Genomic DNA, 56,039 nt, shown 5'->3' on the forward strand with positions numbered 1-56,039 from the left:
CCTCCTCATTCCTCTCAAAAAGATGCCTCGATAAGTCGCCGCTGTCACGTGGTTTCTCGCTTAGCTAAAGACGGATAGTGAACAAGAACAAGTCGTACACCGTCACTTCACACTCTCTCAAATCGAAGACCTCAGAGACGCCGCACACAGCCGAGAATCACGATATGACACGTCCCTTCGGGACGAAGTGTTCGTCACAATCTCCGCAGACCTTGGAACGAGACCGAGAGAAACCATCCGACTCACACGGCACATGTTTGACCTCGATTCAGGGGAAGTCACGATTCCGGCAGGGGTTCAAAAAGAGTATCCTGTGGAAAACAAGTCTCCCCGGGCAGCGACTCTACGACTGGACCCTTACGGGCATTTCAATACAACACGGTTGCTACGGATGTATTTCAGCGAATTAGAGGAAGCTGGAGAAGACTACCTGTTCCCAAGTCGCCAAGGAGGGCATATCAACACTAACAGCGCCAGAAACATCACTGAAAGGCTGGCCATTGAGGGCGATGTTTGTCCCAAAAGAACCGATGGAAAGCCGTCAGAGTTCGAAGAAGCTCATCCACATGCTTTCAGGCACTCCGTGGCGAACTACATGCTGGCAGACCCAGACACCCGATTAATCGACGTACGAAACCGACTCCGACACCGCTCGATTACGACGACCGAGAGAGTCTATGAACACTACCAGCGTCGGTGACTCCCAACACCCCTTTTCTCAGCTAATTCGAGTCAAACCCATCCAAGTCAAGAGATTCCCCTTCGAGCTTGATGCTCCACGCTGCTATGTACCCAACGTAACCATTGTATGTATTTCCGGGTGCGTTGGGTTCCTGTTTCTCAAAGCTCTCTCGAAGTCTACCCTCATGCTCTGTTTTCAGATGCTGTTTTCCTCGCTCTTTCATGTCGCCTTCATCTCTAATATCGCTGTTTTCTGATTGCTTTATTTGAACTTCACAGTGAGGACAATCGAATACTCTGTCTCCCATGCTCGCATAATGCGTATTCAGGAGACTTATACACACGAAATTATTGCGAAGGAGAGGTAGTGGAAACCACTACGTCAGTTATCGATGAGCCTGCGGATTATGATTATCAAACCGTGCGTCAGCGGGTCGCTTAGGTGGCGTCGGAGGTGTCCACTCATAATCCTCGACATCCTCGTCTTTCATTTGTAACGCTGCTGCTAATAACTTCTCAGTATTGTTCTCCCCATAGTCATTTGCATACAACACATGGTACTTCTTCCCATCATCAGCAGTCACCACTTCTTTTCCTTCACAACTCCATGGCAATTCCTCAGGGTGTAGCCGCCAAAGTCCGCTATCCGTATTGGGACTGGTTGAAACGTAAATATACTGGTCTGGGTCATTGTAATCCTCAAATCGATAATAGAGTTTTGTCCGAGGGCCTAAATCCCAGAGCTTGAATATACCATTATCCCACCATAATTTCTCATACAATCCATCATTCGATTTTAACTCGCTCAGGTCAAGTGTATCAATTATCTCTACCATGCAAATTTTGGTCCGGGATTTGTATTTAAATGCTTTTCGACGGAAATAGTATGAACACAATACAGTAGACGGAAGAATCAAACACTTGTCCGTATCGTCACAGCACAAAATACGCCATGAATAGTTAAAATAACAACACTAATCAGGAATCACGTTACCTGTACACCCCGTCATCGTCCTGTCGCAGAGTAATCGCATCGCCCTGAATCGAAACTGAATCCGCAGCGAGCGCACTAAACTGACGATTAGCGATATCCATCACATCCTCCGTTGCATCCTCGCTCGTCCCCGTGACCGAGACCTCTATACCAGACGGAGTTTGTTTGATAGTGACCTCGGGTTCGTCATCTCCGCCGAGCAATCCAAACATGACACTCCAATATGGTACGCAGAGAAACTTATACGGGCGAAAATATTGAACAGGAACTTCGACTGGAATATATTCGAAAGCTTATGGCGCAGTAACACGTCGTATCCAATGGAATCGCCATACGGGTCGGAGGAGGCACCACGGAGTGTAAGAACTCACTGCGATTCGAGGGTAAAAATCAGCCTGAAACCCATGCCCTCATGCGAATTCAGAGCATGGCTGCGGTGATGGGCTCGGGCGGGTTCGAACCACCGACCTCGGCCTTGTAAAGGCCGCGTCATAACCAGCTAGACCACGAGCCCGTACGCGAACGGAAACGCCCCGTCCGAATAACCTTTACTTTCTCGAACCGCACGACGTGACATGACCGCGGAGCGCATCTGGAAGGGACTTCTCGCCGTCGCTGCGCTCGTGATCGTCGGATTCGTGCTCGTTCAGGCCGGGGTCGTTTCTGCCCCCTGGGCTCAGGATCAGGCGGTCGTCCACGTCCTCGACAACGACGGCGAGCCGAAAGCCACCGTCGACGTCGAGGTCGCCGACACTGTCGAACAGCGGTACACCGGGCTGAGCGACCACGACTCCCTCGAGGACGGCGACGGAATGTTGTTCGTCCACGCCACGGAGGGCGATCGGACGTACGTAATGCGCGAGATGGACTTCGACATCGACATCGTCTTTATCGGCGCCGACCGCGAGATCACGTCGATCGAACACGCCCGCGCGCCAGAACCCGACGAGGACGGCGAGGAGTTGCGCCACTCCGGTCGAGCGAAGTGGGTACTCGAGGTGCCCCGCGGCTACACGAACGAGACGGGAATCGACGTCGGCGACGAGATCGTGATCGACGCCGACTGACCTGCAGTGTCGACTCTCAGCGGCAACGATATATTTCGATTCGTAGCAAACCCTTATTGGCGACGCTCCCGGAGCCGGACGTAATGAGCGGCGTCGACTGGGACGAAGACGACCCCTTCGAGGAACAACGCGAGCAGGTCGAGAGCCCGATGCGGCGGTTGATCGTCGAGTACGGTCGTCCCTACTGGTTCGCGGTGAGCGTCGGACTCGTCGGGAGCGTCCTCGCCCGCGCGCTCGATCTGCTCCCGGCGCTGTTGCTCGCGGTGGCGATCGACGCGATCTTTTACGACGCCGCGTTCGCCGAACAGGTCCCGCTGTCGGCGTTGCCGGAGGCGTGGCTGCCGGCGACACAGGACGGTCAGTTCTGGTTCGTCGTCACCGCGATCGCGGCCTCGTTTGCGTTCGGCGCGGTCTTTCACTGGATACGCAACTGGGGGTTCAACGCGTTCTCCCAGAGCGTCCAACACGACGTCCGAACGGCCACCTACGACAAGATGCAGCGACTCGACATGGAGTTTTTCGCGAACAAGCAGACCGGCGAGATGATGTCGGTCCTGAGCAACGACGTCAACCAGCTCGAGCGGTTTCTCAACGAAGGGATGAACTCCGCGACGCGGCTCATCGTCATGGTCGTCGGGATCACGTTCCTGCTGTTCTGGCTCGAGCCCCAACTGGCGCTGGTCTCGCTGGCACCCGTGCCGTTGATCGCGATCTTCACCTACCTCTTCGTCAAGAAAATCCAGCCAAAGTACGCCGCCGTCCGCTCGTCGGTCGGGAAGGTGAACTCGCGACTCGAGAACAACTTAGGTGGGATCAACGTCATCAAGTCCTCGAACACCGAGGGGTTCGAATCCGGCCGCGTCGAGGACGTCTCCCGGAAGTACTACGACACGAACTGGGAGGCCATCTGGCTGCGGATCAAGTTCTTCCCCGGGTTGCAACTGATCTCGGGGATCGGGTTCGTCCTCACGTTCCTCGTCGGCGGCTACTGGGTGTTCACGGGGAGCGGTCCCGGGCCGATCACGGGTGAACTCGCCATCGGGACGTTCGTCGTCTTCATCATGTACACCCAGCAACTCGTCTGGCCCATGGCCCAGTTCGGTCAGGTCATCAACATGTACCAGCGCGCCGAGGCCTCGAGCGAACGGATCTTTGGATTGATGGACGAGACCGGCCGAATCGAGCGCGACGAGGACGCCGACGATCTCGAGGTCCGCGAGGGGCGAGTCGAGTACGATCACGTGAGTTTCAGCTACGACGACGAGTCGGCCGCCGCCGACGAATCCGCCTCTGCGACCGAATCGGCTTCTGGGGAAAATTCGAGCGCTACCGAGACGTGGGGTAGATCCGACCCGCACCCGGCCGATCGGATCATCGACGACGTCTCCTTCGCGGTCGACGGCGGCGACACCGTTGCGCTCGTCGGGCCGACCGGCGCCGGCAAGTCGACGGTTCTCAAACTTCTGCTCCGGCTCTACGACGTCGACGACGGCGAGATCAGAATCGACGGCCAGGACGTCCGCGACGTCTCGCTCTCGAGTCTTCGCCGTGCGATGGGCTACGTGGGCCAGGAGTCGTATCTCTTCTACGGCACTGTCGAGGAGAACATCACCTACGGTACGTTCGACGCGAGCCGCGAGGAGATCGTCGCGGCCGCGAAAGCCGCGGAGGCCCACGAGTTCATCCAGAACCTACCCGAGGGCTACGACACGATGGTCGGTGAACGCGGCGTCAAACTCTCCGGTGGGCAGCGCCAGCGCGTCGCCATCGCCCGCGCCGTGCTCAAAGATCCCGACATTCTCGTGCTGGACGAGGCGACCAGCGACGTCGACACCGAGACCGAGATGCTCATCCAGCGCTCGATCGACGACCTGACCGAGGACCGGACGACGTTCGCCATCGCCCACCGCCTCTCGACGATCAAAGACGCCGACCAGATCCTGGTGCTCGAGGACGGCTCCATCGTCGAACGCGGCACCCACGAGCAACTGCTCGAGAACGGAGGGCTCTACTCGCACCTCTGGGGCGTCCAGGCGGGGGAGATCGACGAACTCCCACAGGAGTTCGTCGAACGGGCACAGAAACGACAGGCTCGAACTGAAGTCGACGCCGATGTCGACGATTGACGGAACAAACTCACAGTGAACCGTATCAGAAGGACTCCTGTTCGCGCTGTCCGTCTTGATCCGGCGCTCCCTCGTCCTGTCGTTTCTCGCCCGTCGCGGGCGGCGTTCGATCGCTGTAGTTCTTGCGTCCGATCGCCGAGTCGCCGACCATATTCATGACCGCTCCCTCGAGTTCGTCGAGGGATCGATACTCGTCCTCGTTCAGCGGCTCGAGCAGTTCCTCCAGCGTCGCGGTCTCATCCCCCATCTCTACCTCCTCGTCGCCGTGCTCGTCGAACAGTTCGTCCTGGCTGATGGGGAACTCCTGGCTCTCGAGTGAGTCCCGAAGATCGCCGAGTTCGACGCCCAGTTCGCGGTCGTCGTCGGTCATGGCCGGGGGTTGGCCGCGAGCGCGGAAACAGGTTGACCCTGCGTGCGCCGTCTCCGGGTCAGCGGTCGGATCTCACCGCCCTCGGTCGACCGAGTGCGCGGAGAGGGCGACGGCGAGAACCCCGAGGAGCGCGGGCGACGCTGCCGTCGCGCCCGCCACGACGAAACACGTGACGACGACTGCGACACCCGTCACCGCGAACGCGGCCGGCGAGCTCGCTTTCGACCCCGGATCGAATCGACGGTTCGCGACGGACCACGCGGCGAGCGCGCCGGCCGAGAGCGCGACGTACTGAAGCGCTCGCGTCGAGAAGCCGCTGGCGACGGCGGCGAGCGCCGCTAGCCCGAACGCGATCGCGAACGAGACCGTCGTGCGATCGCCGCGAGCCTGCTCGAGGAGCCATCCGACTCCCGCGAGATAGCCGACCCCGACTGCGATCCCGGCGACGACGTCGAGCGGATAGTGGACGGCGACGACGAGCCGGGAGAGACTCACTGCGAGGACGACGAGCGACGCGACCGCGAGACGGAGCCGTCGGGTGCCGACGCGAGCCGAGAGCGCGACCAGACCGTAGACGACGGTCGCCCCGGCCGCGTGACCGCTGGGGAAGGCGTAGCCGCCGATCGTCACCGACGAGACGAACCAGGGCTCGAGAGGGGCGGGGACGACGGTGGGAACCGCGACCACGACCGAGGGACGAGGGAGCGCGAAGGCGTACTTGAGGACGATCACCGCCGACAGCCCGCCGACGGCGAGGCCGAGAACCCACGGTCCGATCGGGCTGGAGCCGTCCGACGGGACAAACGGCGTCCGCCGGTCGACGGTATCGGTGCTCGTCCGTGACCTCCGTCCGCGAGCGAGTGTCCACGACGCGACGAACGCGACGGCTACCAGGACCGCGACGTCGCCGAGGCGCGTGACGAGGGCGGCGACTGCGACCGTCCACTCCGGGAGCCCGTCGACGAGCCACTCGAGGACGACGCTGCCGCGATCCATACCGGTACTCCGTGACGAGGCCAGTGAAGCGTTTCGGGGACGGCCCGACCGGTACGCTCCGGCCTCCGCTCACCGACGGCTTCTTGACGACTCGGCCGGAGTACTCGCGCATGGATCTGCGCGCCGCAACGTGGACGGACGTCCGCGACCTCGAGACGAACCTCGCTGTCGTCCCCGTCGGAAGTACGGAGCAACACGGCCCCCACGCGCCACTCGGAACCGACGTCCTGACCGCCGAAGCGGTCGCCGACGCTGCGCTCGAGCGGACCGACCGCGAGGTCGTCCGCGCGCCGGCGATCCCGGTCGGGGTCGCCGAGGAACACCGGCAGTTCCCCGGTACGATGTGGGTATCGCCCGAAACCTTCCGGCGTTACGTCCGCGAATCGGTCGAGAGCCTCGCACACCACGGCTTCGACCGCGTCGTGATCGTCAACGGCCACGGCGGGAACGTCGACGCCCTCCGTGAGGTCGGCGGCCGACTCACGAGAAGCGGCGAGGCGTACGCGGTACCGTTCACCTGGTTCGAGGCGGTCGGCGACCACGGCGCCGACATGGGCCACGGCGGCCCACTGGAGACGTCGCTTCTGTGGCACTGCGCACCCGACCTCGTCGACGAAGACGGACTCGAGGCGGCGAGCGAAGGCGCTGCCGACGGCTGGGGGGAGTGGACGAGTGGGGCGAACCTGGCGTACGATTCCGCCGAGTTCTCGGAAAACGGAGTCGTCGGCGACCCGACCGACGGTGACGAGCGACGAGGCACAGAGCTACTCGAGTTGGCGAGCGACGCGCTGGGTCGACTCCTGGAGGCGGTCGCCGAGCGGGACGTTACGCGTCCCGAGCCGCGTTGACCGATCGTTCGTGTCGAATACCGGAGAGGTCACTCCTCGTCTTCGGCGTCTTCGTCCCCGTCGTCGGCCTCGTCGGCACCGGCGTCCGCGAGGGTGCTCTTGAGCGCCGGGATCGTCGAGGTGAGGTCACTCACCTGCTCGCTCGCGTCGGCGATATCCGTGATCGCGTCCTCGAGGTCGGTGATCTCCTCCTCTAAGTCCGCGGCGTCGTCGAAGGCGTCGGCGCGCTGGCCCATCGTGAACCACTTCTTGGCGTCCCGGAGGTGGTCCTCGGCGTCACCGACGTCCAGCGCAGAGTTGAGCCCGTTCAACACGCCCAACACGTTGTCCGCGTCAGTTTCCCAGACGTCGTCGGCCGCCGGAAGGGCGGCCCATCCCTCCTCGAGCGAGGACTCGACGTCCTCGCGCATCTCGTTGGCTGCCTCGCCGAACAGGTCGTCGTCGCCGAAGGTCGCTTGACTCATGGGTTGCCCTTCTCGGGGATCGAGGTTAAAAGGTCGCCCGAAAGTGAAAGTAAAATCGGCCTCGAGCGATTCGTTCCCGGCCGAACGAGGGATGGAATCCGAAAGGGACGTCGTGAGTGTCACGAACCGATGCGCAGTGCCGAGGACATCTGTGAACCGATGTCGAACGCGGTGACGTATCGACGCAGAACGACACTCGACGTCGACCGGCATTCGGACGAACGACGGTTCGAGAAACTCGAGGACGCGTAACAGGGGAACAGCGAGACCAGTTCGAAGAAGACGCACGTACCGACTCCGGTGATTCCAGCGGCGGCGACGAGCGGGACGAGTAGGCGGCTGGCTCGAGTGACCGCGTCCAGCGTCGACGACACCGTATCGATCGAAAGGGCGGATTGCTGTCCCATTCCCCGACGGCCACGTGCTCTCGCTTGAAGGTCAGTCAGACGCCCGAATGACGTCGCCAGACGGCCCGGCCTGCCCGTAGCCGCGTCGGCTCGAAATCGGTCGTTTCACCGTCGGCGGGGATCACTCGCGACCGCCGACCGACTCGAGTCGCATCAGCGGGTAGCCGTCTTCCATCTCCATGCGCGTCACGACCTCGCATCCCTCGTAGTCGACGACGATCTCGACCTCGAGAAACCGTCCGGTGAGTTCGGTGTACTCGGCGCTCGCCTCCGCGAGCGCCTCCTCGAGTTCCTCTTCTCGGACGTCGACCGTGACGGCGGTGCAGTGTGGCTGGTTCTCGATCGAGTCCTCGATCGCCCGCGCGAGGCTGCCTGCGCTCGCCGGCGAAATCGGCGTCCCGGCGAACTGGTGGTAGAGCGACCCGAACTTGATGCCCGCCTCGAAGCAGGCCGTTTCCGCGTCGGTCGGCGTGACGTCGTCGGTCATACGTGACTCCTCGAGTGCACTCGGCAAGGGGGTTCCGATCGGTCGCGGGCGATGCCACGGACCCCGTTCACCTGGAATCGCACGATACTTATCGGCGCTATCCCTCACACCGAACGAATGGTACAGTCCGTCCTGCTCACGGGGGCTGCGGGGCGTGTCGGGGAAGCGATTCTCGCCGACCTCGCGGACGTACACGAGTGGCGCTTGTTAGATCGCGACCCACCGACGGGGGAACAACCGGGCGAGTTCGTCGTCGCGGACATCACCGACGAGGAGGCGGTCCGTGAGGCGATGGACGGGATCGACGTCGTGATCCACCTCGCGGGCGACCCCCGTCCGGAGGCGCCCTGGGACAGCGTCCTCACGAACAACATCGACGGCACGCAGACCGTCTTCGAGGCGGCCGTCGACGCCGGCGTCGAGACCGTCGTCTTCGCGTCGTCGAACCACGCCGTCGGGGCCTACGAGACCGACGAGCGCACGCCGGAGATGTACCGCGCGGACGACGACTACCTGCTCGACGGCACCGAACTGCCGCGGCCGGGCAACCTCTACGGCGTCTCGAAGGCCGCCGGCGAGTCGCTGGGACGGTACTACCACGACGAGTACGGTCTCTCGGTCGCCTGCGTCCGTATCGGCAATCTCACGGAGGGACACCCACCGATCGACTACGAGCGCGGGCAAGCGATGTGGCTCTCCTATCACGACTGTGCGCACCTGTTCGATCGCTGTATCCGCGCCGACTACGGCTACGAGATCGTCTACGGCATCTCGGACAACGACCGCAAGTACTACTCGATCGACCGTGCTCGAGAGGTCCTCGGCTACGAACCACAGGACAACTCCGCCGAACACGACTGATCGGCACCCAATACGACTGACTGGCGCCGAACGCCGCGATCAGAACAGGCCGTCGACGTCCTCCTCTCGAGTGCGCCGCCGGTCGACGTGATCCGTCAAGCGCTGGAAGACGATCCCACGATGGTCGTCCTCGCGGACGAAGTCGAACAACAGCGTGATGAACCGGCTGTCGTCCTCGCCGGCCGCGAGATCCCGCTCGGCGTATGCGTGGGCCCGTTCGATCGACTCCTCCTCGAAGCCAAGCGCGTCGGCGAGGGTGCTGGCCGCGATCGCGGTCGCTTCGAACCCGAGAGTCGCCCGAGTCGGCGTTGTCTCGTCGTGTTCGATTCGGATCGGCGGACGACGTTCGACGACCTCCGGATCGGTGGCGAGCGTCGCGAGATACGTCCGGATCGGAACGAGACGAACGTCACGGTATGTCGATGAGAGCCCTTCGAGATACGCGAGTGCGCTGTCGGCCAACCCGGTCGTACCGTCCCAGTTTCGGTCCTGAGCGTGGTAGACCGCCGCGGTGGCCTGGATCAACCCGTGGAGCAACTGCTCGTCGTCGGTTCCCGCCTCGAGTTCGAGCCAGTGATCCTCCCAGGCGTCATGAGCGGCGTGGTAGTAGCCGTCGTTGTAGATCGCAGCGCCGGCCCGCAACTGATCTCGCATACCCGACGTACGGACTCGAGGCTGGTGAGGGTCACGGTCGCCAAAAAATCTGAAAGTGAGGCCGGATACGTACCGCCTCCGGCGGGGCGGGCAGACACTGTGGAAACGGGGAACGGGGCGCGAGAAAGCGCCCTTCGACCGGTTACTGGCCGCCACCGGTCAGGGCGGTACTCGTTTCGAGTGTGGAGACACGTATAATTATGCAGTCGGTTCGATTCCTTCGGGACCGCATTCCGGACGGGAGGTGGTGCTTACTCCTCGAATTCGTCCTCCCATCGGAACCGCCCGTTCCGCTGGACGATGTCGCCGTCGACCTCGAGGCGGGCGTTCTCGCTGACGTCGGCGATCAGATCGACATGGACCGCGGAGTCGGTGCCCGACTCGCCGTCGGCCAGGCAGGCGTCGTAGGCCCGCCCGAGCGCGAGGTGGATCGTCTCGCCCATCTTCTCGTCGAAGAGGATGTTGTCCGTATAGCGGTCGATCCCGCGGTTCATTCCGACGCCGAGTTCGCCGAGCCGACGCGCTCCCTCGTCGGTTCCAAGCACCTCGGCGATCACGTCCGCCCCCTCGTCGGCGTCGTGGTCGACGACCTCGCCGTTCTCGAAGACGAGGCGGACGTTTCGGACCGACTCCCCGCGAACCGTCATCGGGACGTCGAAGGTGACCTCGCCCTCCGTGGCGTACGGTGCGGTAAACACCTCGCCGCTGGGGAGGTTGTGTGAATCGTACGCGACCGAAGCCGCACTGTTGACTGCCGTCCGGCCGTCGATCCGCATCGTGAGGTCGGTGTCGCCCGCGACGAGTCGAACCGTCGACGCGTCGTCGAGCAGTTCTTTCATCCGGGCCATCTCGTCGGCCAGTGACTCCCAGTCGCGAAGTATCGCGTCGTAGGCGAACTCGCGATACTCCTCGTAGGCCATCCCCGCCTGCTGGGCGAGCGACCGCGTCGGGTGAACGGTCGACACCCATCGCGTCCCGAGCCGACGCTCGCGAATCCCCGTCCGGGAACTACTGTAGGCCTGTCGCGTCTCGGCCGGCACGTCCGCCGTTGCACTCGTGTTTCGGCCGCCGCCGAGCGAGAGGAAGACGTCCGTCTCCTCGAGCAAGGCGAGTTCGTGAGCCGGATCGTCGTCGAACGCGACACTCGAGCGATCATCGTGTTCGTCTTCCGAGACGGCTGAGTCTCCATCGTACGCCCGCAAATACGCCCGCGTGAGCTCGCCCGAAGAATAGGTCGCGAGCAGGTTCGCCCCGCGTTCTCCCAGACACCGTGCGACTGCGACGGCGAGGTCGTGAGCGTCGGGGCCGACCGAGAGCACGACGTTGTCGCCCGCTTCGACTCGAGCGCTCCAGTCGACCAGTATCTCCGCGTGTTCGCGAACGCGTTCGTCCATGGCGGAGGAAGGAAACGAAGCCACAAAATCCCGTCTCTTGGCGAACGGGGGAACGCCTCTCTCGACTCGAGACTACGCCGTCGCCGCTCGTCCCTCGGCGTCGGTTCGGCTACGAACGAGCGTGACGACGGCGTACACCACCGGTGTATCGAGGACGGCGATCGCGAGCTTGAGCAGGTACTGGCCGACGATCAGCGCGAGGATCGCCTCGAGGGGTAAGACGACGCCGACGCCGAGAACAGCGGGCGCGATAGCGAACGCGATCGAGACGAAGATCACGGTGTCGATCGCCTGGCTCGTCCCCGTCGAGACGACGTTGCGCAGCCAGAGGTAATCCGACCCTGTCCGATCGCGGATGCGATGGAAGAGCCAGACGTCCCAGTTCTGACTGACGAGATAGGCGAGCAAACTGCCGAGGACGACGTTCGTCGACGCGCCGAGGGCCGTCGCGAAGGCGTCGGGATCGACGCTCGCTTCGGCCGCGGGCGCGGCGATCGTCGACCAGACGAGCGCGAGCACGACGAAGTTGAGCACGAACGCGACGTTGACGACGATCTGTGCCGCACGTTTGCCGTACAGTTCGGTGTAACAGTCACTCGCGAGGAACGTAAGCGCGTACGCGAGCGCCGCGCCAGGGAGGACCAGTTCTGCACCGGTAACCGGTAACGCGAACGGAAGATCGAACGCGAGTACTTTCGAGGCAGTCAACTGCGCGGTGACGAGCGATGCGACGAACAGGCCGATCAACGTGACCTGAGCCACCGTCGGCGCTCCGTGACGATCGGTCATACCGACTGATTTTGCTGGACCTACGTAAGCGATACTATTTCAAACGTCCTCGAGGATCACTCGAAGAATATCTCCTCGCTCGATCGCTCGCTTCACTCATCTCCCACTCGGTACTCGACCCCATTCTGAACGTTTGGTCGGTTCTGTCCGTGAGTGTTCGATACCGCTTATCCACACTGTTACGAACTCTCTACGGAGAAATTTCCGTATTATTGGTGGGTAGTGGAGTTCGTACTCGACTGAAAAAAGGGTTCGAACTGCTCTAGCGCAATTTTCACCCGGAATTATGGCCAGAACGAAAGCGATTGTATAACCAAACTGTTATATGTGTCGCGTGGATTCGTACAATTGCAATGGCGAAAGGAAACGTTGATTTCTTCAACGACACAGGCGGTTACGGTTTCATTTCGACGGACGACGCGGACGACGACGTGTTCTTCCACATGGAAGACGTTGGCGGCCCGGACCTCGAAGAAGGCACAGATATCGAATTCGACATCGAACAGGCCCCCAAGGGCCCCCGCGCCACCAACGTCACCCGCCTGTAATACGGCACCTCACGTTCGGTAACGGGTTTTACTCTACGACCATTCATTCTTCGACGGCCAATGCGAGAGCAGTGCCGACCCGGAGTAGCGACCTGCTGTTCTGTACAGTGACATCGTACGACGAGTAGCTTCGCCGAAACTGGATCGCCGGGAGAAATACGTGCTCGATAACAAATAGTCACTCTCGTGGTGTGATCATATGGGAGAAACATGGATGAACTGACCGGTTTCCAACGGGATCTCCTCTACGTCATCGCGGGAGCGGATCGGCCATCCGGTCAGGACATCAAAGGGGAGGTCGAACGGTACTACAGCACCGACGTCAACCACGGTCGGCTCTACCCGAATCTCGATACGCTCGTCAACAAGGAGTACGTCGAGAAGGGACAACTGGATCGACGAACGAACTACTACGCGATCAGTGACCGCGGCCAACGATCGATCGAAAACCGCCGCGACTGGGAGCGACAGTATCTCGAGACGAATCGGTAGATCACGCTACCGGGAGACGATCGAAGTCAGTAGCCGTTCCGAGGATATACACGTCGTCGTCGGCCTCAAGGGGTACCTGCTCGGCCGGAAACGGGATCGTCTCGTCGTTCCGGACGAGACCCACCACGGTCCCGGACAGCCAGCCGACGAACTCTCCCTCGAGAGGGCCGTCTCTGGAGACTGTCAGCCTGGCGACCGTGTGATCGAGCGCTCGAATGGTCGACAGGAGCTCGTAGATGTCGGACGACGACGCGGGGCGTGTGACGATCCGATACCGCTCGTGACTGCGTATCTCCTCGGCACGTTCGGCGTCGGTTACGATCGTCGCGACGTCTCCCGACGTTGCCCGGAGTGTTCCGGTCGCCACCAGTCGACTCGTACACTCGTCGTCGGTCCAGATCTCGACTCGCTCTCCGGTCGACCCACTCGACTGAGCTACACCACGAACTGCGAGAGCGACCGCGTTTGGCGCTATCGTCGACCCGATTCCGACCCGTTTCCGACCGAGGCGAACCCGGGAAATCGCTCCGTCCGACGTGAGATCGACGGCGACGTGTCCGATGCCGAAATCTCGCTCGAGGCGGTTCTCGAGTCGGGATACACGGCTGTCGGCGGGGATATCACAGGGAACCAGCACTGATTCCCCTGCGAGTTCGCGTTTGACCGAGTTCTCGACGGGAGGAGAGCCGGGCAGATCTGTGAACTCCTCCGGCAGTCGATACTCGACCGAGAGTCGTCCGCGCCGGATGACCGACGCAGCTGCGGTTCGGTCGTCGATTCGATCGATGTTCGCGCTCTCACGCGCGACGGCATCGCCGATCCGTCGCCCACCCGCGGCGGCGACCGATCCGACCGCGAACGCGGCGAGGAAGTAGGTTGCAGTCGCGTGGTGGAACACCGGCGTCTCGTCGATGATCGTCGACTGGCGGACGCTGACGACGTTTATCCAGAGGCCGACGACGGCTAGACCGACGAGTACGGCAGCGCCAGCCGGTATCGACCGTGTACTGTATCGGCGGTACGCGAACGCGACGACGAGCGTGACGACGCCGGTGAGCAGTCCGAACCCGAACACGTTGACGACCGCGGTTTCGGTCCACTCCGTGAGTATTGCCTGTGCTATCGCCGTCATCGTTTCACCGCGGGTTCTTTCGACACTCGAACCCCCGCTGGTCCGTCCGATTCTCGTCGTGAACGTCCGGCGAGTCGGTGGATGGTGGTCGAATCGGCGACGACGAACACGTCGGCTCGATCCTCGAGGCGGTCCAGATCCGGATCGACGATCCATCGGTGGCGTGTGTCGGGCCCACCGTTTGCGACGTCGGACTCCGCAACGAGCGGCGTGATGTCGTCTTCGTCGACTGTCTCCGAATCGATCGAGGCCACGACGTTCCCGACCTGGCATCGGTACACGTGATGTCCCGCTCGGCCGAGGCGGACGAACGCCTCGACTGTGGGCGTCGTTTCGTCGGGAGGGACGGTTACGTGAATTCGGTTCGCTCCCAACACCGGTTCGGCGTCCGTCGCGGGAATCGCGACCGTCAGTCGTCTTCGGCCGCCTTCCGAGCCGCCTGTGGGGTGATCGGCCGCTGTCGACGACACCTCACCAGCGTCTCGCTCGCTCGGACCGGCGTCGATCGAGGCATGCGTTTCGAGAACGATCCCCTCTACGTCGGTGGCGTCGGTGGAGAGGACGACCGTTTCGTCCGCGTACAACCCCGTCGGGATCAGGGCCTCGATAGTGATCGCACGCCACCCCTCCGGTATCCGCGACCCGGCGACGGATGTCGGCGGTGCGGCGGCGATCGTCGCCCGCGCTCGGCCGTCGACCGAAACCGAAACGGCCGACAGATCGTAGCTCGTTCGAAGACGCGTCTCGAGTCGACGTTCGAGTTCCGAACGCGGAAGGTCCGCGGGAAGCCGCCAGACCTCGTCCTCGAGCGATCGCCGCAGATTCGGGGGTAACGGTGGATACCCCTCGAGATCACGGACGCCACCCGTCGACTGGATCGAGACCTGCCCGCTCGCATCGATCGCCTCGGTCGCGTCGCCCGATAGCGATCGACCGCGGACGAGTCGGCCAGCCGTCCCGATCGGCAACTCGGAACCGATTCGACTCCCGTGACCGTTCGCGTACAGTGCGAGCGTCACAACCACGATCGATGCGGCGGCGAGCCGTGGTGTGTGTCCTCGAATTGCGGTGGCCGGAGGGGCGATCAAGCCGACTGCGTACGCGTTTCCAGCCGCAAGCGGAAGCGCAACTGCGATGCTCTGTCGACCCGAGAACTCTCGACTCAGGTATTCGCCGATTGTCCCGAGTGCACCGACGGTGATCGCGGGGCCGATGCCGACGACGAACCCGAACGAGACGCCGACGATAATCTCCGTCGTAACCTCGAACATAGATCCGAGTGGCTAGCCGTCGATCAGAACGATCTCGGGATTCGATCGCTCGTCGACGTAGTTGCTGTTACTCGGTGGAACGATTTCGACTTCGAGCGTCCCCGTGTCCTGGTCCCGACGTAGATCGGCATCGTCGGGAACGGTGATCGTGTTGGTATCGGAGACGTGAACCGGATCGTCGAGTTGTGCAGAGCCGGCGGTAAGGATGACGGTAAACTCCTCGAGTTCGTTCCCCTCCTCGTCGACGACGGAGAAGCTGAGGGATTCCGCCAGATCGCCCGTCTGGACGACGTGGTCGTCTTCCCACTCGATCGTTACTTCAGTGTCGCCGAACTCGCCGACGCCGCCGAGCATGTTCATCATCACTGAGAGAGCAGCGATACCGACGACGAGCGCGATGACGAGTCTGATCGGTAGTCCCTCGATTGCCCGGTCGTCGGACTCGAGCGATTGTAATCGATCCGTCGTGCGTTCGGACGGTGGTTCCGTCCGGGTAAGCGGTGAACGCATACCCGCTCTGGCCTCGGTTTCGTACTTAAACGTCCGACCCAGGGTTCAAATGTGAAGCCGCATGGAGCGCCACTCGGCTTGTGGTCGTCGACGTCGACCCGCGGCTGGTCGTATGATGGATAGGAGAAACTGAAATGGCAGGCGAACGCTGGCTGTCGCCGCGAGTAACAGCCTCACCTGCAGGCGTCGTCGATCGCGGTCTCGATCTTGCTCGCCCGTGCGATCTTCTCGACTGTGGTGGTCGTCCCGTCGGGACAGACGACGACCAATGGCGATTGTGCGTGGACCGAGATTTCCTGTCCGAACTCGTCGACCAGCGCTCCGGTGAACGGCTCCGGTGCGGCCCCGAACGCCCACTCGTAGCCGTTCTCTTCGGCGTGGGCCCTGACGTCGTCGGGGTCGTCGTTGCCGTCGATCACGAGGTCGACGAACCGGACCTCGTCGCCGACCGCCGCATGGCTCTCTGCGATCTCCTCTTGCTGGCTGTTGCAGGTCGGACAGAACGGCGCGAACGTATGGAGTACGACCGGGCGGTCGGCGTTTGCGACCGTGAACGACTCGCCGGTCGTCACGTCCTCGAGCGTCGTCTCCCGCCAGTTTTCCGTCTCTTCCGAATCGCCGCCGGACGCTCCCTCGTCTCCCGTGTCGTCGGTGCCAGTCTGGTCCTCGAGACAGCCCGCGAGGACGAGCGACGTCCCGGCGGCCGCGAGGAGGGTCCGGCGGGTCGGCGGCTGGCTCATGGCTGAAACGTCTGGCGCGAGCACGAAATAGCTATGCGACTGTGCGCGTTCGTACACGGGTAGTTACTCCTCGCGGTCGTCCGGATCCCCGTGGCCGCCCCCGCCCGGCGTTCGGACCGTAACGGTCGTCCCCGCCTCGACGTCGACGGTCGTCTTCGCCGGGGCCTGCGCGTCGTCGATTAGATTCTCGCCGGGTTCGCCGTCCTCGCCGCCGCCAACGCCTCGCGGACGGTGTCGACGCCGCTCCGTGAGCAGGGAGACGGTCGCGTCCGTCTCGACGGTAACCGATCGCTCGAGGCCGTCGCCGCCGTCGAACCGGCCGCGACCGCCGCTGTCCGGACGGAGCGCGTAGCGTTCGACGCGGAGCGGGTACTCCGCCTCGAGCGCCTCGACCGGCGTGTTGAGCGTGTTCGTCATGCCGACCTGGACGCCGTCCATCCCGTCGCGGTCGGGGCGTGCGCCGAAGCCGCCGCCGATCGTCTCGTAGTAGGTAAACGAGCCGTCTCGGCCGCCGATCGTCAGGTTGTTCATCGTCCCCTGGCCCTGGGCGGGCACGCGATCCGGCGCGGCTCGTGCGAGCGCGGCGAAGACGACGTCGGTCACCCGCTGGCTGGTCTCGACGTTCCCACCGACGACGGCCGCCGGTGGCCGGGGGTCGAGCAGCGACCCCTCCGGCACGCGGACGCTCACCGGCTCGTAACAGCCCTGGTTCGGCGGGATCTCGGGATCGGTGAGACACCGGACGACGAAGTAGACTGCGCTCGTTGCCACCGCGAGTGGTGCGTTCAGGTTCCCCTCGAGTTGGGCGGCCGTCCCCTCGAAGTCGACGTCGATCGATGCCCCGTCGATCGTCACCGCTACTTCGATCGCGATATCCTCGTCGGTGACGCCGTCGCCCTCGAGGACGTCGGTCGCCTCGTAGGTGCCGTCCGGCAACGCCTCGATCTCGCGTTCGATCCGCTCGCGCGAGTAGTCGATAACGGCGTCGAATCCCGCCCGGGCGGTCTCGCGGCCGTGCTCGTCGAACAGCGCGACGAGCCTGTTCTCGGCGCGCTCGTTCGCCGCGAGCTGTGCCCGGAGGTCCGCCCGCCGCTCCCGCGGATTCCGGACGTTCGCGAGCAACAGCGACCGCACGTCCTCGCGAACGTCGCCGTCCGCGACGAGGCGGGTCGGCGGGAGCCGCAGCCCCTCCTGGTAGATCTCCCGGGAGTTCGCGGGCATGCTCCCCGGCGTCGCCCCGCCGACGTCCGCGTGGTGGGCGCGGGAGACGGCGTATCCGACGATTTCTGGTTCGTCGGAATCGGTTTCACCGTTCTCGCCACCGCCCGACTCGTCGAGACCGTCCGGCGGAGCCAGCGGCGAGACCATCGTCACGTCCGGCAGGTGCGTGCCGCCGGTGAACGGATCGTTGAGCACGAAGACGTCGCCCGGACGTGGATCGCGCTCGCGGACGGCGTCGACGGCGGCGGGCATCGCCCCCAGGTGAACCGGGATGTGCTCGGCCTGGGCGATCATCCGTCCTCCGGCGTCGAACAGCGCCGTCGAGCAGTCCCGGCGCTCCTTGATGTTCGGCGAGTACGCGCTCCGGATCAGCGTCCGACCCATCTCCTCGGCGACTCCCTCGAGCTGGTTGCGAAGCACCTCGAGCGTCACGGGGTCGATTTCGGGTGCCGTCTCCCCGCTCGAGTCGGCCACATCCGAGCCCCCATCGACGGAGTCGGGCGCGTTCGAGTTCGTCATCGTTTCTCACCCCCGGATCGAGCCATAACGAGCGTTCCGTCGGTGTCGACCTCCCCCCGCCACTGCGGTGGGACGACCGTCGTACTTCCCGCCTGTTCTAAGATCGCCGGCCCCGACAGCGTCGTCCCCGCTTCGAGGCGGTCGCGATCGTAAACGGTCGTCCCCCAGCCGCCGGTCTCCGAGAAGTGAACCTGGCGGGTGCCGACGAGCGCGCCGCCGTCGCCGTCGTGGTCGACGTCGGGGTCGGCTCCGGGAACGCTCGCCGTCGTGCGCAGCGTCACCACTTCGATGGGTTCGTCCGCCGTGTAGCCGTGGGCCCGGTCGTGGGCCTCGTGGAACCGCCGCTCGACCGCCGCGGGGTCGAAGCCGTTGCCGACGGGGACGGTCAGTTCGAAACTCTGTCCGGCGTACCGACAGTCGGCCGCCCGCTCGACGGTCGCCCGATCGGGATCGGAGACGTCTGCGAGTACGTCCGCCACGAGGTCGTCGTAGGTGTCCTCGAGTTCCGTCGGCTCCGCGTCGGAGAGCGTGACGCCGACCGTTCGCGCGGCGTCGTAGCTCTCGTCGGCGGCGAGTAAGCCAAACGCCGAGAGGACGCCGCTCGGCCGCGGGACGACGACCCGATCGATCTCGAGGGCGTCGGCCAGCGCCGCGGCGTGCATCGGCCCCGCGCCGCCGAAGGCGACGAGTGCGAACTCGCGAGGGTCGTGGCCGCGCTCGACGGTCACCGAGCGGATCGTCCGGGTCATCGTCGCGTTCGCCACGCGGTAGACACCGTGGGCCGCCTCGAGCGCGCTCTCGAGGCCGGCCTCGTCGGCCAGCCGTTCGAGAGCCTCGTGGGCGGCCTCGACCCCGAGGGTCATCTCGCCGCCGAGTGCGGTCTCGGGGCCGATGTAGCCCAGCACGACGTTCGCATCGGTGACGGTGGGATCGGTCCCGCCGCGGCCGTAGCAGGCCGGTCCCGGATCGGCACCCGCCGATCGCGGTCCGACGCGTAACGCGCCGCCGTCGTCGACCCAGGCGATCGAGCCGCCGCCCGCGCCGACGGTGTTGACGTCGACCATCGGCGTTCTGATCGGGAGGCCGTCGATCGCCGCCTCGGTCGTCCGTTCGGCTCGGCCGTCTCGGACGAGGCTCACGTCGCTCGAGGTGCCGCCCATGTCGAACGTGACCAGCCCCTCGACGTCGGGTTCGTCGACCGTTGCGGCCGCGCCGACGACGCCCGCCGCCGGACCCGACAGCGTCGTCGTGACTGCGCGCTCGCGGACCGTCTCCGGGTCGGCGATGCCGCCGTTTGCCTGCATGATCCACGGCGCCGGGAGCCCTGCCTCGTCTGCCTCCTCGACCAGTCGACCGACGTAGCGGTCGATCGCCGGCCGGACGTAGGCGTCGACCGCCGTCGTCGACGTCCGCTCGTACTCCCGGAACTCGGCGAGCACCTCGTGGGAGGTCGAAACCGGCACCTCGAGGTGCTCGCGGAGGATCTCGGCGACCGCCTGCTCGTTCGACGGGTCCGCGTAGGCGTGGAGCAGACAGACCGCGACGGCCTCGACGTCCTGTGTGCGAAGCGTCTCCGCGAGCACCCACACCTCGGCGTCGTTAACCGCCCGTTCGACGCCGTTGACCGTTGTCCGCTCGTCGATTTCGAACCGTCGTTCGCGCGGGACGAGCGGCTCCGGTTTCTCCGCCTCGAGGTCATACAGGCTCGGCCGGTCCTGGCGACCGATCTCGAGGACGTCCCGGAAGCCCGCCGTCGTGACGAGGGCGGTCTCCGCGCCGCCGCGCTCGAGGAGGGCGTTGACCGAGACGGTCATCGCGTGGGCGAACTCCTCGATCTCGGCCGGATCGATCCCCGCCTCGTCACAAGCCTTCTCGACTCCCTCGAGAACGCCGACGTGTTGGTCGTCAGTCGTCGGGACCTTCGCGGTGACGAGACGGTCGTCGACCGAGAGCGCGACGTCGGTGAACGTGCCGCCGACGTCGACGCCGATGCGCGTAGCGCCGTTCGCACTCGACACCGGAAGCGCTCGATCCTCCCGGCTCGGTTCGCCGTCGTTCGGTTCGTGGGAACTCGAGTCGGTCATGGTGATCGAATCCGCAGTGTCGGCCCCCGTCCGCCGGATCGCCGGGGGAAGGGGTGCCTCGGTGGTCGTCGATTCCGTTGTCGTCGCGCGGCGTTCATACGGCCCCACTCGCACCCCACTCGAGTATAACTCACGGAATCCCGGACGGTCTACGATATTGCCGATCGGGCCATCTCGAGGACGGATCCAGCGTGATCGAGTGTGTCTCGGCCGAGCAGACGGCGTCGGCGTGAAGGCGGCAGAACCTCCCTCGCCTGCCCCAGGTGGCGGCGGAGTCAGCGCGTCAGCGTATCGACCGTGACGTGGCCGTCCTCGATATGAGCGACGAGCATCGTCTCGTGTGTGGCAGGGCTGGCCGCGGTCGCACTACCCGGGTTGAGAACCCGGATCCCGTCCCGAGCCGTGTCGACGACCTCGTGGGTGTGGCCCGCGACGACGACGGCGTTTTCGCCCGTATCGACCTCGTCGTACGCGATTTCGACCACCCGCCGGTGCCAGCCGCCCGGCGATCCCGTTCCGTGAGTGACGACGACGGTGACGTCCTCGAGGACGAGCGTGTCGGTTCGCGGTAACTCGAGCGTCGAGGGATCCATGTTTCCACGCACACAGGTTAGGTTTCCATCCGCGAGCGTAGCGATCCGGTCGTACGCCTCCCGCGAGTCGAAATCGCCGGTGTGGATCGTCCGACCGGCCGTTCGAACCTCCTCGGCCACCCAGTCGGGGAGCCCGGTCGCTCGAGACGGCACGTGCGTGTCTCCGAGGATCGCTACTTGCGTCATACGCGGGGATACGACGTCGACTCCCGAAAGCGATTCCCCGGCGGCCGCCGTCGATCGACGTATGAGCGAGCGCGATCCGACGCGTGCCAGGAGGGACGAAGACGGCGAACGCACCGACAGGGCCGGTGAGGACGACGATGAAGCTAAAAGTCACGTCGTCACCGCGTTCCTCCGGGACCGTGGCGAGGTGTTGTTGTTGTGCCGAAGCGACGTCGTCGGCACCTACGCGGGCCAGTGGAGTGGCGTCTCCGGTTTCGCCGAAGGGAGCCCCGACGGGCAGGTCCGCGTCGAGATTCGCGAGGAGACCGGTCTCTCCGACGACGGGGTCTCTCTCGTTCGGTCCGGGCGACCGATTCGATTCACCGACGACGACCTCGAGCCGAGCCGAGAGTGGGTCGTCCACCCGTATCTGTTCGATCTGACGGCAGACTCCCGAGAGATCGAACTCGGCGAGGAACACGACGAGTTCGCGTGGACCGATCCGACCGAGATCGTCGCGGGCGACGCCGAAGCCGGTGTGCGTGCCACCGCAGCGGACTCCGAAGCCACTGTACGTGCCACCGCCGGAGACTCTGGCCACGACCTCGAGACGGTGCCGAAGCTCTGGACGGCCTACGAGCGCGTCGCACCGACGGTTCGATCGATCGCCGCCGACGACGACCACGGGGCTGCGTTCCTCTCGATCCGCGCACTCGAGGTACTTCGCGATCGGGCGGGATTGCTCGTCGCCGAGCGGGAGGCGTTCGGCACGGAACCGGACGAGGAGTGGGACGAACTCGCCGAACTGGCGACCAGACTGCTCGAGGCCCGTCCCGCGATGGCGGTCCTTCGAAACAGGGTGAACCGCGCGATGGCGACCGCGGCGGGGATCGACGCAACCGACGCCGCTGGGAGCAATTCCGACGGCTCCGACGACGGAACCGACGGCTCGAGTCGACGGGACGCAACGGCGGTTCTCGAGACGACGCGTGGGGCGATCGACCGCGCGATCGCGGCGGACGCGGACGCCGCGGCGACCGCGGGCGAACACATCGAGGGACGGGTCGCGACGCTTTCGCGCTCGGGAACGGTGCTCGAGGCCCTCCGTGCGGGGTCACCCACACGGGTGTTCGTCGCGGAATCGCGGCCGGCACGCGAGGGCGTCGCCGTCGCCGAGACGCTGGCGGCCGATACGGCGGTCGACTGTTCGGTGACGGTCCACGCCGACGCGGCCGCCGCGTCCGTCCTCGCCACCGAGTCGATCGATCGCGTCGTCGTCGGCGCGGATACGATCCTGCCCGACGGTTCGGTCGTGAACAAGACTGGGACGCGAGCGCTCGCGACCGCCGCCACACGCGAAGGCGTTCCCGTGACCGTCGTCGCCGCGAGCGACAAAGTCTCGACCCGCGAGGAGGTCAACCTCGAGTCGGGCGATCGGACGGCGGTGTACGACGGTGACGCGCCCGTCGACGTCCTCAACCCGACGTTCGACGTGACGCCGCCAGGCTGCGTGAGCGAGATCGTCACCGAACGGGGGCGACTCGAGCCCGCAGCGGTAAGCGAAGTCACGGCGGAGTTGCGCGGCCTCGAGGATTGGAGAGCGGGCACGGGCGACGCTGCCAGCCGGTGAGACGACGCTGGCGACGCGGCGAATCGGGTCGGGGGATCGAAACGACAGATCGAAACCCCTCGGCGCGGTATCTCGAGGTGGCGGCAGTGACGAGGAGTTACCCCCACCGAGCCCCGTGTGACGAGGGATTTTCCCGAGCCGCCGTTCTCGAGACGGCTTCTCCGGTGAGCGACGGGAGACTTCGCCGGTGAGAAACGAGAGCCACGACGCCTCAGCGTCGACGAACGGGGTTACCTTCTAATGGGGTCAGCGCTGTACGTTCCGTATGGCTCCGTCGACCGGCGGTCGATCGTGTGTCGATCCGCTCGAGAACGTCGACGTTCTCTGTGTCGACGACGACCCATCTTCCGCGAGACTAACGCAGGCGTATCTCGAGCGTCGCCACCACGAGTTCGACGTTCGAATCGAACACCAGACTGCCGACGCACTCGAGCGACTCGAGACCGACCGATTCGACTGCGTCGTCAGCGACTACGACATGCCGGAGATGAACGGCCTCGAGTTCCTCAACATGGTTCGCGACTCCTTCGGCGAGATTCCGTTCATCCTCTTTACCGGCAAGGGATCCGAAGAGATCGCGAGCGAGGCGATCTCTGCCGGTGTCACAGACTACCTTCGGAAGGAGACGGGCAAACACCAGTACGACGTCCTGGCGAATCACGTCCGCAACGCCGTCGAGAGCAATCGCAGGCGGCGGACACTCGAGCGATCCCGCGCACTGTTCGAGACGACGTTCGACGACCCCGATCGACTGATCGCCGTGCTCGACCCGGACGGAACCGTCAGACGAGCGAACCGGCGACTGAGTACGTTCGTCGGGGTCGAAACGGACGATCTCGTCGGCCACCGCTACTGGGAGCTTCCGTGGCCGCGGGCATTCGAAGCGGCCGCACCCGATCTCGCGGAGTGGCTCGAGCGAGCGACAGCGGGTCGCCGGACGACCATCTCCTTCGAGTACTCTTCGGAGAGTGGCGAACCGGTCACCGGTGAGGAAACGACCGAGTCACTCGTAACCGAGCACGTCTTCGTCGAAGCGGTCGCTCAGCCGGTGACGATCGACGGCGCCGTTGGGGCACTCGTCGTCGACGTCCACGACGCGAGCACGGCGGTGACGTGGGAACGAGAGGTCGAACTCAAAGACGCCGCGTTCGACGCTGCTCCGGTCGGGATGACCATTACCGACCCCTCTCTCGAGGACAACCCAATCGTCTATGCCAACGCGGCGTTCGAGCGCCTCACCGGCTATCCTCACGAGGAGGTCCTCGGACGGAACTGTCGGTTTCTCCAGGGCGAGGGGACGAATCCGGAGCCGGTCGACGCGATGCGCGAAGCCGTCGACGCAGAAGAGCCAGTGACGGTCGAACTCACGAACTACCGCAAAGACGGGACCACGTTCCACAACGAAGTGACGATCGCCCCCATCCGCGACGCAGATGGAACGGTCACTCACTTCGTTGGCTTCCAGAACGATATTACCGACCGACGGACGGCGTACGACCGCCTCGAGCGCGAACGCGATCGGTTAGAGGAGTTCGCGAGCGTCCTCTCGCACGACCTTCGGAATCCGCTAACCGCGGCGATGGGGTACGGAGAACTCGTCCGCGAAGACTGTTCGAGTCCGTTTCTCGACGATATCGAGGCGGCTCACGAACAGATCGAGCGGCTGATCGACGAAACGCTCGCCCTGGCGCGTGCCGGGAGTGTGGTCGGTTCGCTCGAACCGGTCTCGCTATCGGAACTCGCGGTCGACTCGTGGCAGACCGTCGATTCCGGCGATGGCTCGCTCGAGGTCGTCGACGACGAGCAGTTTCTCGCGGATCCGGGCCGAAGTCGACAGCTGTTCGAGAACCTCTTTCGAAACAGCCTCGAACACGGCGTCGACTCCGACGGACAGGGAGACGGTCCGGCGGTCACCGTCACCGTCGGCCCGCTTGGCGACGGGTTCTTCCTCGAGGACGACGGCCCCGGAATCGCGCCTGCCGAGCGCGATCGCGTGTTCGAACGTGGGTACACGACGAGCGAGGAGGGCATCGGGCTGGGATTGCGGATCGTCGAGGAGATCGCCACCGGCCACGGGTGGACTGTCGCCGTACTCGAGGGAGGAGATGGCGGCGCGCGGTTCGAGATTACCGGGGTGGACCGACCGTGATTGACGTCGAGTGAGCGAGCCTACGGACGGGGCGCGGCCCTTTGCAGCGCCGTTTCGGCCACGTTGCCGCCGTAGTCGGCGCTCCGGGAGAGTGAATCGAGGACGAGCCCGAGCGACTGCGCCTGAACCGGATCGAGATTACGCAACAGATCGTCGATACGTCTGGTGTGTTCGTCGATCTCGAGGACGGACTCGAGGGCGTCGTGTCCGAGGTCGGTCGCTCGTTCGGCGTCGTTGGCGAACAGCGCGTCCATCGACTTCTCGACGACGGTCGCGACGTCCGCGTGGAGGGCGAGCAGCGCGTCGGCGACGTCCTCGGGAATGTCCTCGAGCTTGCGCGCAAGCTGGGCGATCTTGACGGCGTGATCGGCGATCCGCTCGAGTTGGCGAGCACTCGAGTGGTACTCGAAACAGTCCTCGCGGTGGACGCCGAGTTCCTCGGCCGCGCGGGGGGAACGGAGCGTCGCGCGGAAGATCCGGGAGACGACCAGCCAGAGCCGATCGACGTCGTCGTCGCGTTCGGTAACGTCGCGGGCGACGTCGTCGTCGTTCTCGACGAGCGCGGTCACCGCGTCCTCGAGCATCGACGCCGCGATGAGTCGCATCCGGGTGACGGCGTTGACGATCGACAGCTCCGAGGAGTCGAGCAAGTCCTGGACGACGACGCGATCCGATCCCTCCTCGACGATTTCGACCCCGATCAACCCCTGGATCGCACTCCGGATCGCCCGACGCTGGTCGGTCGTGATCCGCCCCGCCTCGAGCGTGATGACGTCGAATCCGCCGACGTACATCGTCATCACGGCCCGGATCAGCTGTTCGTCCTCGAGACTCGAGACGTCGAGCGTTCCTTCCTGATGGGTTTCGTCGCTCTGTGGCGTCACGAGCAGCGTGTCGTCCTCCGTATAGATTTCGACGGTGGTTCCGCTACTGACGTCGTTTTCCGTCGCCCACGTTTTCGGGAGCGAGACGGTGTACGTCGACCCACCCGTCACCTGGACCTTTCGGGTCTCCATACTGCGCGTTTTCTATGGCCAGTATATAAATCCATCTGTATCTATAGTGTGGGTTGGAAATGTGCCGTTTACCTCTCCCGAATCTCTATCGAATTCGGTACGGAAACCCGTCCCAGGGTATGTTTATATTGGCAAATGTTTACGTATAGCGTAATATATAGAGATATGGCCTCTACGGTGAACATCCGTACGTTCGTAGCGAAACGGTTCGTTGATACGGATTACTGTACGTATTCCCGATGCGACTGCAGAGACGGATCGTAGTTGTGCCGGTCGCTGGATCCGACGATCCGGATGACGAGTGGTCCGTGTTCGATCTCGAGGACGCCGGGCCCCTTGCTGCTGATTTCGGTGTGGTGAGTCCGATCGGTAGTCGGAAAATACTGTCCGATACATAGATCAATGTGATGGGTGGTAATCGGCTATATAGATATTAGAAGGCTACTTGTTCGTCTCCGATCGTCGTCTATCTGATGACGGACAACCAGTCCGGTCGAACCGGTTTCAGTGGGGTATCGCGGCGTAACTTCGTGGCTATCGGCGCGACGGCGGGGATCATCGGCGTCGCTGGCTGTAGTAGTGACGACGGCGGAAGCGGCGGCAACGGCGGTGGAAACGGCGGCGGAAATGGTGGCGGAAACGGGGGAAGCGGCCTCTCGGGAACCATCGACGCGTCCGGATCCAACACCGTCGCCCCGATCACCTCGTGGGCCGGCGAGAACTTCTCGAACGAGTTCCCGGACGTCCTCGTCGACGTCGCGCCGGAGGGCACCGGTGCGGGCTTTCAGGAGTTCTGCCGCGCTAACTCCGACGTCCAGAGTGCGAGCCGAGCGATTACCGAAGAGGAGATCGATCTCTGTGGTGAGAACGACGTCAACTACGGCTTCCTCGAGGTCGGCCTCGACGGCCTCTCGGTCGTCAAGAACTCCGCGAACGACTGGGTCGACAGTATCACACTCGACGAACTCCAGTTGATCTGGGAGTTCGAAGCGACCGACGAAATCACTCACTGGAGCGACGTTCGCGACGAGTGGCCCGACGAGGAGATGCAACTGCACGCCCGTGACAGCGCGTCCGGGACGTTCGACTACTTCACCGAGAACATCTGTGGGGAGCGAGGAAACATTAGGGACGACTACTCCGCGACTAGCCAGACGAACGAGATCATGGCTGCGGTCGCGGACAACGAGCACGGTTTCGGTTGGGGTGGACTGGGATACCTCCGAGAGATCGAGGACGATCAGCCGATCGAAGCCGTCCCCGTCGAGAGCGACGCCGATGGCGAGTTCTATCTCCCGACGCAGGAAAACATCGAAGAAGGGCTGTACTCCCCGCTGGCGCGTCCGCTGTTTGCGTTCGTCAACATCGCGAGTCTCGAAGACCGAACGGACCTCATCGGTTCGTTCGCTCGGTTCTACACTAACGATTCCCAGCAGTTCGCCCGTGACGAGGGCTTCTACGCTGCCCCCGACGCAGTTACCGAGGAGAACCACGACAAAATCGACGACTGGCTCGACCAGGTCGGCGCATCGCCGGACGACCTCACCGTGCAACGCGACTAGCTACCCAACCCAATGAGTACGGACGTAACCGACAGATCAGGGCCGGGGATACGCGGCGACGGGGCGGTCGGCGCAGATAACGCGACCGACCGGCGAGTCCGCCGACTCCTCTTTGGCTGTGCCGTAATCACGGTCCTGACCACGCTTGCGATTTTTTTCGTGTTGATCGACAACGCGGCGAGTTACTTCTTCGGCGCGAAACTCACCGAGATGCTACTCGGAGCGAGCGTCGAGCGAACGGTGACGTTCACCGAGTTCTTCAGCGGAACGCGGTGGGCGCCCGACCACGCGACGCCGGGTCACGGCGTATTACCGATCGTCTTCGGGACGCTCGCGATCACCGTCGGCGCGGCGTTCGTCTCGATCCCGATCGGGACGGCGACGGCGATCTATCTCTCGGAGTACTCCTCGAAGAGCGTTCGCTCGAAGCTCAAGCCGACCCTCGAGATCCTCGCCGGGATTCCGACGATCGTCTACGGCTACTTCGCGATCGCCTTTATCAACCCGGTGATCGTCGCACCGATCGCCGAGACGCTGTTCGGCATCAACATGGGCCGGTACAGCCTGCTCTCGGGAATGCTCGTCGTCGGCATCATGACGATTCCGATGGTCTCCTCGATCAGCGAGGACGCCATGTCGGCCGTGCCGGACGATCTCAGAAACGGTGCGTACGCCCTCGGCGCGACGAAGTTCGACGTCTCGACGAGGATCGTCCTCCCGGCATCGATTTCGGGCGTCTTCGCGTCGTACATTCTCGCCGTCTCCCGGGCGATCGGTGAGACGATGGCGGTCACGCTCGCCGCCGGGATGCAACCCCAGATCACGGCCAACCCGTTCGCCGAGATCATGACGATGACGGCGTACATGGTGAAGATGGCGCGCGGAACGACCGCCGTCGGAACCGTCGAGTACCAGTCGCTGTTCGCCGTCGGCCTGTTGTTGTTCGTCATGACGCTGAGTATGAATCTTCTCAACGACTGGTTCAAACGCCGATTCCAGGAGGAGTACCGATGAGTTCCGAAACGGATCACGACCTGTTCGCCGACGTCGACCTCGGGTGGGAACACCGGAAGAATCGAATCTTCCTCGGACTCATCTTCGCGGCGTCGATGTTCGGCGTCCTCATGCTGGCACTGCTGTTGTTCGACGTCGCCACCGACTTTTACGTCGGACTGACCGAGTACAACATCAACCTCGTCGACTTCTTCACCCGAGACGGCTCCCGACGCGAGGAACTGTCCGGCTTCAGGGGTGCGATCGTCGCGTCGATCACGTTGATGGTCCTGGTCACATTCCTGGCGTTTTTCGTCGGCGTCGGCTCCGCGATCTACCTCGAGGAGTACGCGCCGGACAATCGCATCACGCGACTCATCGAGGCGAATCTGGCGAACCTCGCGGGAGTCCCCTCGATCGTCTACGGACTGCTCGGCCTGGCGGCGTTCGTCAACGGAATCGGGATGGGACCGATCCTGCTGGCCGGGGCGATCGCGCTTGGCTTGCTCGTCATGCCGATCATCATCGTCTCCGCACAGGAGGCACTGCGCGCGGTCCCAGACGGCGTCAGAAACGGCTCGCTGGCAACTGGCGCGACCCAGTGGCAGACGATCCGGAACGTCGTGCTCCCGGCGGCGATGCCCGGCATCATGACCGGAACCATCCTCGCGCTCGCGCGGGCGATCGGTGAAACCGCTCCGCTGATCATGGTCGGCGCGATCTTCATCAACCGGATGCCCAGAGGGCCGTTCGATCGATTCAGCGCGATGCCGACCCAGATCTACAACTGGGCGAACGAACCGAGCCAGCACTTCATCCACCTCGCTGCGACCGGGATCGTGGTGTTGCTCTCGTTTCTGTTCGTGATGAACCTGATCGCGATCTACATCCGCCACCGGTACGAGACGGAGATTTAACATGTCGACAGAAGAACAATCGCTGATCACGACCGAAGTACAGACCGAGAACACGACGCGTGCCGACCGGCCAGACGAGACCGTTCTCGAGGCCAGAAGCCTCGACGTCTACTACGGCCAGGATCAAGCGCTTACCGACGTCTCGATCGAGATTCCCGAGCACAAGGTGACCGCGATGATCGGCCCGTCGGGCTGTGGGAAATCGACGTTCCTGCGGTCGATCAACCGGATGAACGACCAGATCGACGCCTGTCGCGTCGACGGTGAGCTGTCTTTCCACGGGAAGAACGTCTACGACGAGGACGTCGATCCGGTCGCACTACGGCGAAAGATCGGACAGGTGTTCCAGAAACCGAACCCGTTCCCCAAGTCGATCTACGAAAACGTCGCCTACGGGCTTCGCGTGCAGGGGACGGTCGACGACGTCGACCTCGACGACGCCGTCGAACAGGCCCTGCGTGGCGCGGCCCTCTGGGACGAAGTGGAGGGCAAACTCGACTCGAGCGGGCTCGACCTCTCGGGCGGACAACAACAGCGTCTCTGTATCGCGCGGGCGATCGCGACCGATCCCGAGGTCATCCTGATGGACGAGCCGACGTCGGCGCTCGACCCCGTCGCGGCGTCGAAGATCGAGGACCTGATCGACGAACTCGTCGAGGAGTACACGGTCGTCATCGTCACCCACAACATGCAACAGGCCGCCCGCATCTCCGATCGGACGGCGGTCTTTCTCACCGGCGGCGAACTCGTCGAATTCGACGACACCGCGAGTATCTTCGAGGACCCGGCCGACGACCGCGTTGAAGATTACATCACCGGCAAGTTCGGCTGATCCATGGCGCGAATCGAGTACCAAGAACAGCTGGAGCAACTCCGCGAGGACGTCCTCGAGATGGGCGACGTCGTCTGTCAGCGCCTGCGCCGGGCACTCGAGGCCTACGAGACGACCGACGCCGCGCTGGCGAATCGCGTGATCGCGGGTGATCACGAAGTAAACGAACTGTATCTCGACCTCGAGGGAGAGTGTATCGACCTCTTTGCGCTCCAGCAGCCGGTCGCAGGCGACCTCCGGTTTATCGCCTCGTCGTTCAAGATCATCACCGACCTCGAGCGGATCGCCGACCTCGCGGTCAACTTAGCCGAGTACGCGAAACGAGGCGACCCCGAGCGGTACCCCGATATCGACGTCGTCCACATCGGCACCGAAATCGTGTTGCTGGTCGAAGACGCGATGCGGGCGTACGCGACGAACGATGCCGACGCCACCTACGAGGTCGCCGCAACCGACGACGAGATCGACGAACTCTGTGGTCGTGCGAGTCGTATCGTCGCCCGCGACCTCGTCGAAACTGATGTCGTCGACGACGACCTCCTCGAGGAAGTTTCGCGAATGCTGTTGACGATTCGCGATCTCGAGCGGGTCGGCGATCACGCGGTGAACATCGCCGCGCGAACGCTGTATATGGTCGAGAACGACGACGAACTGATCTACTGATGATCGAAAACGACGACGAGTCGACCGACCGATGACGGCGGAACACACCGACGGTTCGAACGACTGATGAGCAACGGAGAGCACCCAGCCGAGTACGAGCCGGTCGAGCGGAAGGTACAGCTCGCCGGAAACTCGACGTTCGTCGTCTCGTTGCCAAAAGAGTGGGCGCGGGCCCAGGACCTCGAATCCGGAGCGTCGATGTATCTCTACCCCCACGAGGATCGACTGATCGCGGCGGCCGAGACGGTCACGGGTCGCACCCAGCCGGTCACCGTCGACGCCGCTGGTCTCGACGACGAAACCGTTCTGCGGCGGGTCGAAGCCGCCTACGTCGAGGGCTGTGATCGAATCACGATTACCGATCTCGAGGGCCTCGAGCCCGACTCACGCCGGCGGCTCGAGCGCTCGATCGGCCGCCTCGTCGGCGTCGCGATTCAGACCGCTACCGACGAGACGATGACGGTGACGAACGTCCTCGACGCCAGCGAGGTATCGCTCCCCCAGACTCTCGCACAGATTCGCCAGCTCACGCTCGAGATGTACGAGGACGCGATCGAGAGCTTCTGTCGCGGCGACGCCGACCTCGCCCGGCGAGTGATCGATCGCGACGACGACGTCGACAGACTGTTCGCGTTCGTCAGCCGAGGCGTCTATCGCGGACTGGAGGACGTTCGTGAGATCAACCACCTCGAGACGGACCGGACGTCTGCGTTTCGCGAGTACCGGGTCGCCGACGAACTCGAGCGGATTGCCGACGACGCCACCGAGATCGCGGCGGCGGCGACGAAACGATCCGGTCCCGTAGACGACGAGTTCGTCTCAGAGATCGAATCGATCGGCGCACAGACCCGTTCCGTCGTCGAACACGCTTTCGACGGAGAGCAGGCTCGAGTCATCGAGGCGGCCGCGACCGCACGCGATCGAATCGCAACGTTCGACGACCGGCTGGCCAAGCGGGACGTCCCGGAGGGCTACCTGTACGGAACGGTAGTCCAGCGGCTCGGACAGACGACCGAACACGGTCTCGCGATCGCGGACGCGACCGTGGAATCGACGATCGAAGGCTCTCAGAGTCGGTGATCGTCGTTGCACTCCCGATCGCGAATCGGAGACCGGGACTGGTCGTACCGGTCGTCGACGCGCGAAAATCCTCTTTTCCGGAGCGATCGGCTGGCGTCTCGAGTGTGACCGGTCGCCCGATCAGTGTGCGTCGTCGATCGTGATCCGGACTCCGACCTCGGCGATCGCCCGCGCGTTTCTCACCGTCCGATCGAGGTAGTCGAAGAGACTGTTTACACTCGAAGCCACCGAGGAATCCTCGTGGTCGAACAGCCGCTCTCGCTCGACATCGATCGCCTTTCGCTGGCGGGTACAATCGCGCACAATCGCGTGGGACTCCGCGCTTTCGGACGTTCGAAAGACGGTGTTACAGGCTCGCTCCTGGAGGTGTTTCGTCTCGCTCGCGTGCTCCTGGAACGCTCTCGAGAACGTCGCCGGAAGCGGCGTCTGAAACTGGTCGACGTGTTCGGCCATGCTCGTCGCGCAGCCGGCGATCCGGTCCAAGTGAGTCGCGGCCCGGTAGTAGCCGAACAGTTCGACTCGGGAGCAACCGAGCCGGTCCGCCTCTTGGAGATCGGAGAGGCTCCGGCGGAACTGGCGTTCGATCAACGCGAAGTGTTTGTCCGCCTCCGACGTTCGGTCGCTGACCTGCGAGGCGAGTTCGACGTCGGAGTCGACGATCGCCTCGACGGCATCACGAAACATCGCGAGCGTGATCAACTGGAGGCGTAGCGTGCTCTTTCGAACGGAGATCGTGTCGCTGTCGAGGAGGTTTCGGAGCGTGATCGTGTTCTCGGTCCCCTCGATGATCTCGAGACCGCAGAGTCGATCTACTGCGGTCGTCACCACGTGGCGTCGCCTGCCCGTCTCCCCGCCGTGGTCGAGTAAGGTAATCTCGTCGTAACCGGCGAGATAAGCGGCTCTAATCGACTGCCTGATCGGCTGTTCGTCCTGTTGACTGATGTCGATCCGGGCCGTTTTCGCTCTCTCGCTCCCGTCGTCGACCGTCTCGAGCAACAGGGAGCGATCGTCGGGATAGAGATAGAGCACCGATCCCGAATCGATGTTGTGCTCGTCCGCCCACTGTTTGGGAAGCGAAACCGTATACGTCGTTCCGCCGGATAGCTGTACTTTGCGCGTTTCCATACGCGACGCTCCCAGCGAACCCCGATAACCGCTTATATGACCGCTATAGCGGACTGTTTAATCGTCGTTACCCGATGGGAAAACCCCCGGTCGATCGAACTGGATACGGACCGATCAGTTCGGTACGTATCTCTCCGTACTCGTCTGCAGGATACGTACCCTGACGTTTTGTCGCCGGAGTGATCAGCCGGGCTATGGGCTTTCACGACGGAGACTGGGATGCGAACACTCGCTTCGGCGCGATACGCGACGTGGTCGAAGCCGTCGACCGGTGTGCCCCCGAGACCAAGCGCAGACTCGCCGAGGAGACCGATCTGTCCGAACACTACATCTCCGAAATCGTTCAGGAGTTGAAACGAAACGGCCTGATTCGGAAGGGGTACGTCGTCGACCGGGCCGCGATGTACGAACACGCCGTCACGGTGACGACGTTCGGACCGGACGACGACCGAAGCGCCGCCCTCCTCGAGTTGTTCGAACAGCTCGACGACGTGACGAGACGACAGTACGATGCGGCGAGCGCGACGTTCGCCGAAGGGACGCCCGACCCCGCGGCGACGACGCTCGAGCCGCTGGTGAACGAACGGTACGAGGTCGTCCTGAAGGAACTGAAGACGCTGACGATCAGAAGCGACTGGCCGGGAAATCGCGTAGTTGCGGACCTCGCGAGAATCGCTCAGAACATGGAGATCGTCGGCGACAGAGCGTGTTTCATCGAAAACGCGATCGAAACGACCGAGACGCTCCCGCGAGGAATCATCTGCGACCGGATCGAGACGGTGTTCGAGGACGGCCAGCGGATCAACGACCACTTCGGGACGATCTTTTTCGAGGCGGATCTCGACTGCGTCGACGCCCTCTACGATCTCGAACGGGAGGTCCACCGAACGTTAGACGAACTGTTCGAACTCGTCACGGCGTACGATCCGGCGGTGTACGGCTCCGTCGTCGGCATCATCCGAACGCTCGAGCGGTGTCTCCACTACTGGGTCTCCGCCGCCGAAATCGCCGTCCGCTTGCACACCGGACTGGATCAGCGGTTTCCGCTGACCGTTAGCTGATAGGAGTTATCGTAGCCTCCCGGCGGTCTCGAAGCCGGGCCTTCTGCGCCGTCTCTCGGATCGTCAGCGAGAAACTCTGAACTTCTACGATAACTCCTATGAGACGAACGACGTTGGGCGCTCATACGGTCTGCTGTCAGTCATTTCCGGTGCGACCGCGCCCCGTCCTGCAGTCGCACCGGTAAATCGGTACAGCAAACCGTATCAGGCGTACTCCGCGAGGAACGTCTCGAGATCCGTAAGCGCCTCGAACGCCTCCTCGAGTTCCGATCGCGACCAGTGCCACCACTCCGTCGCTTCGATCCGGTCTGCGGTTTCGCGGTCGAAGCGCCGACCGATCGGTTCGGCCGGGACGCCGGCGACCATCGAGTAGGGTTCGACGTCGCGCGTGACGACCGCGCCGGCGCCGACGACCGCGCCGGTGCCGATCTCGACGTCCGGCATCACCGTCGCCCCGTGGCCGATCCAGACGTCGTGTTCGACGGTTACGGGCTGGTCGCGTCGCCACTCGAAAAAGGCCTCCTCGTCCGCGTCGTCGAGGTCGTACTGTCGGCGTCGGTAGGTGAGGTGGTGTTGGGTCGGCCTGTCCGTCGGGTGATTTCCGGGGTTCAACCGGACGAACGAGGCGATCGAACAGAACTTCCCGACCGTGGCGTTCGCGACCGAGCCTTGCCTGACGATGTAGCTGTAGTCGTCGAACGTCGATTCGCGCATGCGAACGTGTTCGCCGATCTGCGTCCATGCGCCGAGGCGACTCTCCCTGACGGTCGCGCTCGGGTGGATCGTCGGCTCTTCGGTCAGCGGTTTCGACTGGAATCCGTCGTGTTCGGCTATCTCGTACATAGTGATGGAAATCGATGGCGCGGCTCGCACACATCGGGACCGCTCGATCCGGCCCGAATCCCACTCGAGTCGGGGCAGACACGTTCGTTTCCTCCGGAAAGTACGGACGGCCCCGACCGACGCCCTCCGCTGACCGAGAAGCGGTCGAAACAGTGTACGGCGATCGATCACGACCCCGCGGCCAGCGTCAATCACCACCGACGGGGAGTCGTCGAGAGCCGTCGGTCGTCCTCTCGTGATCTACTGTCCACTACGGACCGTTCCGATTCCTTTCGAGCGGATCACTCGAGTCCGGACCGCCGCTCGTTCCGGCGGGCGATCGGCGAGACTCCACAGTCGTCCGGACATTACCCTCTAAGCGGTTATGCACCGACGACAGCTCCGACCAACTGAATGGAAGACCCACGACACAGATCGGATCGGTTCGAACTGATCGCCGCCTGTGAGGGCACCGCGCTGGTCGAGCTGGCCGAACTCGTCCTCGACGGCGAGACGACGGTCGAGATCCGCCAGGCGCCGAAGCCACAGCTCGTGATGCAGCGGGTTCGCGATCCCGTCCACGCGGACGTCTTCAACCTCGGCGAGGCCCTCGTGACCGGGGCGGAGGTCGAACTCGCGGGCGAACGGGGGTTCGCGATGGTCGCCGGTCGGGCCGAGGCATCCGCGGTCGCCGGCGCGATCGTCGACGCGGCGATCGAAGCCGACCACCCCGAAGCCGACCGGCTCGCCTCGGCGCTGACCGAGACGCGACTCGAGCGCGAGCAACGCCGAAAGCGACAGTGGGCGGAGAGCACCGCGACCGCGGTCGACTTCGAGAGCATGGAGGGCGAGCTGTGAGAGCCCTCGGCATCGACCCGGTCGGGGACGTGCGCGCTACGTTCCGAGCGCTCGTCGATGCAACCGCCAGGCCCGGAACGATCCAGTCGACGCCGACCGCGCCCGCCGACCGCGCCGTCCTCGCGACGCTCGTCGATCACGAGGTCGGTCTCTACACCGAAGACGACCGCGTCGCGGACGCGCTCTCGAGCGAGGGTCGCCTCGAGCGAGCGGCCGTCGCCGACGCCGACGTCGTCCACGTCGACGGAGCCGGTGCCGTCGACCTCGAGGCGGTGTCCCGCGGGACGCTCAAGGAGCCGAGCGACGGCGCGTCGATCGTCTACCGCGTCGACGCGCTCCGGGAGGATCCCGCCGCGAGCCGGCTGGGCGTCGCCGTCTCCGGTCCGGGCGTCCCCAGCGAACGGACGTTCGGCGTCGACGGACTGACCGCGGACGAACTCGCGGCGTTCGAGGAACTCACCGTCGACTTCCCGCGCGGCGTCGACGTGGTTCTCGCCGCCGACCGGGCGATCGTCGGACTCCCGCGTAGCGTCGATACGGAGGTGCGCTGATGGGGTACGTCGCCGTCGAGGCCGGCGAGGAGGTCATCGAGCGAGCCGAACAGCTCTTCGAGAAACGACGCACCGAAGGCGAATCCGACCCGGTCTCGATCGACCAGATCGACGAGCAGTTCGGCCGGCTCGTCGGGCAGGTGATGAACGAGGGGGGACTCTACGCGCCGAAACTCGCCGCCCGCGCGCTGAAACAGGCTCAGGGTGACACCGTCGAGGCCTCGTTTCTGCTCCGCGCCTACCGGTCGACGCTCGAGCGCTGGGACGACAGCGTTCCCGTTTCGTCCGACGAGATGTTCGCCACCAGGCGGGTCTCGCCGGCGTACAAGGATGTCCCTGGCGGCCAGATCCTCGGCGCGACGAAAGATTACACCCAGCGGTTGCTGGATTTCGATCTCGACGGCGGGGACGATCCGACGGCCGACTGGGACCTCGAGGAGGCCGAGCCCGAATCGTTGCGCAACGTACTGGAGATCCTGCGGGAGGAAGGACTCCTCGCGGAACCGTCCGCCGAGGACGACGGCGAGGACTACGACACGACGCGCGAACCGCTCGTCTACCCGGCCCCGCGGTCGGCAATCTTACAGGAACTCGCCCGCGGGGAGACGGGCGCGATTACGGCACTCGGCTACAGCACCCTGCGGGGGTACGGTTCGGTCCACCCAACCCTCGGCGAGGTTCGCGTCGGCTCGCTCCCCGTCCAAATCGAACACCCCTATACGGGCGACCCGGTCGAAGTGACGAGCGTCGAGGTCTCCGAGTGCGAGTCTGTCGTTCCCGAGTACGAAAAGCGAGACGACGCCCAGTTTTCCTTCGGTTACGGCCTCGTCTTCGGGCGCAACGAGCGCAAGGTGATCGGCATGTCGATCCTCGACGCGTCGACCCAACTCGAGGGCAACGAGCCCGTCCACGACACCGAGTTCGTCTGTCAGATCGTCGACGGCGTCGACTCGTTCGGCTTCATCGAACATCTGAAACTCCCCCACTACGTGACGTTCCAGAGCACGCTCGACCGAATTCGAGCGATTCGGGAACGGACGGCGGACGGTGGCGACTCGCCCGCAACCACGGAGGTGAGCGGCGATGACTGATCGGGGAGAATCCGACGACGACACTCTCCGAACCGGCGACGGAGTCGACGCCGGGGAATCGTCGACCGCCGCGGAGACCGAGGCCGGGGAGTCGACGACCGGCACGGAGACCGATGCCGAAGACGAGACGCGCGAGGGACTCGAGTCCGACGGCGGCGTGTCGGAGCCGGCCCCTAGTTCGCCCGGCGTCGCCCCGGAGTCCGTCGACGGCCTCCTCGAGGGGGTCGAGTCGGCGGGGATCGAGGGCTACAACTACGCCTACCTCGACGAGCACACCAAACGCGAGGTTCGCCGGGCGACCCTGAAGGCGATCGCGATCCCCGGCCACCAGGTTCCCTTTGCCTCCCGCGAGATGCCCCTGGCTCGAGGCTGGGGGACCGGCGGCATTCAGGTCTCGCTCTCGTTGCTCGGGCCCGACGACACGTTCAAGGTGATCGATCAGGGGAGCGACGAGTCGGTCAACGCGGCCAACATCCGGCGACTCGCCGAGACGACCGCGAACGTCGACCCGACGAGGGATACGACCGCGGCGTCGATCATCCAGACGCGCCACCGCATCCCCGAGGAGGTGCTCACCGACGAACAGATCCTCGTCTTACAGGTGCCGACGACCGACCCGCTTCGGAAGGTCGACGGGAGCGACGACCGCAACCGGCGTCGTCACGCCCACCAGAACTACTCGAAGATGTGGGTCTCGCTGTACGAGAACGTCGTCGAGTGGGACGAGATCCAGATCGGCGCGGCCTACCCGGTGTTGGTGAACGGTCGATACCTGATGTCGCCGTCGCCGATCCCGCGCTGGGATACGCCAAAGCTCCATCAGGCCGAAACGCTCTTTCTGTTCGCCGCCGGCCGGGAGGCCCGCATCTACGCGGTTCCGCCACACACCGACGTCGAACCGCTCGCCTTCGAGGACAAGCGCTTCCAGCGCGAGCGCTTCCCCGAGGCGTGTGCGCTCTGTGGGAGTACCGATACGTACCGCACGGAGGTCGAAACCGACGACGGGAAGCGGCTGTACGCCTGTAACGACACGAGCTTCTGCGAGAAACGCCAGCGCGATCCCTCGATCCAGAAAGCTCATCACGTCGATCGAGACGTCGGCTGGGAACGCCTCGAGGAGCCGGCCGTCGACGCCGCGAACGACGGAGGTGAGGGTCGATGAGCGGCCCGGCTCGAGTCGAACGGTTCCCTGACTCGGAAGCCGACGACGACGTCGTCCTCCGGGCCCGCGGGATCGAAAAACAGTACGGGAGTTCGTGTGGCGACTGCGTCGAACTGACCGGCGACGACGCGGGAACCAACCAGTGTCCGACCTGCGGGACGATCGTCGCCGTCGCCGACGCCGACCTCGAGTTACACCGCGGCGAAGTGCTCGGCATCGTCGGGGAGTCGGGCTCCGGCAAGTCGAGTCTGGCCGAGATTCTTGCGCTCGAACTCGAGGCGACCGCCGGCACGGTCGACTACGCCGGGTTCGAGGGGAACCTGCTCGAGGCGGATTATCAGCAACGCCATCGGCTGCGCCACGAGGAGATCGGGCTGGTCCACCAGCACATCCGCAACGGGTTGACGCTCTCGTTTACCGGCGGCGGCAACGTCGCGGAGAAACTGCTCGCCGCCGGCTGGCGCCACTACGGCGACGTCCGCGAACGCCTGACGGAGCTGTTCGAGGCGACGGAGGTGCCGGTCGACCGGATGGACGATCCGACCAGCACCTACAGCGGGGGGATGCAACGACGCGTCCAGATCGCGAAGGCGATCGCCAACGGGCCCGGCCTGATCGTCCTCGACGAACCGACCACCGGCCTCGACGTGAGCGTCCAGGCCCGTGTCCTCGACATGTTCCGTGAGATTCAGCGCGAGGAGGACGTCTCGACGATCGTCGTCAGCCACGACCTCGGCGTCATCCGACTGCTCGCCGACCGAACCCTCGTCATGCGCCACGGCCGAATCGTCGAATCCGGCCTCACCGACCGCATCCTCGAGGATCCACACCACGAGTACACCCAGACGCTGATCAACTCAATCCTCTGATCAGCGGCTCCCGCTCGAGCGACCCACAATCCGACTTTCGACCACTGATTCAATGACCACGACACACCACCCAGAAACCGCACAGCTGTCGATCGACTCGCTCTCGAAACGCTTCGAGATGCACGTCCTCTCGAACACCACCGTCGTCGGCCTCGAAGACGTAAGCGCGACGATCCGAGACGGCGAGTTCCTCGCCGTCGTCGGCGAATCCGGCTCGGGGAAGTCCTCGCTACTGAAGTGTCTCTACCGAAGCTACGAGCCGACCGCCGGCGCCGTCCGCTACGCGACCGACGACGGCGACGTCGTCGACTTGGCGAGCTGTTCGGAACGGACCATCCTGGCGCTTCGAGAGGGCGAAATCGGCTACGTCTCACAGTTCCTCGAGGAGATTCCGCGAGTGTCCGCACTGGACATCGTCTCGCGGCCGCTCCGGGAGGCCGGCGTCTCGGACGACGAAGCGCGGGACCGAGCCCGCGAACTGCTCGCCGCACTCGAACTCCCACCCGAGCTGTGGAAGGCGTATCCGGCCACCTTCTCCGGCGGCGAGCGCCAGCGGGTCAACCTCGCGAAGGCGCTCGCGACCGAACCCAGCTTGCTGTTGCTCGACGAGCCGACGAGCGCACTCGACCCCGAGACGCGCGCGGCCGCCGTCGACCTGCTTCGGTCGTCGCTCGCGGACGGAACCACCATGGTCGGCGTCTTCCACAACCCCGACGTCGTCGCGACGCTCGCCGACCGCGTGCTCGTCCTCGACGACGGATCCGTCGTCGACACCGTAGACGTCGACGCCTACCTGGAGGGAGTTCGATGAGCCGGCTCGAGGCGCGGGCGACCGGTCGGCTCGCGATCGAGAACGGCCGGATCGTCACCCCGGACGCGGTCGTCGAGGGCGGTATCGTGATCGAGGAGGGCCGCATCCAGGTCGTCGAGGAGGGTCTCGAGTCGGCCGCCGAGACGAGGATCGACGCGGCCGGCAGGGTCGTCATGCCCGGCATCGTCGACTTACACGGCGACGACGTCGAGAACCACCTGTTCCCGCGCTCCGGTGCGCGAATGCGGATGCCGATCGCGGTGACGTCGGTCGACCGCTCGAACGTGGCCGCGGGGATCACGACGAAGTTCCACGCGCTGTCGTTCCGGGAGAACCCCGACAAGGATCGGTCGCCGGAGCTGGCGGCCGAACTGATCGATGCCATCGAAACGACTGAGACGGTCCTCGGCGATCACCGGATCCACGCCCGGTGTGAGATCAGCGACGAGACGGCGGTCGAAGCCGTCGCCGAGGTGATCGATCGCGGAGTTCCGGATCTCGTCTCGGTGATGACGCACATTCCGGGAAAGGGCCAGTTCAGGGAGATCGAAAACTACCTCTCGTATCACAAAGGGAGAGGTGAGGACGCGTACGAACGCGCGAAGCGGCGCGTCGAAGAGGCCGGCGAGATCGATCACGAGTACCTCCGTGATAACATCGATCGGATCGTCGATCGGGCACAAAACGCCGGGATTCCCGTGGCCTCCCACGACGACGAGAGCGCGGCCGAAGTCGAACGCATCGCCGACCGCGGCGTCGGCATCAGCGAGTTTCCGATCACGATGGGTGCCGCGAAACGGGCCGACGAACTCGACGTGACGACCGTGATGGGCGCGCCAAATCTCGTTCGGGGCGAGAGCCAGTGGGGCAATCTCGGCTCTCGAGCGGCGATCGACGAGGGTCTCGTCGACGTGCTCGTCGCCGACTACCACCCGCCGTCGATGCTGGCCGCCGCGTTCGTCGACACCGGCGAGCCGTTATACGAACGGGTCGCCCGCCTCACCGCCACACCCGCGGACGCCGTCGGTCTCGAGGACCGCGGCCGGATCGAATCGGGCGCGAGAGCCGACTTGCTCGTCGTCGACGCCGACCCGACCCCGGTCGTCGAGTGGGCGTTCGTCGACGGGTCGCCGGTGTACCGAACCGGAGGCGACAGATGAGAGTCGGCGCCGCGATGGACATCCGGTTCGACTGGACGTTCGATCGCTTCTGTGAGTACGTCGTCGACTGCGGCTTAGAACACGTCGAACTCAAGATGGAGTACGTCCACGGCCACCCGGACGCGCCGGACCCCGAGACCGTCGCGGAGCGAAGCGACGCCTACGATGTCACCGTCACCTACCACGCCCCGTTTCGCGACTGGAACGTCGGAAGCTTCAACGAGGATTCTCGACGCGCGTCGGTCGAACAGGTCAACTCGACGCTCGAGGCGGCGGCGACGGCGGGCGCGGGTGCCGTCGTCGTCCACGGCGGTTCCGTCCCGTACCGGTATCCGGAGTACGTCCGTGAGCGCGCACGGGACGCCGCTCGACGCTCGCTCGCGGAGTGTGCGCGCTACGCCGCGGAGGTCGACGTCCCGCTGTGTCTCGAGAACCAACCCCAGTCCGACTCGAACGAGCGCCACACCACCTCGCCCGACGACCTGGCGGCGATGCTCGAGTCCGTCGACGTTGACGACGCCCTCGGTGTCACCCTCGACGTCGGCCACGCGCGGGTCAACGGCTTCGACTGGCGGACGTTCGCCGACCGGTTCGCAGACCGGATTCACGTCGTTCACCTCCACGACAACGACGGCGTCGAAGACCGCCACGAACCGCTCGTCGAGTACGAATCGATCTGCGAGTCCGTCGACGCGCCGTACAACGTCTTCGAGATGAAACGAGTCCCCGATATTGAGCGCTGTCTCGAGAGGAACCAGTTGCCATCGGAGTGATCCACGCCGACTGAACGCCCGAACCGCCTTTTCATACGGATTGCTGTAACGATTTACCGGTCGAACCGAGACACATCTGTGATTGCACAAGTAACGACGAACAGCAGACCGTATCAGACAAACCGGAGTTGGTTCTCGGCCAAGTGGCCGTCCTTCGACCGTCAACAGTAGCCAGTTCAATCCCTCTGAACCGACATCCAACCGTTGTCGACAATCACCCGTGCGTTGGCGACCAACAGTGGAGTGACTCGAGCGAGTGTTCCACGCCCCCTCGTGTGCGAAAATAGAAATCGAAGTGGGCGGCGTCCGGCAACTATCACCGATTACTGGGCCTTCGTCCGGGCATACGCCGATACCCCCTCGCTCAGGATGACGACGAAGAGAATCGCGAGCACGATAATCGCGACCGTGCGCCAGGCGAAAGAGTCGACCGCGGTGTACAGGTGGACGCCGATCCCGCCCGCGCCGACGAACCCGAGGATCGTCGCGCCGCGGACGTTGATATCCCATCGGTAGATCGTCAGTCCAACCACGGCCGGTTTGATCTGGGGGAAGACCCCGTAGAGCAGCGTTTTGAACCGGTTTGCACCGGTCGACGAGATCGCCTCCTGCTGGCCAGCGTCGATCTCCTCGAGTTCCTCGCCGAGCAGTTTGCCGAGGAAGCCGACGGAGCGAACCGCGATTGCGATCGTGCCCGCGAGCGCGCCGGGTCCGAACATAATGACGAAGACGAGCGCCCAGATGATCGTGTGAACCGACCGCGAGACCGTGACGATCACCTTGCCGAGCGCGTAGGTGAGTCGGTTCGGCGTCAGATTCTCAGCCGAGAGGTACGCGACGGGGATCGAGAGCGCGAACGCCGCCATCGTTCCGACGGCAGCGATGTGGATCGTCTCGATGAGAGGAGCGACGATCTCCGGCGCGTACTCGAGGTGAGGCGGGAACATTCGCGTCGCGAGATCGGCGAACGCGGCCGTCGCACCGCCGAAATCGCGGAGGTCGAGCTCGAGATACTGCCACGAGGCGAGTACCACGATGAGACCCCCGAGAGCGAACGCGAACCGAAGGAGCCGGCTGCGACGATCGTGGCGCTCCCACGTGACGGATTCGACCGACATCACTGGACCCTCCGTCGGACGACGGCGCTTACGTACTCGGCGAGTAGGACAACTAGGATGATCCCGAGCAGAATCGAGGCGACGTAGTCGAACTCGTAGCGACTGTAGGCGGTCATGAGCAGTTGGCCGATGCCACCGGCACCGACGATTCCGATGATCGCCGACGCGCGGATGTTGATGTCCCACCGATACACGGTCAATCCGACGAATCGGGGCACGATCTGCGGTACGACGCCGTAGACGAGCGTCTGGAAGCGGCTCGCACCGGTCGATTCGACGCTCTCGATACTGCCCATGTTGATGTCTTCGACATCTTCCGAGAGGAGTTTCGAGAAGAAGCCGACCGTTTTGAAACTGATCGCAATAATTCCAGCTAGGGGCCCAAATCCGAACGCCATCACCGCAATAATCGCGACGATCAGTCCATCGATCGCCCGTGAGATGCTGATTATCGCCCGACTGAGTAGGTAGATCGGCCGTGAGACCAGGTTCTGAGCTGCACCGAACGCAACCGGAATACTGATTGTGACGCCGATGGCCGTCGCTACCATCGCCATCGCGACGGACTCGAGCAACCGGTCGCCAAGGCGTACCAGATCGCCCGCCTCCGTTCGGGGCGGGTACATCGTCTGCAAGAGCGTCACGCCGTATCCGAGACCTTCGGTAAATCGCGACAGCCCAACGCCGGCGAGTATCCCCCACAATGACCACGCCAGAAATGCCGCGAGGGCCACGTAAATACCCCATTTCACCCGATGATCGTAGAACGTTGTCGGACGGTGCCACGTCGACCGAGGTTGCTCCGTCTCCGCGACCATCTTACCGTCTCCCACCGGCGGGAATCGCCCGTTTGGCCTCAGTAGTTGTCAGCTCCTCACCCCGGTATATAACGCCGTGAGTGTCGTCAGTAAGCTCCTCTGGTGTCCCGTCGAAGACAAGCTCGCCGTCGTGTAGCCCGAGGAGCCGGTCCGCGTATCCGACCGCGAGATCGACCTCGTGGATGTTAATCAACACGGGAATGTCGTGGTCGGTCGCGATGTCGGTCAACAGCTCCATGACGTCGTGGGACGTCTCCGGATCGAGACTCGAGGTCGGCTCGTCCGCGAGGAGGATCTTCGGGTTCTGGACGACTGCACGAGCGATGCCGACGCGCTGGCGCTGCCCGCCAGAGAGTTCGTCGACGCGTTTGTTCTCCATTCCGCCGAGGCCGACCAGTTCGAGGATCTCGTAGGCGAGTTCGATATCCTCCTGGGGGAATTTTCGCCTGAACGCGGCCCAGTTCGAGACGTATCCCAGCCGACCGGAGAGAACGTTCTCCATTACGGTCAGCCGTTCGACGAGGTTGTACTCCTGGAAAATCATCCCGATATTCCGTCTGGCGTCCCGTAGCTCGGCGCTCGAGAGCGCGGTCAGGTCAGTTCCATCGAGTTCGACGGTTCCGGACGTCGGTTCGGTCAACCTGTTGATACACCGGACGAACGTACTCTTCCCGGCACCGCTCGGGCCGATCATCGCGACGAACTCCTTGCCCTCGATCGTCGTCGAAATACTCGTCAGCGCTTCGTCTCCGGTTGGGTACACCTTTCGGAGATCGTGTGTTTCGAGCATTGGTCTTAGAGTTCTCCGGACTCGTAGTCGACCTCGTTTAATCGCTGGGCTACCAACACTGGATGAAAGTGGTACTTATACTCGACTTCGTAGAGATCGGCCCAGCCGCGGATGTTTGCCGTTGCAGTGCCGGACCAGTCGGTCTCGAGCCACGCTCGCCTGAGTCCGTCTTGAATATCGGGATGTAGTTCGGCGACCCAGCCGAAGGGGTTCGAGACGTAGGCATCACTCGCCCAGACGATCTTGAAGTCACTAAAGTCGAGATCGTCGGTGTTTTCGATAGCATTCGTCCCGGCCCCACTAGAGACCGGTCCGGCATCGTAGTCGCCGAACCCGATACCTCGAACGCTCTGATCATGGCCGCCGGAGAACTCGATCTCGTAGTCTTCGCCTGGGATGACGCCGAACTCTTCTTGAAACAGTGCCGACGGTGCCTGATGCCCGGAGTTCGAGCCAGGATCCGTGTGTGCAACCGAGACGTCGGCGAAATCCCCGACGGACTGGACATCGTTGTTGTCGGCGCGCGTTGTGGCCCACAATCGGTATCCAAACTGACCGCCCTCTGACAGCGTGGTGGCAACGGGGACGAAGTCTGCGAGGTTGACGGCGAACGGAACCGATCCGGTCGGAATCCGTCCGACGGGTGCCTCGCGGGCTCGCATCGCTTCGACCGTCGCCGCGTAGGAGTCGACCGTAAGAAAGTCGACTTCTTTTCCGGTCTCCTCTTCTATCCGCTCGACCAACGGATCCATCGCGTCGTCGTACTGCGGGAGCAGATCATCGCTCGGGTTGTCGACGACTGTGAGCACGTCGGGATCGAGCCACTCGCCCGGATCGTCCGGCGTTTCTGTGACTGGGTTTCCGTGTGCGGGCTCGTCGATATCGCGTTCTAACATCGCCTCGAGGTCAGCGACCTGCCCACTGTCGAATCCCGCATCCATGAGGGTGTCGCCCAGATAATTGTTGTTCTCCCAGTCCGGGTTCGCGGGATCGAACTCGTCCGAGATCATGGGATCATCAATCTCGCCGCCTTCTCCCCCGCCAAGTCCAGCACCCGCTTGAGACGAGCCGCCGCTTGAGTCGTCAGAGGAATCGGTGTCCGATTCCGTACAACCTGCGAGCGCGACCGCCGTTGCAGCGCCCGTCACCAGGAACGTCCGCCGCGATCGATTCGAGCCTGACCGAGGTTCGTGAGACATCATCGGGATACGCGTAATTCAGGCTAATGAAGCCTGCTATTGGGTATATTGTGCAGAACACATCGAATGGGAAGTCAAACAATCACCGTCGTTCTGCGCGCTGTCTCTCTCGGCTCTACCGACCGGCACGTATCCGTCCGAGTTCGACTGTGTTCGCTGTACCAGTCCGACCCTCCACGTAGCTCTAAACGAAGTCCGAATCGGTCGATCCTCGCCAATCTCAGTCCAGGCCGGCGGTCTCGTGATTCATCGGCGCTTACCACCGAACCGGTCCGTCGGACGTCGGCGCCCCGAGATAGGAGGACTGCCCCTGTCGGATCCGTCCCACCGGAGAAGGCTGGCACGACTGCTGGCCGTTCTGACGGGTACGTTTCCCTATGCCCCACTACGTAGCCGTACGTCGACAACATATAAACGGCTTATCAGTCCGTCTTCGAACGAATTTTCGAACGATTCGTGACCGCCACTCCACCCGAGTCAATGTATTCCGTCCCGTTCGATCATCGACGCATCGACCTCGAGGACTACGACGACGTCTACGTCGTCGGCGACGTCCACGGCTGTCTCGACGCCCTCGAGCGACTGCTCTCGACGCTGAATCTCGGCGAGAACGACCTCGCGATCTTCGTCGGCGATCTCGTTCGAAAAGGTCCCGAGAGTGTCGCCGTCCTCGAGCGCGTTCGACGATCACCGAAGCTGTGTTCGGTCCGTGGCAATAACGAACAGAAGCTTCTCGAGGGCGACGCGTCGCTCTCGAACTTCGGACGAGCTGAGTACGAGTACGTCGAGTCGCTTCCGCTCGCGATTTCGTGGGACGGTGGGCTCGTCGTCCACGGCGGCGTCGATCCGAACCGGGAGCTTACGGCGCACTCGAGTCGGGACGTGCTGACGATGCGCTCGCCGAACGGGGACGGCTACGACGGCCCGTTCTGGTTCGACGCATACGAGGGGCCGCCGCGGGTGTTTTTCGGTCACACAGTCCTCGAGGAACCACTCGAGCGCGAGTGGGTTATCGGTCTCGATACGGGCTGTGTTTACGGCGGATACCTGACCGCCTACGACGTCCGCCGCGACCGATTTATCACCGTTTCGACGACGGAACATACGAGCCGATCCGACGACAAATTCGTCCCCGTGGAGGGGCGCTAGCGGGGTCAGAATCGATGGGAAGCGACAGTCCATCCGACGAGGATGGTTCGGACAACGATGAACCGGATCGATCGGGGGATGCCGCCAGCGCCGGGAGTGATCGATTCGACGACGAATCGACCAGCGACGACGGTGGGGTCGATCGAGCGAACGGATACCGCGTAGCGGACGGATGCGAATTGGCGGACGAGACCGCGCCGGTCGCCGGAGCGAAACGCGACGTTCAAACCGAGTCTGGGGACGAGAACGAACCCGTTCCCGCGGAAGAGCCGGCCGATTCGATCGCGTTTCGCTTCGATGCTTCCGACGGCGAAGACGCCACCACGTCGCCCACGACCGAGGACGCGCCAACCGAAGCGAAGGCGGTGACTCCCGAGAGCGAGGTCGATCTCTCGGCACCCGAGTACTATCTCAATCGCGAGCTGAGCGAACTCGCCTTTCAGCGTCGGGTGCTCCACGAGGTGACCGACGAATCGAACCCCCTGCTCGAGCGAGTGAAGTTCCTCGCGATTCTCACCCGTAATCTCGACGAGTTCTTCCGCAAGCGGGTCGGCGGGTTGAAACAACAGATCGCCGCCGGAGTGACGGACGCAACGCCGGATGGTCGAACACCGGCGGAGCAGTGGGAGGAGGTCCTGACTGAGGCGCGCTCGCTGTTCGACCGACAGAGTGCGTGTTACCGCGAGGAGATCCGACCAGCGCTCGCCGACGCGGGGATCGAACTCGTCGAGTACGACGACCTCTCGTCGGACGAACGAACTGACGTTCGCGACCACTTCGAGAGCTCTGTCCTGCCGACGCTCACCCCGCTGACGTTCGATCCGGCGCATCCGTTCCCGTTCATCTCGAATCAGAGCCTCTCACTCGCCGTCCTCACGCGGGAGCGTCCCGACGCGGAGTACACGTTCTCTCGGGTGAAGATCCCGCGCAACCAGGTTCGGTTCGTCGAAATCGACGACGACGCCCGGTACGTTCTCCTCGAGGACGTGGTGCGTGAGAACCTCGATCTGTTGTTTCCCGACGTCGAAGTGGTCGACACCGCCCTCTTTCGCGTGACCCGAAACGCCGAGGTTCGGCGCAACGAGGAGGTCGCCGAGGATCTCATCGAGATGATCGAGGAAGTTCTGGAAGAGCGACGGTTCGCCACGGCAGTGCGACTCGAGATCGAACCCGACGCACCCGAGGAGATCCTCGAGATTCTCACCGACGAACTCGACCTCGACGACCGGGAAGTCTTCCGACTCGCCGGGCCGCTCGATTATCGGGACTTCGACGAACTGGTCGACCTCGAGCGTGACGACCTGCGCCTTTCCGACTGGACGCCACAGCCACACCCCCGATTGGGCGGGCGCGAGGACGGGCGGAGCGTCTTCGACGTCGTTTCGGAGGGCGACGTACTCGTCCACCACCCGTATCACTCCTTCGAGGGGACCGTCCAGCGCTTTCTCGAGGAGGCCGCGAACGATCCGGACGTACTGGCGATCAAGGCGGCGATCTACCGGACCGCGAGCGACTCGCAGGTGATCGAGAGCCTGATCGAGGCGGCCCGAAACGGCAAACAGGTAGCGGTGATGGTCGAACTCAAAGCGCGCTTCGACGAGAAGAACAACCTCGAGTGGGCGAAGAAACTCGAGGAAGAGGGGATCCACGTCGCCTACGGAACGATCGGTTACAAGACCCACACGAAGACGTCACTTGTCGTTCGTAGGGAGGACGACGGCGTGCGGCTGTACTCTCACGTCGGTACCGGCAACTATCACTCCGAAACCGCAAAACGGTACGAGGACCTCGGTCTGCTGACCGCCGATCGGGACGTCGGCCAGGACCTCGTCAGGCTGTTCAACTACTTTACGGGTCACTCGATGCACCGCGAGTACCGCAAACTGCTCATCGCGCCGGGCAACATGCGCGAGCGCTTCGTCGATCTTGTCCGCGGGGAGGCCGAACGCGCACGAAACGGCGAGGAGGCGCGTATCGTCGCCAAGATGAATCGCTTAGAGGATCCGGCGATCATCCGCGAACTCTACCGGGCGTCGATGGCCGGCGTCGACGTCGATCTGATCGTCCGTGACATCTGTCGACTCCGGCCCGGACTCGAGGAGGTCAGCGAAACGATCGATGTCTACAGTGTCGTCGGTCGGTTCCTCGAGCACTCCCGCGTGTTCTACTTCCACGCGGGCGGCGGGGAGCGGTACTACACTGGGTCGGCCGACTGGATGTCCCGAAACCTCGATAACCGCGTCGAGGCCGTCGCGCCGATCGAGGACCCGCGGCTGTGTACGACGCTCGAGGGCATCCTCGAGACCCTGCTCCGCGATACGGCCAACAGGTGGCGGATGTGCTCGGACGGCACCTACGAACGGTGTCGTCCCGCGAGCGACGGCGCGGAGTACGACGCCCACGAGACGTTCATGCACGCGGCCCGTGATCGGCGTTCCCGACGCCGGGACTGGCTCGGAGAGGAGTGACCGTCTCCGGTGGTTCGTTCTCGTCGTCGTTTCCAGAACTCTCGTCGTCGCTCCCGACCCGATTGTCCGTGGGCGATCGAGACCCCGGTAGAGTCCGTCGATCGGAAACGCAAACGCTCGAGAATCGGTGCCGACCGACGACGGTACTGTGCGCGAGGTTCACACAACTTCGACTGTGTTCGCTATTGTGGTGTTTCCACCACGACGTATCACTATTAGTAGGGTTATTCAGGATACGCGTCGAGTAGCCACCGATGGCGGAGAATTGGGACGAGTCGAGTGAGTCAAGTCGCGACGAGCGGTCGCCCGCTCCGTCGGTGACGGCGAGACCGGGGCGACGGGAAGTACTCTCGAGCGTCGGTCTCGTCGTTTCGGTCCCGATCACCGGCTGTCTCGCGGGCGCTCCGGCGGAGCGATCCGACACCGAGACGGAGTCCGCGATCGACTCGAGGTCCGCCTCGAACAGCGGCGGGGACGACACGTCCGAACACTCCGGCGGATCACAGTCCCGTTCGGCCGCTCTCTCCGAGATGGCCACAGAGCGGACGGTCGAAATTGTCCGCGAGGACGACGTTCGATTCGATCCTCAACTCGTCTGGCTGAAACCGGGCGGGCGCGTCACGTGGATCAACCGCGACGACCGCGGCCGACACGACGTCGTCCCGATCGGCCGACGAACACCGGTCGGCGCCACGAACTGGCGGAGCGCCGCTCTCGAGGAGGGTGAACGATTCGAGCGGGCATTCGACCGTGAGGGGGTCTACGATTACCTCTGTACGCGCCACGAGGAGTTCCTGTTCGGCCGGCTCGTCGTCGGGCGTCCGGATCCGGCGGACGAACCCGCGCTGACCGCGCCCGACGAGTATCCCGACCGGGTACGGGTCGCCCTCGGCGACCTGAACGAACGGACCCGATCGCTGCTCGTCGCGGCATCCGACGATTGCGGCTGTCCGGGCTGATCGGTTACGACAGCTCCGATGAACCCGGCCGTTTCGTTCGCCGCCGATCATCCCACCCTCGAGACCTTCTCGTTCGCTCGCGGCCGGGACCCCGGCGTCGACGGGTTCTGCCTCGGCGTTACCGATTTCCTCTCTCGAGACGAGTCGCCGGTCCGTTCGGACGTGAGTGCGTACCGGTTGCAGTCTTCGGAGAGATACGTGTGCCTATGGAACGGAACGTACTGGCCCGGCCCAGTTCGTATCAATATTATAAACAGTGTTGTTCGAACCGGATCGACTCCACGAACGAGGATGGAAAACCAATCAGCATCGACGAGTACCCGACGACGGTTTCTGGCAACCAGCGGCGTACTCGGTGTGGGTGTTGCGGCCGGCTGTCTGGACGACGAAAACGGCGACGCCGCCGGCGGAAACGGTGGTAACGGCAACGGTGGCGACGATTCCGGCGGAGAAGCGTCGGGTGCGACCGCAGGATCGGTCGAGGAGACGACCGAAATCGACTGGATTCTCAACCCGGCGGAAGCCGACGTCGACGTCGAAGCCCAGTACCAGCCGTTTTTCGAGTACATCGAATCTGAAGTCGACGTCGCCATCGAGACGACGCGAGCGGCCAGCTACACGGCGACGATCCAGGAACTGCGCCGGGGCTCCGGCGAGCTCGCCGACACCTCGCCGTCGGCGGCCGTCGCCGCCCGGGACATCGCCGACGTGATCGGGATGCGGGTCGCGTTCGGCTCCGCACAGTACTTCTCGCTGATCACGACGACACCCGACAGCGACATCGAGGAACTCGCGGATCTCGAGGGCGAGGAGATCGCGATGGGCGATACGATGTCGGTGTCGGGGACGCTCGTCCCGATGACGGTGCTCAGCCGCGCGGGACTCGACACCGGGACGGCGCCAGACGGCGACCCGGTCGACTTCACGCCGCGGTACTCCGACCACTCGACCGCTCGCGACCAGGTGATCGAGAACCCGTCGATCGCGGCGGCGACCACCGGCGCGTTCTCGACGGCACCCCACGTTCCCCAGGAACAGTTCGACGAACACTCCCCCGAGTTCGTCGAGATCTCCGCGGAGTACGACGGCGCCGGCTCCGAGGAGCCTGAACTCCAGTTGCTCGCGGTCTCCGATCCAATTCCGCGCGCACCGCTTATGGCCCGAGCGGACTGGGACGACCCGATTCGCGAGGAGATCGAAGACGCGATTTTGAGCGTCGAACCCGAAGACCTCGCACACGGCGACAGCTACGACGGCGAAGAACTGTGGTTCGACGGCGTCGAGCCCGGCACCCACGAGGACTACGAGCCGATCGAGGACGTCCTCGAGGAACTCGGTCTCGAGTTCGAGGACATCTCCTGACCGCTCTACCCTCATGAGCAGGCTCATAGCTGACGGACTGACGAAGGAGTTCGGCGACACCGTCGCACTCGAGGACGTCTCGTTCGAGATACCCGACGGCGAGTTTGTGGTCGTCCTCGGCGTCTCTGGATCGGGGAAGTCGACGCTGTTGCGGTGTTTGAACGGGCTGACGGAGCCTACCAGCGGAGCGGTTCGCCTCGACGGTGAGTCCGTGACCGAACCCCGCGAGGACGTCGCGATGATCTTCCAGCAACACAACATCATCGACAACATGAGCGCGTTCTCGAATGCGCTCACCGGCGCGCTACATCGGAGTCGGTACGTCGAGAGCGTCCTCCAGCTTCACGCGTCCGAGGAGAAGTACCGGGCGCTCGACGCACTCGACACGGTCGGCCTCCTCGAGGAGGCCCAGCAGAAGGCCCGTCGGATGAGCGGCGGCCAACAACAGCGCGTCGGGATCGCCCGCGCGCTGGTCCAGCGACCGAACGTCCTGTTGGCGGACGAGCCGGTCGCGAGCCTGGATCCCGGAAGCGCCCAGCAGGTGATGCGCTACCTCCGGACGGCGGCGAGCGACCGCGATCTGACCGCGCTCATCAGCCTCCATCAGGTCAATCTCGCACGCAAGTTCGGCCAGCGGTTCATCGGCCTCCGGGACGGACGGAAGGTGTTCGACGGCTACCGCGAGGAGTTCACGATGGACGTCATCGACGAGATTTACGGCGACGTCGACACCGAAGGAATGTTCGCTCGGACGGACGGCGATGGCGGGGCCGACAAGGGAAGAACCCGCCCCTCGAGCGATCGGAGCGCCACCGGCGAGAGAACGCCCGCCGTCGGCGCGTCGGAGGGGGCGGATCCGTGAGCGACGAACACCGAACCGATCGCGGCGGCTGGCCGGAACGCGTCGTCGATCAGTACGACCGAATCCGTGCCGCGCGCCGCCGTCGAGCCGTCGGGGTGGTGATGCTCGTCGGCGTTGTCGGCTTCCTGTTCGTACAGGCGCTTTCCGCCGTCGGCATGTTCGGCGAGGAGTTCAACCTCTCGTTTTTCGCCGAGTCGTTACGGGATTTCTTCCCGCTCACGCTGTATTTCGGCGTCATCCCGTTTCTGGACGTCGCACAGTACTTGGCGTTCATCTCGGAGCGACAGCTTTTGTTCGATCCCGACGTCGGCCGTCTCCTCCTCACCGACCCGGTCGCGTTCTTCGTCGACGAACTGGGCGTGTTCTCGGTGTTCGGACAGGCCGGAATCACCCTCGCGATGGGGCTCGCGGGAACCATACTCGGCTTCCCGCTCGCGTTGCTGTTCGGCATTTTGGGATCCGAGCGCGTGACGCCGTTCCCGCTCAACTTCGTCTTCCGCGGGACGATGTCGGCGATCCGGTCGATTCCGGCGCTCGTCTGGGCGCTGATCCTGATCCCCTTGGCAGGGCTCGGTCCCGCCGCCGCGACGCTCGCGATCGCGATCGACACGATCGGCAACCTCGGCCGGCTCTTTACTGACGAACTCGAGGAGATTTCCGACGGGCCGATCGAGGCGATGGAGACGACGGGCGCGAACCGCCCGCAGACGATCACGTTCGGCATGTTGAGCCAGGTGACGACGCCCTACATCGCCTGGACGCTCTACATCTTCGAGATCAACGTCCGGATCGCGGTCTCGCTCGGTGTCATCGGCGCCGGCGGCCTCGGCCAGATCCTCGACGTCCAGCAGGGGTTGTTCCAGTTCACCAACGCGATGGCGACGCTGCTCTGTATCTTCCTGTTGATCATCACCGTCGAGTTATTCAGCCAGCGGACGCGAGCACGGCTCCGGGCGGACGAGGAGCCGATGGGGCTTCGAGAGCTGATCGTCGGCCTGCCGCGGCGGCTTGTCGAGTCGCTCTCGAAGTAACGCCCGCCGTTTCGATTCGCTTTCACCGTTTCGAGGATGATCGACCGCGACTCGGTTTCCCCGTTTCGAGGATCACCGACCGGTCGAGTTCTTCGGGCTCTATTGGCACTTCGTCGACATCGTCTGGGTCATCCTCTTCCCGCTGTTCTACCTGATGTAGCGTCACCCGACTCCCGATTGCTTCGTGATCGCTTCTATCGTCCTGTCGACCGATCACTACTTGCGGGTTATCGGACCGGTTTCGCCGCCCCGACCGAGGGTGAGTCGACGATCAGCGGCGGTTCCGAGAGCAGCGGCGAGTCCTCGAGTGCGTCTTCGGTGATGCCGAGGAGTGTCCGCCGAAACGTCGGCCCCGCTTCGGCCAGCTCGTAGGCCTCCGATCGACCTGCCTCGCCCGCGACCGAAACCAGCCAGACCGACGTCCCGTCCTCGTCGATTTCGAGGAGACAATACACCTGTGGATACGACGCGAGCGCGGGGGCGATGAGCTGTCTCGTCTCGCCGTGACGGACCACCGCCGGGAGGTGGTGGTGTCCGGAGAGCACCAGCTCAACGTCGTGTTTCTCGAGGACCGACCGGAGCCGCTCCCGTCGACGCATGGTGAACGTCCGCCAGGGGTGGCTCTGGCACAGCGGGTCGTTCACGATCGGCATCAGGTTGTGATGACAGCAGACGATCGGGGCCGTTGTCCCCTCGAGTTCCTCGTCGAGCCACGCGATCTGGTCGCTCGAGACGAGCCCTCGGTGTGTCTCCGTGTACGCGCCGTCGGGTCCCGACGCGCTGTCCAGTACGAAGAGGTCGATTTCGTCCATTTCGTAGCGCCCCGGCAACGACCCAGAGGCGTACCGATCGGCGAACGCAGACGCCGACGGACAGTCGTGTTCGTCCTGGCGTTTCTGGAGGTCGTGATTGCCGGGGGTCGCCACGAACGGCCGCTCGAGTTCCTCGAGCAAGACGTCGACGCGGTCGTAGTTCCAGAGCTCTCCGTCTTTCGTGAGATCTCCGGGAAACACGACGAGGTCGACGTCCCGTTCGTTACAGTCGTCGATCGCGGTCCGGAGGCGCTGTTCGGTGCGGTGGAACACCCGGTAGGTCTCCCGTGATCGGGTCGCGACGTGTGGATCGCCGAGGACCGCGAGTCTGGTCCGACGGTCGGCCCGCGGCCGGGAAAACTGGGCGAGCAACAATCGATCGCCGACGGCGGAAAGGCCACACTCAGTAGCGTCCATCGTCACCCGTCTCGAGTCTTCGTCCTCGGTTGCGACCGGCTGTTCGAACGGGCCGGAGCCGTTCCGGGTACAACTCCCAACTACGTCCCATGTCGAATGCTATTGCTCTCGGGAAGAACTAGGTTTATATTGGGTCTCCATGTGGATTGATAGACCCTCCCCGCTGGTGGATCGTCTCCGGGTAACGATGGAGCAGTCGGATCCGCTACGGGCGACAACGGTGCGGTCGGATCCGCTACGGGCGACAATGGAGCGGGTACCTCGTCTCTGGAGGTCTCGGTGTCGCTCTCGAGTCGGTGACGTCGTGGTGTGTGACCGTGATTTTCGCTCATTCCGTCTGCTTTCGAAGGTGTCACGAGGGGAGATTGTGGCCGGTCACACGTCACGAAGGAGAGGCGGCCAACCGATCATCTCACGATAGCGAGGCGACGGTCGACCTGTGATCGGGTGCGTTCGATTCGATCGCCGAGTTCCGCGATCGATCCGAGAACGGGGTGTGGGCTCGAGCGCTCGTCG

At 63.9% G+C, this 56,039-nt stretch carries 56 protein-coding genes and 1 tRNA gene (1 of these 57 running past the window's edge); 30 read left to right on the plus strand and 27 right to left on the minus strand.

Annotation, left to right across the window (positions count from 1 at the left end):
- The first annotated feature begins 121 nt into the window (after nt 1-121).
- On the plus strand, nt 122-700 hold the full coding sequence (locus FYC77_RS06420; RefSeq protein WP_238386819.1) for a tyrosine-type recombinase/integrase: 579 nt from the start codon (nt 122-124) through the stop codon (nt 698-700).
- Nucleotides 701-722: 22 nt separating this feature from the next.
- Here FYC77_RS06420 and FYC77_RS06425 read toward each other — a convergent pair whose 3' ends face one another.
- The 3 genes from FYC77_RS06425 to FYC77_RS06435 form a co-directional block, all read right to left on the minus strand.
- Nucleotides 723-989 (minus strand): hypothetical protein, encoded by a 267-nt coding sequence (locus tag FYC77_RS06425; protein WP_149080683.1) that lies wholly within the window; start codon nt 987-989, stop codon nt 723-725.
- Between the two features lie 78 nt (nt 990-1,067).
- Nucleotides 1,068-1,517, minus strand: a complete 450-nt coding sequence (locus FYC77_RS06430; protein ID WP_149080684.1) for a P-loop NTPase family protein — start codon at nt 1,515-1,517, stop codon at nt 1,068-1,070.
- Nucleotides 1,518-2,115: 598 nt separating this feature from the next.
- Nucleotides 2,116-2,189: transfer RNA gene (locus FYC77_RS06435), tRNA-Val, on the minus strand.
- A gap of 61 nt (nt 2,190-2,250) precedes the next feature.
- On the opposite strand from FYC77_RS06435, the gene FYC77_RS06440 reads away from it, so the two are divergent.
- Both FYC77_RS06440 and FYC77_RS06445 read left to right on the plus strand, forming a co-directional pair.
- Nucleotides 2,251-2,742, plus strand: coding sequence for a DUF192 domain-containing protein (locus FYC77_RS06440; RefSeq protein ID WP_149080685.1), 492 nt, complete (start codon nt 2,251-2,253; stop codon nt 2,740-2,742).
- A gap of 83 nt (nt 2,743-2,825) precedes the next feature.
- Complete coding sequence (locus tag FYC77_RS06445) at nt 2,826-4,868, plus strand: ABC transporter ATP-binding protein (protein ID WP_149080686.1); 2,043 nt, start codon at nt 2,826-2,828, stop codon at nt 4,866-4,868.
- 25 nt (nt 4,869-4,893) lie between these two features.
- Here the strand turns inward: FYC77_RS06445 and FYC77_RS06450 are convergent, their stop codons facing one another.
- Nucleotides 4,894-5,238, minus strand: a complete 345-nt coding sequence (locus FYC77_RS06450; RefSeq protein ID WP_149080687.1) for a DUF5789 family protein — start codon at nt 5,236-5,238, stop codon at nt 4,894-4,896.
- A 72-nt stretch (nt 5,239-5,310) separates the two neighbouring features.
- A complete protein-coding gene (locus FYC77_RS06455; RefSeq protein WP_149080688.1) occupies nt 5,311-6,234 on the minus strand; it encodes a phosphatase PAP2 family protein in 924 nt (307 codons plus the stop codon).
- Between the two features lie 110 nt (nt 6,235-6,344).
- Here FYC77_RS06455 and FYC77_RS06460 point away from each other — a divergent pair, with 110 nt between their 5' ends.
- Entirely contained in the window at nt 6,345-7,082 is a 738-nt protein-coding gene (locus FYC77_RS06460) for a creatininase family protein (RefSeq protein WP_149080689.1), read from the plus strand.
- A gap of 29 nt (nt 7,083-7,111) precedes the next feature.
- On the opposite strand, the gene FYC77_RS06465 is transcribed toward FYC77_RS06460, so the two are convergent.
- The 3 genes from FYC77_RS06465 to FYC77_RS06475 all read right to left on the minus strand — a co-directional run bounded on the left by FYC77_RS06465 (nt 7,112) and on the right by FYC77_RS06475 (nt 8,440).
- Nucleotides 7,112-7,546: a DUF5790 family protein gene (locus FYC77_RS06465; RefSeq protein WP_149080690.1), complete on the minus strand. Its 435-nt coding sequence runs from the start codon at nt 7,544-7,546 to the stop codon at nt 7,112-7,114.
- A 119-nt stretch (nt 7,547-7,665) separates the two neighbouring features.
- Complete coding sequence (locus FYC77_RS06470) at nt 7,666-7,953, minus strand: hypothetical protein (RefSeq protein ID WP_149080691.1); 288 nt, start codon at nt 7,951-7,953, stop codon at nt 7,666-7,668.
- Between the two features lie 121 nt (nt 7,954-8,074).
- A complete protein-coding gene (locus FYC77_RS06475) occupies nt 8,075-8,440 on the minus strand; it encodes a dihydroneopterin aldolase family protein (protein ID WP_149080692.1) in 366 nt (121 codons plus the stop codon).
- 117 nt (nt 8,441-8,557) lie between these two features.
- On the opposite strand from FYC77_RS06475, the gene azf reads away from it, so the two are divergent.
- A complete protein-coding gene (gene azf / locus FYC77_RS06480) occupies nt 8,558-9,301 on the plus strand; it encodes an NAD-dependent glucose-6-phosphate dehydrogenase Azf (RefSeq protein ID WP_149080693.1) in 744 nt (247 codons plus the stop codon).
- Between the two features lie 39 nt (nt 9,302-9,340).
- Here the strand turns inward: azf and FYC77_RS06485 are convergent, their stop codons facing one another.
- The 3 genes from FYC77_RS06485 to FYC77_RS06495 all read right to left on the minus strand — a co-directional run bounded on the left by FYC77_RS06485 (nt 9,341) and on the right by FYC77_RS06495 (nt 12,138).
- Entirely contained in the window at nt 9,341-9,955 is a 615-nt protein-coding gene (locus FYC77_RS06485; RefSeq protein WP_149080694.1) for a DUF309 domain-containing protein, read from the minus strand.
- A 251-nt stretch (nt 9,956-10,206) separates the two neighbouring features.
- Nucleotides 10,207-11,349: an aminopeptidase gene (locus FYC77_RS06490; RefSeq protein WP_149080695.1), complete on the minus strand. Its 1,143-nt coding sequence runs from the start codon at nt 11,347-11,349 to the stop codon at nt 10,207-10,209.
- A 72-nt stretch (nt 11,350-11,421) separates the two neighbouring features.
- Nucleotides 11,422-12,138 carry a queuosine precursor transporter gene (locus FYC77_RS06495; RefSeq protein ID WP_149080696.1) on the minus strand — a complete coding sequence of 239 codons (717 nt, stop codon included), beginning with the start codon at nt 12,136-12,138 and terminating at the stop codon, nt 11,422-11,424.
- Nucleotides 12,139-12,491: 353 nt separating this feature from the next.
- Here FYC77_RS06495 and FYC77_RS06500 point away from each other — a divergent pair, with 353 nt between their 5' ends.
- Together FYC77_RS06500 and FYC77_RS06505 are read left to right on the plus strand one after the other, a co-directional pair.
- Nucleotides 12,492-12,686 carry a cold-shock protein gene (locus tag FYC77_RS06500; RefSeq protein WP_006087767.1) on the plus strand — a complete coding sequence of 65 codons (195 nt, stop codon included), beginning with the start codon at nt 12,492-12,494 and terminating at the stop codon, nt 12,684-12,686.
- A gap of 210 nt (nt 12,687-12,896) precedes the next feature.
- Nucleotides 12,897-13,178, plus strand: coding sequence for a PadR family transcriptional regulator (locus FYC77_RS06505; protein ID WP_149080697.1), 282 nt, complete (start codon nt 12,897-12,899; stop codon nt 13,176-13,178).
- Between the two features lies 1 nt (nt 13,179).
- Here the strand turns inward: FYC77_RS06505 and FYC77_RS06510 are convergent, their stop codons facing one another.
- The 7 genes from FYC77_RS06510 to FYC77_RS06540 all read right to left on the minus strand — a co-directional run bounded on the left by FYC77_RS06510 (nt 13,180) and on the right by FYC77_RS06540 (nt 21,434).
- Nucleotides 13,180-14,310, minus strand: coding sequence for a hypothetical protein (locus tag FYC77_RS06510; protein WP_149080698.1), 1,131 nt, complete (start codon nt 14,308-14,310; stop codon nt 13,180-13,182).
- Nucleotides 14,307-15,581 carry a polyphosphate polymerase domain-containing protein gene (locus FYC77_RS06515; protein WP_149080699.1) on the minus strand — a complete coding sequence of 425 codons (1,275 nt, stop codon included), beginning with the start codon at nt 15,579-15,581 and terminating at the stop codon, nt 14,307-14,309. The genes FYC77_RS06510 and FYC77_RS06515 overlap by 4 nt, the downstream gene beginning before the upstream one ends.
- A 12-nt stretch (nt 15,582-15,593) precedes the next feature.
- On the minus strand, nt 15,594-16,091 hold the full coding sequence (locus tag FYC77_RS06520) for a DUF7382 domain-containing protein (protein ID WP_149080700.1): 498 nt from the start codon (nt 16,089-16,091) through the stop codon (nt 15,594-15,596).
- 173 nt (nt 16,092-16,264) lie between these two features.
- Nucleotides 16,265-16,831 (minus strand): TlpA family protein disulfide reductase, encoded by a 567-nt coding sequence (locus FYC77_RS06525; RefSeq protein WP_149080701.1) that lies wholly within the window; start codon nt 16,829-16,831, stop codon nt 16,265-16,267.
- A 63-nt stretch (nt 16,832-16,894) separates the two neighbouring features.
- Nucleotides 16,895-18,571 (minus strand): hydantoinase B/oxoprolinase family protein, encoded by a 1,677-nt coding sequence (locus FYC77_RS06530; protein ID WP_149080702.1) that lies wholly within the window; start codon nt 18,569-18,571, stop codon nt 16,895-16,897.
- Nucleotides 18,568-20,655, minus strand: a complete 2,088-nt coding sequence (locus FYC77_RS06535; RefSeq protein WP_149080821.1) for a hydantoinase/oxoprolinase family protein — start codon at nt 20,653-20,655, stop codon at nt 18,568-18,570. Before FYC77_RS06535 ends, FYC77_RS06530 begins: the two co-directional genes overlap by 4 nt.
- Nucleotides 20,656-20,930: 275 nt before the next feature.
- Complete coding sequence (locus tag FYC77_RS06540; protein ID WP_149080703.1) at nt 20,931-21,434, minus strand: metallophosphoesterase family protein; 504 nt, start codon at nt 21,432-21,434, stop codon at nt 20,931-20,933.
- 61 nt (nt 21,435-21,495) lie between these two features.
- On the opposite strand from FYC77_RS06540, the gene FYC77_RS06545 reads away from it, so the two are divergent.
- Together FYC77_RS06545 and FYC77_RS06550 are read left to right on the plus strand one after the other, a co-directional pair.
- Nucleotides 21,496-23,043 carry an NUDIX domain-containing protein gene (locus FYC77_RS06545; protein ID WP_149080704.1) on the plus strand — a complete coding sequence of 516 codons (1,548 nt, stop codon included), beginning with the start codon at nt 21,496-21,498 and terminating at the stop codon, nt 23,041-23,043.
- Nucleotides 23,044-23,308: 265 nt separating this feature from the next.
- Complete coding sequence (locus FYC77_RS06550) at nt 23,309-25,192, plus strand: hybrid sensor histidine kinase/response regulator (protein WP_149080705.1); 1,884 nt, start codon at nt 23,309-23,311, stop codon at nt 25,190-25,192.
- Nucleotides 25,193-25,212: 20 nt separating this feature from the next.
- Here FYC77_RS06550 and FYC77_RS06555 read toward each other — a convergent pair whose 3' ends face one another.
- Nucleotides 25,213-26,208, minus strand: a complete 996-nt coding sequence (locus FYC77_RS06555) for a phosphate uptake regulator PhoU (protein ID WP_149080706.1) — start codon at nt 26,206-26,208, stop codon at nt 25,213-25,215.
- Nucleotides 26,209-26,681: 473 nt separating this feature from the next.
- On the opposite strand from FYC77_RS06555, the gene FYC77_RS06560 reads away from it, so the two are divergent.
- The 6 genes from FYC77_RS06560 to FYC77_RS06585 all read left to right on the plus strand — a co-directional run bounded on the left by FYC77_RS06560 (nt 26,682) and on the right by FYC77_RS06585 (nt 32,255).
- Nucleotides 26,682-27,770 carry a PstS family phosphate ABC transporter substrate-binding protein gene (locus FYC77_RS06560; protein WP_149080707.1) on the plus strand — a complete coding sequence of 363 codons (1,089 nt, stop codon included), beginning with the start codon at nt 26,682-26,684 and terminating at the stop codon, nt 27,768-27,770.
- Between the two features lie 12 nt (nt 27,771-27,782).
- Nucleotides 27,783-28,784, plus strand: a complete 1,002-nt coding sequence (gene pstC / locus FYC77_RS06565; RefSeq protein WP_149080708.1) for a phosphate ABC transporter permease subunit PstC — start codon at nt 27,783-27,785, stop codon at nt 28,782-28,784.
- Nucleotides 28,781-29,680, plus strand: coding sequence for a phosphate ABC transporter permease PstA (gene pstA, locus FYC77_RS06570; RefSeq protein WP_149080709.1), 900 nt, complete (start codon nt 28,781-28,783; stop codon nt 29,678-29,680). Before pstC ends, pstA begins: the two co-directional genes overlap by 4 nt.
- A 1-nt stretch (nt 29,681) precedes the next feature.
- Nucleotides 29,682-30,512: a phosphate ABC transporter ATP-binding protein PstB gene (gene pstB / locus FYC77_RS06575; RefSeq protein WP_149080710.1), complete on the plus strand. Its 831-nt coding sequence runs from the start codon at nt 29,682-29,684 to the stop codon at nt 30,510-30,512.
- Between the two features lie 3 nt (nt 30,513-30,515).
- Nucleotides 30,516-31,175 (plus strand): phosphate signaling complex protein PhoU, encoded by a 660-nt coding sequence (phoU, locus tag FYC77_RS06580; protein WP_149080711.1) that lies wholly within the window; start codon nt 30,516-30,518, stop codon nt 31,173-31,175.
- Between the two features lie 66 nt (nt 31,176-31,241).
- A complete protein-coding gene (locus FYC77_RS06585) occupies nt 31,242-32,255 on the plus strand; it encodes a PhoU domain-containing protein (RefSeq protein ID WP_149080712.1) in 1,014 nt (337 codons plus the stop codon).
- A gap of 120 nt (nt 32,256-32,375) precedes the next feature.
- Here the strand turns inward: FYC77_RS06585 and FYC77_RS06590 are convergent, their stop codons facing one another.
- Complete coding sequence (locus FYC77_RS06590) at nt 32,376-33,380, minus strand: phosphate signaling complex PhoU family protein (RefSeq protein ID WP_149080713.1); 1,005 nt, start codon at nt 33,378-33,380, stop codon at nt 32,376-32,378.
- 194 nt (nt 33,381-33,574) lie between these two features.
- Here FYC77_RS06590 and FYC77_RS06595 point away from each other — a divergent pair, with 194 nt between their 5' ends.
- Nucleotides 33,575-34,441, plus strand: a complete 867-nt coding sequence (locus FYC77_RS06595; protein WP_149080714.1) for a PhoU family transcriptional regulator — start codon at nt 33,575-33,577, stop codon at nt 34,439-34,441.
- A 204-nt stretch (nt 34,442-34,645) separates the two neighbouring features.
- On the opposite strand, the gene FYC77_RS06600 is transcribed toward FYC77_RS06595, so the two are convergent.
- Entirely contained in the window at nt 34,646-35,284 is a 639-nt protein-coding gene (locus FYC77_RS06600) for a DapH/DapD/GlmU-related protein (protein WP_149080715.1), read from the minus strand.
- Between the two features lie 393 nt (nt 35,285-35,677).
- Between FYC77_RS06600 and phnG the strand changes: the two genes are divergently transcribed.
- From phnG to FYC77_RS06640, 8 genes are read left to right on the plus strand one after another with little or no spacing between them, the layout of a single operon-like run.
- Nucleotides 35,678-36,121: a phosphonate C-P lyase system protein PhnG gene (gene phnG, locus FYC77_RS06605; protein ID WP_149080716.1), complete on the plus strand. Its 444-nt coding sequence runs from the start codon at nt 35,678-35,680 to the stop codon at nt 36,119-36,121.
- Nucleotides 36,118-36,672: a phosphonate C-P lyase system protein PhnH gene (gene phnH / locus FYC77_RS06610; RefSeq protein ID WP_149080717.1), complete on the plus strand. Its 555-nt coding sequence runs from the start codon at nt 36,118-36,120 to the stop codon at nt 36,670-36,672. Before phnG ends, phnH begins: the two co-directional genes overlap by 4 nt.
- Complete coding sequence (locus tag FYC77_RS06615) at nt 36,672-37,763, plus strand: carbon-phosphorus lyase complex subunit PhnI (RefSeq protein WP_149080718.1); 1,092 nt, start codon at nt 36,672-36,674, stop codon at nt 37,761-37,763. The genes phnH and FYC77_RS06615 overlap by 1 nt, the downstream gene beginning before the upstream one ends.
- On the plus strand, nt 37,756-38,925 hold the full coding sequence (locus tag FYC77_RS06620; protein WP_149080719.1) for an alpha-D-ribose 1-methylphosphonate 5-phosphate C-P-lyase PhnJ: 1,170 nt from the start codon (nt 37,756-37,758) through the stop codon (nt 38,923-38,925). Before FYC77_RS06615 ends, FYC77_RS06620 begins: the two co-directional genes overlap by 8 nt.
- Nucleotides 38,922-39,794, plus strand: coding sequence for an ATP-binding cassette domain-containing protein (locus FYC77_RS06625; RefSeq protein WP_149080720.1), 873 nt, complete (start codon nt 38,922-38,924; stop codon nt 39,792-39,794). The genes FYC77_RS06620 and FYC77_RS06625 overlap by 4 nt, the downstream gene beginning before the upstream one ends.
- A gap of 52 nt (nt 39,795-39,846) precedes the next feature.
- The gene (locus FYC77_RS06630) at nt 39,847-40,605 is read left to right on the plus strand and encodes a phosphonate C-P lyase system protein PhnL (protein ID WP_149080721.1); all 759 of its coding nucleotides are present in this window, start codon (nt 39,847-39,849) and stop codon (nt 40,603-40,605) included.
- A complete protein-coding gene (locus FYC77_RS06635) occupies nt 40,602-41,765 on the plus strand; it encodes an alpha-D-ribose 1-methylphosphonate 5-triphosphate diphosphatase (RefSeq protein ID WP_149080722.1) in 1,164 nt (387 codons plus the stop codon). The genes FYC77_RS06630 and FYC77_RS06635 overlap by 4 nt, the downstream gene beginning before the upstream one ends.
- Nucleotides 41,762-42,538, plus strand: a complete 777-nt coding sequence (locus FYC77_RS06640) for a sugar phosphate isomerase/epimerase family protein (RefSeq protein ID WP_202911785.1) — start codon at nt 41,762-41,764, stop codon at nt 42,536-42,538. Before FYC77_RS06635 ends, FYC77_RS06640 begins: the two co-directional genes overlap by 4 nt.
- Nucleotides 42,539-42,861: 323 nt before the next feature.
- Here the strand turns inward: FYC77_RS06640 and phnE (FYC77_RS06645) are convergent, their stop codons facing one another.
- Genes phnE (FYC77_RS06645) through phnD form a run of 4 tightly spaced genes read right to left on the minus strand, consistent with a single transcriptional unit; the run spans nt 42,862 to nt 46,412 of the window.
- Nucleotides 42,862-43,656: a phosphonate ABC transporter, permease protein PhnE gene (phnE, locus tag FYC77_RS06645; protein ID WP_149080723.1), complete on the minus strand. Its 795-nt coding sequence runs from the start codon at nt 43,654-43,656 to the stop codon at nt 42,862-42,864.
- On the minus strand, nt 43,656-44,474 hold the full coding sequence (gene phnE, locus FYC77_RS06650; RefSeq protein ID WP_149080724.1) for a phosphonate ABC transporter, permease protein PhnE: 819 nt from the start codon (nt 44,472-44,474) through the stop codon (nt 43,656-43,658). The genes phnE (FYC77_RS06645) and phnE (FYC77_RS06650) overlap by 1 nt, the downstream gene beginning before the upstream one ends.
- A gap of 1 nt (nt 44,475) precedes the next feature.
- Nucleotides 44,476-45,264, minus strand: coding sequence for a phosphonate ABC transporter ATP-binding protein (gene phnC, locus FYC77_RS06655; RefSeq protein WP_149080725.1), 789 nt, complete (start codon nt 45,262-45,264; stop codon nt 44,476-44,478).
- A gap of 5 nt (nt 45,265-45,269) precedes the next feature.
- Nucleotides 45,270-46,412 (minus strand): phosphate/phosphite/phosphonate ABC transporter substrate-binding protein, encoded by a 1,143-nt coding sequence (gene phnD, locus FYC77_RS06660; RefSeq protein WP_238386807.1) that lies wholly within the window; start codon nt 46,410-46,412, stop codon nt 45,270-45,272.
- A 531-nt stretch (nt 46,413-46,943) separates the two neighbouring features.
- Here phnD and FYC77_RS06665 point away from each other — a divergent pair.
- The 6 genes from FYC77_RS06665 (at nt 46,944) to phnE (FYC77_RS06690) (ending at nt 54,294) form a co-directional block, all read left to right on the plus strand.
- Nucleotides 46,944-47,612, plus strand: coding sequence for a metallophosphoesterase family protein (locus FYC77_RS06665; RefSeq protein WP_149080727.1), 669 nt, complete (start codon nt 46,944-46,946; stop codon nt 47,610-47,612).
- Between the two features lie 14 nt (nt 47,613-47,626).
- On the plus strand, nt 47,627-50,080 hold the full coding sequence (ppk1, locus tag FYC77_RS06670) for a polyphosphate kinase 1 (RefSeq protein ID WP_149080728.1): 2,454 nt from the start codon (nt 47,627-47,629) through the stop codon (nt 50,078-50,080).
- 254 nt (nt 50,081-50,334) lie between these two features.
- Nucleotides 50,335-51,039: a cupredoxin domain-containing protein gene (locus FYC77_RS06675; RefSeq protein WP_149080729.1), complete on the plus strand. Its 705-nt coding sequence runs from the start codon at nt 50,335-50,337 to the stop codon at nt 51,037-51,039.
- A gap of 291 nt (nt 51,040-51,330) precedes the next feature.
- Nucleotides 51,331-52,401: a PhnD/SsuA/transferrin family substrate-binding protein gene (locus tag FYC77_RS06680; RefSeq protein WP_149080730.1), complete on the plus strand. Its 1,071-nt coding sequence runs from the start codon at nt 51,331-51,333 to the stop codon at nt 52,399-52,401.
- A 13-nt stretch (nt 52,402-52,414) separates the two neighbouring features.
- Complete coding sequence (gene phnC / locus FYC77_RS06685; RefSeq protein WP_149080731.1) at nt 52,415-53,263, plus strand: phosphonate ABC transporter ATP-binding protein; 849 nt, start codon at nt 52,415-52,417, stop codon at nt 53,261-53,263.
- Nucleotides 53,260-54,294: a phosphonate ABC transporter, permease protein PhnE gene (gene phnE / locus FYC77_RS06690; RefSeq protein ID WP_238386809.1), complete on the plus strand. Its 1,035-nt coding sequence runs from the start codon at nt 53,260-53,262 to the stop codon at nt 54,292-54,294. Before phnC (FYC77_RS06685) ends, phnE (FYC77_RS06690) begins: the two co-directional genes overlap by 4 nt.
- Nucleotides 54,295-54,521: 227 nt before the next feature.
- Here the strand turns inward: phnE (FYC77_RS06690) and FYC77_RS06695 are convergent, their stop codons facing one another.
- Nucleotides 54,522-55,523 carry a metallophosphoesterase family protein gene (locus tag FYC77_RS06695; RefSeq protein WP_149080732.1) on the minus strand — a complete coding sequence of 334 codons (1,002 nt, stop codon included), beginning with the start codon at nt 55,521-55,523 and terminating at the stop codon, nt 54,522-54,524.
- A 407-nt stretch (nt 55,524-55,930) separates the two neighbouring features.
- Nucleotides 55,931-56,039 carry the 3' end of a DUF7260 family protein gene (locus FYC77_RS06700; RefSeq protein WP_149080733.1) on the minus strand. The gene runs 653 nt beyond the window's last position, so only the last 109 of its 762 coding nucleotides appear in the window; its start codon lies beyond the right edge, outside the window; the stop codon is at nt 55,931-55,933.

Origin of the sequence: Natrialba swarupiae, assembly GCF_008245225.1 — an archaeon.
Classification (GTDB): Archaea; Halobacteriota; Halobacteria; order Halobacteriales; family Natrialbaceae; genus Natrarchaeobius; species Natrarchaeobius swarupiae.

Coding starts and splice junctions, on each gene's coding strand:
- FYC77_RS06510 (WP_149080698.1), bottom strand. CDS start 14,310: ATGACGGCGATAGCACAGGCAATACTCACGGAGTGGACCGAAACCGCG.
- FYC77_RS06625 (WP_149080720.1), top strand. CDS start 38,922: ATGAGCGGCCCGGCTCGAGTCGAACGGTTCCCTGACTCGGAAGCCGAC.
- FYC77_RS06550 (WP_149080705.1), top strand. CDS start 23,309: ATGGCTCCGTCGACCGGCGGTCGATCGTGTGTCGATCCGCTCGAGAAC.
- FYC77_RS06535 (WP_149080821.1), bottom strand. CDS start 20,655: ATGACCGACTCGAGTTCCCACGAACCGAACGACGGCGAACCGAGCCGG.
- FYC77_RS06475 (WP_149080692.1), bottom strand. CDS start 8,440: ATGACCGACGACGTCACGCCGACCGACGCGGAAACGGCCTGCTTCGAG.
- FYC77_RS06560 (WP_149080707.1), top strand. CDS start 26,682: ATGACGGACAACCAGTCCGGTCGAACCGGTTTCAGTGGGGTATCGCGG.
- FYC77_RS06545 (WP_149080704.1), top strand. CDS start 21,496: ATGAGCGAGCGCGATCCGACGCGTGCCAGGAGGGACGAAGACGGCGAA.
- FYC77_RS06675 (WP_149080729.1), top strand. CDS start 50,335: ATGGCGGAGAATTGGGACGAGTCGAGTGAGTCAAGTCGCGACGAGCGG.
- FYC77_RS06585 (WP_149080712.1), top strand. CDS start 31,242: ATGAGCAACGGAGAGCACCCAGCCGAGTACGAGCCGGTCGAGCGGAAG.
- FYC77_RS06440 (WP_149080685.1), top strand. CDS start 2,251: ATGACCGCGGAGCGCATCTGGAAGGGACTTCTCGCCGTCGCTGCGCTC.
- FYC77_RS06430 (WP_149080684.1), bottom strand. CDS start 1,517: ATGGTAGAGATAATTGATACACTTGACCTGAGCGAGTTAAAATCGAAT.
- phnC (WP_149080725.1), bottom strand. CDS start 45,264: ATGCTCGAAACACACGATCTCCGAAAGGTGTACCCAACCGGAGACGAA.
- FYC77_RS06485 (WP_149080694.1), bottom strand. CDS start 9,955: ATGCGAGATCAGTTGCGGGCCGGCGCTGCGATCTACAACGACGGCTAC.
- FYC77_RS06425 (WP_149080683.1), bottom strand. CDS start 989: ATGGGAGACAGAGTATTCGATTGTCCTCACTGTGAAGTTCAAATAAAG.
- FYC77_RS06490 (WP_149080695.1), bottom strand. CDS start 11,349: ATGGACGAACGCGTTCGCGAACACGCGGAGATACTGGTCGACTGGAGC.
- FYC77_RS06515 (WP_149080699.1), bottom strand. CDS start 15,581: ATGTTCGAGGTTACGACGGAGATTATCGTCGGCGTCTCGTTCGGGTTC.
- FYC77_RS06595 (WP_149080714.1), top strand. CDS start 33,575: ATGGGCTTTCACGACGGAGACTGGGATGCGAACACTCGCTTCGGCGCG.
- FYC77_RS06695 (WP_149080732.1), bottom strand. CDS start 55,523: ATGGACGCTACTGAGTGTGGCCTTTCCGCCGTCGGCGATCGATTGTTG.
- FYC77_RS06470 (WP_149080691.1), bottom strand. CDS start 7,953: ATGGGACAGCAATCCGCCCTTTCGATCGATACGGTGTCGTCGACGCTG.
- FYC77_RS06635 (WP_149080722.1), top strand. CDS start 40,602: ATGAGCCGGCTCGAGGCGCGGGCGACCGGTCGGCTCGCGATCGAGAAC.
- FYC77_RS06555 (WP_149080706.1), bottom strand. CDS start 26,208: ATGGAGACCCGAAAGGTCCAGGTGACGGGTGGGTCGACGTACACCGTC.
- phnC (WP_149080731.1), top strand. CDS start 52,415: ATGAGCAGGCTCATAGCTGACGGACTGACGAAGGAGTTCGGCGACACC.
- FYC77_RS06465 (WP_149080690.1), bottom strand. CDS start 7,546: ATGAGTCAAGCGACCTTCGGCGACGACGACCTGTTCGGCGAGGCAGCC.
- FYC77_RS06600 (WP_149080715.1), bottom strand. CDS start 35,284: ATGTACGAGATAGCCGAACACGACGGATTCCAGTCGAAACCGCTGACC.
- FYC77_RS06615 (WP_149080718.1), top strand. CDS start 36,672: ATGGGGTACGTCGCCGTCGAGGCCGGCGAGGAGGTCATCGAGCGAGCC.
- azf (WP_149080693.1), top strand. CDS start 8,558: ATGGTACAGTCCGTCCTGCTCACGGGGGCTGCGGGGCGTGTCGGGGAA.
- FYC77_RS06445 (WP_149080686.1), top strand. CDS start 2,826: ATGAGCGGCGTCGACTGGGACGAAGACGACCCCTTCGAGGAACAACGC.
- FYC77_RS06640 (WP_202911785.1), top strand. CDS start 41,762: ATGAGAGTCGGCGCCGCGATGGACATCCGGTTCGACTGGACGTTCGAT.
- FYC77_RS06505 (WP_149080697.1), top strand. CDS start 12,897: ATGGATGAACTGACCGGTTTCCAACGGGATCTCCTCTACGTCATCGCG.
- FYC77_RS06460 (WP_149080689.1), top strand. CDS start 6,345: ATGGATCTGCGCGCCGCAACGTGGACGGACGTCCGCGACCTCGAGACG.
- FYC77_RS06620 (WP_149080719.1), top strand. CDS start 37,756: ATGACTGATCGGGGAGAATCCGACGACGACACTCTCCGAACCGGCGAC.
- FYC77_RS06630 (WP_149080721.1), top strand. CDS start 39,847: ATGACCACGACACACCACCCAGAAACCGCACAGCTGTCGATCGACTCG.
- phnE (WP_149080724.1), bottom strand. CDS start 44,474: ATGGTCGCGGAGACGGAGCAACCTCGGTCGACGTGGCACCGTCCGACA.
- FYC77_RS06530 (WP_149080702.1), bottom strand. CDS start 18,571: ATGACGAACTCGAACGCGCCCGACTCCGTCGATGGGGGCTCGGATGTG.
- pstB (WP_149080710.1), top strand. CDS start 29,682: ATGTCGACAGAAGAACAATCGCTGATCACGACCGAAGTACAGACCGAG.
- pstA (WP_149080709.1), top strand. CDS start 28,781: ATGAGTTCCGAAACGGATCACGACCTGTTCGCCGACGTCGACCTCGGG.
- FYC77_RS06540 (WP_149080703.1), bottom strand. CDS start 21,434: ATGACGCAAGTAGCGATCCTCGGAGACACGCACGTGCCGTCTCGAGCG.
- FYC77_RS06590 (WP_149080713.1), bottom strand. CDS start 33,380: ATGGAAACGCGCAAAGTACAGCTATCCGGCGGAACGACGTATACGGTT.
- FYC77_RS06500 (WP_006087767.1), top strand. CDS start 12,492: ATGGCGAAAGGAAACGTTGATTTCTTCAACGACACAGGCGGTTACGGT.
- FYC77_RS06680 (WP_149080730.1), top strand. CDS start 51,331: ATGGAAAACCAATCAGCATCGACGAGTACCCGACGACGGTTTCTGGCA.
- pstC (WP_149080708.1), top strand. CDS start 27,783: ATGAGTACGGACGTAACCGACAGATCAGGGCCGGGGATACGCGGCGAC.
- ppk1 (WP_149080728.1), top strand. CDS start 47,627: ATGGGAAGCGACAGTCCATCCGACGAGGATGGTTCGGACAACGATGAA.
- FYC77_RS06455 (WP_149080688.1), bottom strand. CDS start 6,234: ATGGATCGCGGCAGCGTCGTCCTCGAGTGGCTCGTCGACGGGCTCCCG.
- FYC77_RS06520 (WP_149080700.1), bottom strand. CDS start 16,091: ATGCGTTCACCGCTTACCCGGACGGAACCACCGTCCGAACGCACGACG.
- phnE (WP_149080723.1), bottom strand. CDS start 43,656: ATGTCGGTCGAATCCGTCACGTGGGAGCGCCACGATCGTCGCAGCCGG.
- FYC77_RS06495 (WP_149080696.1), bottom strand. CDS start 12,138: ATGACCGATCGTCACGGAGCGCCGACGGTGGCTCAGGTCACGTTGATC.
- phnG (WP_149080716.1), top strand. CDS start 35,678: ATGGAAGACCCACGACACAGATCGGATCGGTTCGAACTGATCGCCGCC.
- FYC77_RS06665 (WP_149080727.1), top strand. CDS start 46,944: ATGTATTCCGTCCCGTTCGATCATCGACGCATCGACCTCGAGGACTAC.
- phoU (WP_149080711.1), top strand. CDS start 30,516: ATGGCGCGAATCGAGTACCAAGAACAGCTGGAGCAACTCCGCGAGGAC.
- FYC77_RS06525 (WP_149080701.1), bottom strand. CDS start 16,831: ATGAGCCAGCCGCCGACCCGCCGGACCCTCCTCGCGGCCGCCGGGACG.
- FYC77_RS06450 (WP_149080687.1), bottom strand. CDS start 5,238: ATGACCGACGACGACCGCGAACTGGGCGTCGAACTCGGCGATCTTCGG.